General features: G+C 64.9%; 53 protein-coding genes (2 of these 53 only partly in view). 30 read left to right on the top strand and 23 right to left on the bottom strand.

The genetic code is table 11. The features are described from left to right. Positions 1-527: the 5' portion of a TetR/AcrR family transcriptional regulator gene (locus tag G6N27_RS10950; RefSeq protein WP_163776353.1), read on the bottom strand. It extends 52 nt beyond the left edge of the window; 527 of the gene's 579 nt are visible here — the first part of the coding sequence; its start codon is at positions 525-527; its stop codon lies beyond the left edge, outside the window. 75 nt (positions 528-602) lie between these two features. Here G6N27_RS10950 and G6N27_RS10945 point away from each other — a divergent pair, with 75 nt between their 5' ends. Together G6N27_RS10945 and G6N27_RS10940 are read left to right on the top strand one after the other, a co-directional pair. Continuing rightward, complete coding sequence (locus G6N27_RS10945; RefSeq protein ID WP_232064952.1) at positions 603-1,064, top strand: DUF1772 domain-containing protein; 462 nt, start codon at positions 603-605, stop codon at positions 1,062-1,064. 20 nt (positions 1,065-1,084) lie between these two features. Then, the gene (locus G6N27_RS10940) at positions 1,085-1,450 is read left to right on the top strand and encodes a hypothetical protein (protein ID WP_163776351.1); all 366 of its coding nucleotides are present in this window, start codon (positions 1,085-1,087) and stop codon (positions 1,448-1,450) included. Here G6N27_RS10940 and metG read toward each other — a convergent pair. Next, positions 1,447-2,988: a methionine--tRNA ligase gene (gene metG / locus G6N27_RS10935; RefSeq protein WP_163776350.1), complete on the bottom strand. Its 1,542-nt coding sequence runs from the start codon at positions 2,986-2,988 to the stop codon at positions 1,447-1,449. The two genes, G6N27_RS10940 and metG, sit on opposite strands and share 4 nt — an antisense overlap. 18 nt (positions 2,989-3,006) lie before the next feature. On the opposite strand from metG, the gene G6N27_RS10930 reads away from it, so the two are divergent. The 5 genes from G6N27_RS10930 to G6N27_RS10910 all read left to right on the top strand — a co-directional run bounded on the left by G6N27_RS10930 (position 3,007) and on the right by G6N27_RS10910 (position 8,917). Next, positions 3,007-3,852 carry a TatD family hydrolase gene (locus G6N27_RS10930; RefSeq protein ID WP_179963372.1) on the top strand — a complete coding sequence of 282 codons (846 nt, stop codon included), beginning with the start codon at positions 3,007-3,009 and terminating at the stop codon, positions 3,850-3,852. A gap of 138 nt (positions 3,853-3,990) precedes the next feature. Beyond that, positions 3,991-5,118 (top strand): resuscitation-promoting factor, encoded by a 1,128-nt coding sequence (locus tag G6N27_RS10925; RefSeq protein ID WP_163776349.1) that lies wholly within the window; start codon positions 3,991-3,993, stop codon positions 5,116-5,118. Further along, positions 5,082-6,032, top strand: coding sequence for a 16S rRNA (adenine(1518)-N(6)/adenine(1519)-N(6))-dimethyltransferase RsmA (gene rsmA, locus G6N27_RS10920; RefSeq protein WP_276045091.1), 951 nt, complete (start codon positions 5,082-5,084; stop codon positions 6,030-6,032). The genes G6N27_RS10925 and rsmA overlap by 37 nt, the downstream gene beginning before the upstream one ends. A 15-nt stretch (positions 6,033-6,047) precedes the next feature. Next, positions 6,048-6,998: a 4-(cytidine 5'-diphospho)-2-C-methyl-D-erythritol kinase gene (locus G6N27_RS10915; protein ID WP_163781643.1), complete on the top strand. Its 951-nt coding sequence runs from the start codon at positions 6,048-6,050 to the stop codon at positions 6,996-6,998. Between the two features lie 284 nt (positions 6,999-7,282). Next, the gene (locus G6N27_RS10910; RefSeq protein ID WP_163776348.1) at positions 7,283-8,917 is read left to right on the top strand and encodes a fatty acyl-AMP ligase; all 1,635 of its coding nucleotides are present in this window, start codon (positions 7,283-7,285) and stop codon (positions 8,915-8,917) included. Here the strand turns inward: G6N27_RS10910 and G6N27_RS10905 are convergent. Next, on the bottom strand, positions 8,910-10,175 hold the full coding sequence (locus tag G6N27_RS10905; protein WP_163776347.1) for an amidohydrolase family protein: 1,266 nt from the start codon (positions 10,173-10,175) through the stop codon (positions 8,910-8,912). The genes G6N27_RS10910 and G6N27_RS10905 overlap by 8 nt on opposite strands. Before the next feature lie 25 nt (positions 10,176-10,200). Between G6N27_RS10905 and G6N27_RS10900 the strand changes: the two genes are divergently transcribed. Beyond that, on the top strand, positions 10,201-11,025 hold the full coding sequence (locus G6N27_RS10900) for an AraC family transcriptional regulator (RefSeq protein WP_163776346.1): 825 nt from the start codon (positions 10,201-10,203) through the stop codon (positions 11,023-11,025). 11 nt (positions 11,026-11,036) lie between these two features. Here G6N27_RS10900 and G6N27_RS10895 read toward each other — a convergent pair whose 3' ends face one another. The 8 genes from G6N27_RS10895 to glmU all read right to left on the bottom strand — a co-directional run bounded on the left by G6N27_RS10895 (position 11,037) and on the right by glmU (position 18,322). Further along, entirely contained in the window at positions 11,037-12,263 is a 1,227-nt protein-coding gene (locus G6N27_RS10895; RefSeq protein ID WP_163781641.1) for a sodium-dependent bicarbonate transport family permease, read from the bottom strand. A gap of 256 nt (positions 12,264-12,519) precedes the next feature. Next, positions 12,520-13,095 (bottom strand): aminoacyl-tRNA hydrolase, encoded by a 576-nt coding sequence (pth, locus tag G6N27_RS10890; protein ID WP_163776345.1) that lies wholly within the window; start codon positions 13,093-13,095, stop codon positions 12,520-12,522. Between the two features lie 3 nt (positions 13,096-13,098). Next, positions 13,099-13,761 carry a 50S ribosomal protein L25/general stress protein Ctc gene (locus G6N27_RS10885; RefSeq protein WP_163776344.1) on the bottom strand — a complete coding sequence of 221 codons (663 nt, stop codon included), beginning with the start codon at positions 13,759-13,761 and terminating at the stop codon, positions 13,099-13,101. 129 nt (positions 13,762-13,890) lie between these two features. Then, entirely contained in the window at positions 13,891-14,754 is an 864-nt protein-coding gene (locus tag G6N27_RS10880; RefSeq protein ID WP_163776343.1) for an oxidoreductase, read from the bottom strand. A 27-nt stretch (positions 14,755-14,781) separates the two neighbouring features. Beyond that, positions 14,782-15,420, bottom strand: coding sequence for an LpqN/LpqT family lipoprotein (locus G6N27_RS10875; RefSeq protein ID WP_163776342.1), 639 nt, complete (start codon positions 15,418-15,420; stop codon positions 14,782-14,784). An 8-nt stretch (positions 15,421-15,428) separates the two neighbouring features. Further along, positions 15,429-15,773, bottom strand: a complete 345-nt coding sequence (gene arsC, locus G6N27_RS10870; RefSeq protein ID WP_163776341.1) for an arsenate reductase (glutaredoxin) — start codon at positions 15,771-15,773, stop codon at positions 15,429-15,431. Then, positions 15,774-16,754 (bottom strand): ribose-phosphate diphosphokinase, encoded by a 981-nt coding sequence (locus G6N27_RS10865; RefSeq protein ID WP_163776340.1) that lies wholly within the window; start codon positions 16,752-16,754, stop codon positions 15,774-15,776. A 98-nt stretch (positions 16,755-16,852) separates the two neighbouring features. Then, entirely contained in the window at positions 16,853-18,322 is a 1,470-nt protein-coding gene (glmU, locus tag G6N27_RS10860; protein WP_163776339.1) for a bifunctional UDP-N-acetylglucosamine diphosphorylase/glucosamine-1-phosphate N-acetyltransferase GlmU, read from the bottom strand. Positions 18,323-18,501: 179 nt separating this feature from the next. Between glmU and G6N27_RS10855 the strand changes: the two genes are divergently transcribed. Then, a complete protein-coding gene (locus G6N27_RS10855) occupies positions 18,502-18,903 on the top strand; it encodes a PAS domain-containing protein (protein ID WP_163781639.1) in 402 nt (133 codons plus the stop codon). 12 nt (positions 18,904-18,915) lie between these two features. Here G6N27_RS10855 and G6N27_RS10850 read toward each other — a convergent pair whose 3' ends face one another. Both G6N27_RS10850 and G6N27_RS10845 read right to left on the bottom strand, forming a co-directional pair. Then, positions 18,916-19,575, bottom strand: a complete 660-nt coding sequence (locus G6N27_RS10850; protein ID WP_163776338.1) for a TetR/AcrR family transcriptional regulator — start codon at positions 19,573-19,575, stop codon at positions 18,916-18,918. 138 nt (positions 19,576-19,713) lie between these two features. Then, a complete protein-coding gene (locus G6N27_RS10845) occupies positions 19,714-20,388 on the bottom strand; it encodes a TetR/AcrR family transcriptional regulator (protein WP_163776337.1) in 675 nt (224 codons plus the stop codon). A gap of 564 nt (positions 20,389-20,952) precedes the next feature. Between G6N27_RS10845 and G6N27_RS10840 the strand changes: the two genes are divergently transcribed. From G6N27_RS10840 to G6N27_RS10820, 5 genes are all read left to right on the top strand, one after another. Continuing rightward, positions 20,953-21,633, top strand: a complete 681-nt coding sequence (locus G6N27_RS10840) for a PIG-L deacetylase family protein (protein WP_308207601.1) — start codon at positions 20,953-20,955, stop codon at positions 21,631-21,633. Positions 21,634-21,784: 151 nt separating this feature from the next. Next, positions 21,785-22,333: a dTDP-4-dehydrorhamnose 3,5-epimerase family protein gene (locus tag G6N27_RS10835; RefSeq protein WP_163776336.1), complete on the top strand. Its 549-nt coding sequence runs from the start codon at positions 21,785-21,787 to the stop codon at positions 22,331-22,333. Positions 22,334-22,504: 171 nt separating this feature from the next. Next, positions 22,505-23,719 carry a PPE family protein gene (locus G6N27_RS25510; RefSeq protein ID WP_163781635.1) on the top strand — a complete coding sequence of 405 codons (1,215 nt, stop codon included), beginning with the start codon at positions 22,505-22,507 and terminating at the stop codon, positions 23,717-23,719. A 464-nt stretch (positions 23,720-24,183) separates the two neighbouring features. After that, a complete protein-coding gene (locus G6N27_RS10825) occupies positions 24,184-25,413 on the top strand; it encodes a class I SAM-dependent methyltransferase (RefSeq protein WP_163776335.1) in 1,230 nt (409 codons plus the stop codon). Positions 25,414-25,582: 169 nt separating this feature from the next. Beyond that, on the top strand, positions 25,583-26,635 hold the full coding sequence (locus G6N27_RS10820; RefSeq protein ID WP_163781633.1) for a glycosyltransferase family 4 protein: 1,053 nt from the start codon (positions 25,583-25,585) through the stop codon (positions 26,633-26,635). A 93-nt stretch (positions 26,636-26,728) separates the two neighbouring features. On the opposite strand, the gene G6N27_RS10815 is transcribed toward G6N27_RS10820, so the two are convergent. Both G6N27_RS10815 and G6N27_RS10810 read right to left on the bottom strand, forming a co-directional pair. After that, on the bottom strand, positions 26,729-27,013 hold the full coding sequence (locus G6N27_RS10815) for a WXG100 family type VII secretion target (protein WP_163776065.1): 285 nt from the start codon (positions 27,011-27,013) through the stop codon (positions 26,729-26,731). A 36-nt stretch (positions 27,014-27,049) separates the two neighbouring features. Then, positions 27,050-27,346, bottom strand: a complete 297-nt coding sequence (locus G6N27_RS10810; protein ID WP_163774793.1) for a WXG100 family type VII secretion target — start codon at positions 27,344-27,346, stop codon at positions 27,050-27,052. 203 nt (positions 27,347-27,549) lie between these two features. On the opposite strand from G6N27_RS10810, the gene G6N27_RS10805 reads away from it, so the two are divergent. Then, positions 27,550-28,149 (top strand): hypothetical protein, encoded by a 600-nt coding sequence (locus G6N27_RS10805; RefSeq protein ID WP_163776334.1) that lies wholly within the window; start codon positions 27,550-27,552, stop codon positions 28,147-28,149. 42 nt (positions 28,150-28,191) lie between these two features. Here G6N27_RS10805 and G6N27_RS10800 read toward each other — a convergent pair whose 3' ends face one another. Beyond that, positions 28,192-29,154: an endonuclease/exonuclease/phosphatase family protein gene (locus G6N27_RS10800; protein ID WP_163776333.1), complete on the bottom strand. Its 963-nt coding sequence runs from the start codon at positions 29,152-29,154 to the stop codon at positions 28,192-28,194. Between the two features lie 256 nt (positions 29,155-29,410). Between G6N27_RS10800 and G6N27_RS10795 the strand changes: the two genes are divergently transcribed. The 3 genes from G6N27_RS10795 to G6N27_RS10785 are packed head-to-tail and all read left to right on the top strand — an operon-like array spanning position 29,411 to position 32,898. Continuing rightward, positions 29,411-30,502 (top strand): glycosyltransferase, encoded by a 1,092-nt coding sequence (locus G6N27_RS10795; protein WP_163776332.1) that lies wholly within the window; start codon positions 29,411-29,413, stop codon positions 30,500-30,502. Beyond that, positions 30,495-32,045, top strand: coding sequence for a GMC family oxidoreductase (locus tag G6N27_RS10790; RefSeq protein WP_163776331.1), 1,551 nt, complete (start codon positions 30,495-30,497; stop codon positions 32,043-32,045). Before G6N27_RS10795 ends, G6N27_RS10790 begins: the two co-directional genes overlap by 8 nt. Next, complete coding sequence (locus tag G6N27_RS10785) at positions 32,038-32,898, top strand: NAD-dependent epimerase/dehydratase family protein (RefSeq protein WP_163776330.1); 861 nt, start codon at positions 32,038-32,040, stop codon at positions 32,896-32,898. Before G6N27_RS10790 ends, G6N27_RS10785 begins: the two co-directional genes overlap by 8 nt. Positions 32,899-32,952: 54 nt before the next feature. Here G6N27_RS10785 and G6N27_RS10780 read toward each other — a convergent pair whose 3' ends face one another. From G6N27_RS10780 to G6N27_RS10755, 6 genes are all read right to left on the bottom strand, one after another. Next, on the bottom strand, positions 32,953-35,406 hold the full coding sequence (locus G6N27_RS10780) for an amino acid adenylation domain-containing protein (RefSeq protein WP_163776329.1): 2,454 nt from the start codon (positions 35,404-35,406) through the stop codon (positions 32,953-32,955). A 292-nt stretch (positions 35,407-35,698) separates the two neighbouring features. Then, positions 35,699-36,934, bottom strand: a complete 1,236-nt coding sequence (locus tag G6N27_RS10775; RefSeq protein ID WP_163776328.1) for a YncE family protein — start codon at positions 36,932-36,934, stop codon at positions 35,699-35,701. Beyond that, positions 36,931-38,214: a glycosyltransferase family 2 protein gene (locus tag G6N27_RS10770; RefSeq protein ID WP_163776327.1), complete on the bottom strand. Its 1,284-nt coding sequence runs from the start codon at positions 38,212-38,214 to the stop codon at positions 36,931-36,933. Before G6N27_RS10770 ends, G6N27_RS10775 begins: the two co-directional genes overlap by 4 nt. Positions 38,215-38,250: 36 nt before the next feature. Further along, complete coding sequence (gene rfbG / locus G6N27_RS10765) at positions 38,251-39,291, bottom strand: CDP-glucose 4,6-dehydratase (protein WP_163776326.1); 1,041 nt, start codon at positions 39,289-39,291, stop codon at positions 38,251-38,253. A 10-nt stretch (positions 39,292-39,301) separates the two neighbouring features. After that, positions 39,302-40,147, bottom strand: a complete 846-nt coding sequence (locus G6N27_RS10760) for a glycosyltransferase family 2 protein (RefSeq protein WP_163776325.1) — start codon at positions 40,145-40,147, stop codon at positions 39,302-39,304. 228 nt (positions 40,148-40,375) lie between these two features. Further along, positions 40,376-41,029, bottom strand: coding sequence for a DUF1361 domain-containing protein (locus G6N27_RS10755; protein WP_163776324.1), 654 nt, complete (start codon positions 41,027-41,029; stop codon positions 40,376-40,378). A 264-nt stretch (positions 41,030-41,293) separates the two neighbouring features. Here G6N27_RS10755 and G6N27_RS10750 point away from each other — a divergent pair, with 264 nt between their 5' ends. The 12 genes from G6N27_RS10750 (at position 41,294) to G6N27_RS10695 (ending at position 56,957) form a co-directional block, all read left to right on the top strand. Further along, complete coding sequence (locus G6N27_RS10750; protein ID WP_163776323.1) at positions 41,294-41,593, top strand: PE family protein; 300 nt, start codon at positions 41,294-41,296, stop codon at positions 41,591-41,593. A 17-nt stretch (positions 41,594-41,610) separates the two neighbouring features. Next, the gene (locus G6N27_RS10745) at positions 41,611-43,059 is read left to right on the top strand and encodes a PPE family protein (protein ID WP_163776322.1); all 1,449 of its coding nucleotides are present in this window, start codon (positions 41,611-41,613) and stop codon (positions 43,057-43,059) included. Positions 43,060-43,226: 167 nt separating this feature from the next. Continuing rightward, a complete protein-coding gene (locus G6N27_RS10740; RefSeq protein WP_163776321.1) occupies positions 43,227-45,131 on the top strand; it encodes a glycosyltransferase family 39 protein in 1,905 nt (634 codons plus the stop codon). Continuing rightward, the gene (locus G6N27_RS10735) at positions 45,082-45,873 is read left to right on the top strand and encodes a hypothetical protein (RefSeq protein ID WP_163776320.1); all 792 of its coding nucleotides are present in this window, start codon (positions 45,082-45,084) and stop codon (positions 45,871-45,873) included. The genes G6N27_RS10740 and G6N27_RS10735 overlap by 50 nt, the downstream gene beginning before the upstream one ends. A 232-nt stretch (positions 45,874-46,105) precedes the next feature. After that, the gene (locus G6N27_RS10730; RefSeq protein WP_163776319.1) at positions 46,106-47,272 is read left to right on the top strand and encodes a lipopolysaccharide biosynthesis protein; all 1,167 of its coding nucleotides are present in this window, start codon (positions 46,106-46,108) and stop codon (positions 47,270-47,272) included. Between the two features lie 48 nt (positions 47,273-47,320). Then, positions 47,321-48,484 carry a glycoside hydrolase family 113 gene (locus G6N27_RS10725; protein ID WP_163776318.1) on the top strand — a complete coding sequence of 388 codons (1,164 nt, stop codon included), beginning with the start codon at positions 47,321-47,323 and terminating at the stop codon, positions 48,482-48,484. Then, positions 48,484-49,494, top strand: a complete 1,011-nt coding sequence (locus G6N27_RS10720) for an aldo/keto reductase (protein WP_232064950.1) — start codon at positions 48,484-48,486, stop codon at positions 49,492-49,494. The genes G6N27_RS10725 and G6N27_RS10720 overlap by 1 nt, the downstream gene beginning before the upstream one ends. Beyond that, a complete protein-coding gene (locus G6N27_RS10715; protein ID WP_163776317.1) occupies positions 49,491-51,215 on the top strand; it encodes a GMC oxidoreductase in 1,725 nt (574 codons plus the stop codon). The genes G6N27_RS10720 and G6N27_RS10715 overlap by 4 nt, the downstream gene beginning before the upstream one ends. 502 nt (positions 51,216-51,717) lie before the next feature. Beyond that, entirely contained in the window at positions 51,718-52,935 is a 1,218-nt protein-coding gene (locus G6N27_RS10710; RefSeq protein ID WP_163776316.1) for a glycosyltransferase family 2 protein, read from the top strand. Then, positions 52,932-54,251: a UDP-glucose dehydrogenase family protein gene (locus tag G6N27_RS10705; RefSeq protein WP_163776315.1), complete on the top strand. Its 1,320-nt coding sequence runs from the start codon at positions 52,932-52,934 to the stop codon at positions 54,249-54,251. The genes G6N27_RS10710 and G6N27_RS10705 overlap by 4 nt, the downstream gene beginning before the upstream one ends. A gap of 16 nt (positions 54,252-54,267) precedes the next feature. Continuing rightward, positions 54,268-55,305, top strand: coding sequence for a UDP-glucuronic acid decarboxylase family protein (locus tag G6N27_RS10700; RefSeq protein ID WP_163776314.1), 1,038 nt, complete (start codon positions 54,268-54,270; stop codon positions 55,303-55,305). 26 nt (positions 55,306-55,331) lie between these two features. Then, complete coding sequence (locus tag G6N27_RS10695; RefSeq protein WP_163776313.1) at positions 55,332-56,957, top strand: GMC oxidoreductase; 1,626 nt, start codon at positions 55,332-55,334, stop codon at positions 56,955-56,957. A gap of 135 nt (positions 56,958-57,092) precedes the next feature. Here the strand turns inward: G6N27_RS10695 and rfbF are convergent, their stop codons facing one another. Continuing rightward, on the bottom strand, positions 57,093-57,671 hold the 3' portion of the coding sequence (rfbF, locus tag G6N27_RS10690) for a glucose-1-phosphate cytidylyltransferase (protein WP_163776312.1). It continues 198 nt past the right edge of the window; only the last 579 of its 777 coding nucleotides appear in the window; its start codon lies beyond the right edge, outside the window — the gene reads right to left on this strand; the stop codon is at positions 57,093-57,095.

The following is a 57,671-nucleotide window of genomic DNA, read 5'->3' as shown; positions in this document are numbered from 1 at the left end:
TAGTCCGGTCGCAGCCGGCCGCCGCGATCGAGGGTGACCAGCCCGTGCAGGGCGGCCCAGACCACCTCGGCCAGGGTGTCGGGGTCCCGCTCACCAGCGACCATGTCCACCGCCGCACGCAACTCGCCGAAAGCGGCCCTCGGCTCTGCCGGTGTGTCGTCGGTGGCGAACCTCATCGTCGTAGCGCGGGTGAACATCGCGTCGAACAACACCGGGTTGTCGTGCGCAAACCCGATGAACGCGTGGGCAACTCGTGCCAGCGCATCCGGTCCGTCGACCGCGCGGCCGCGCGCTGCGGCCAGCACCCGGCCGAGTTCGGCGAAGCCCTCAATGGCGACCGAGGCGACGATGTCTTCCATGCCGGAGAAGTGCTTGTAGAGGACCGGCTGGCTGTACTCGATCTCGGTCGACAGTCGTCGGGTGGTGACGGCGTCCCAACCCTCCCGTTCGGCCAACCTGCGAGCGGTGGTGGTGATCAGTTGACGGCGGGCAGCACGTTCGCGCGCGCGGCGATCCTCGATGGCCATGAGAGTATGTTAGCGCCGATAGAGAAAATAGCGCCGCTATTGACACGAACTCCGCCAAGGGTTAGCGTCGCTAGCATGTCTGACTTCTTCGCGTTGATCGCGGTGCTGGGCACCGCGGTGGTCTACGGGACCGACGTGTTCTGCGCACTGGTTCAACGGCCCGCCCTCGCCCAGGTCGACGACCGGGCGCTGGTGGCAGTGATGGGTAACGTGCACCGCTACGGCGACCGGCGGATGCCGGTGCCTGGTGTCATCGGCCTGGTGGCCGCGGCTGTCAGCGCAGTGCTGGCCGCGGCGTCCGGCCGCGCGATTCCGGCGATCGCGGCCGGCGTCGCGGTCGGATTGCTGGTGGTGTGGCTCGGGCTCTACCTGTCGGTGAGCGCGCCGATCAACCGCCAACTCACCGCGGCCGCCGGCAAACCGGAGCCATTGATGAATGCACGTGCACTGCAACATCATTGGGACAGGGTCATCACGATCAGGGCCGTCCTGCAAGGCTTCGCTGTCACGGCGTTGTGCGCAGCACTGCTGACCTGAAACTGGGAAGGATCAACACAATGGGCATAGGCACGAAGTTGGGGCGACTGTTCATGCGCGGGGCCCCGCTTTTCAACGCGCCGGTCGCGGCGATCGCGAACTCCCCGCGCCTGGGATCGGGACTGCGTCGCAGCATCACGATGGTCAGCTACACCGGGCGACGATCCGGACGAACGTTCAACATCCCGGTGGCCTACCGCCGCCGCGGCGAGATCGTCGACATCGGCGTGAACATGCCCGACGCCAAGACCTGGTGGCGCAACTTCCTGGGCGACGGCGCTCCGCTGTCGTTGACGCTCGACGGGGTCGAGCACGCCGGGCACGGCGTCGCCGAGCGCGATGACGAAGGGCGGGTGACCGTCCACGTTCGGCTGACCGGCAGCTAGTCGACCTGGTATCGGGGGAAGACCCCGGAGGGCGCCGGCAGCGGCGTGCCGGGCACCAGGCGGGTGCCGATCGCGTCGAAGTTCCGCTGCTCGGCCGGCTGACCGAGCAGATCCAGCAGCTTGCTGGCCGACTCGGGCATGACTGGCTGAATCAGCAGCGCCGCAATGCGAACCGCTTCGCAGGTGGTGTACAGCACGGTCTGAAACCGGACGTAGTCGGCCTTGGACTCGCTCTTACGCAACACCCACGGCTGCTGCGCCGAGAAATACCTGTTCGCCGCGCCGAGCATCAACCAGACCGCCTCCAGCGCCAAATGCATTGCCTGGTTGTCGAACTCGGCGCGAACCTTGTCGAGCAGGCCGTCGGCGACGGCCAGTAGTTCGGTGTCCTCGGCGGTGAAATCGCCAGGTGTTGGCACGATTCCGTCGAGGTTCTTGGCCACCATCGACAGCGACCGCTGAGCCAGGTTGCCCAGCTCGTTGGCCAGGTCGGTGTTGATCCGGGTGATGATCGCCTCTTCGCTGTAGCTGCCGTCCTGGCCGAACGGGACTTCGCGAAGGAGGAAGTAACGCAGCTGGTCGACGCCGAAGGTATCGATCAGGGTCACCGGGTCGACGATGTTGCCCACCGACTTGCTCATCTTCTCGCCCTTGTTGAGCAGGAAGCCGTGCGCGAAAACCCTTCGCGGTAAGTCGATTCCGGCGGACATCAAGAAGGCAGGCCAGTAGACGGTGTGAAACCGGATGATGTCCTTGCCGATCATGTGCAGATCGGCCGGCCAATAGCGTTGAAACAGCGCGGAATTCGTGTCCGGGAAACCCACCCCGGTCAGATAGTTGGTCAGCGCGTCCACCCACACGTACATGACGTGATCGGGATGCTCGGGAACTTTGACCCCCCAGTCGAACGAGGTGCGCGAGATCGACAGGTCACGCAGACCGCCGGAGACGAAGCTGACCACCTCGTTACGCCGCACCTCGGGTGCGATGAAATCCGGGTTGGCCTCGTAGTGGGCCAGCAACTTCTCGGCGTAGGCCGAGAGGCGGAAGAAGTAGGTCTGCTCCTCGGTCCAGGTCACCGGGGTGCCGGTTTCGACGGCGACCCGCGTCCCGTCGACGAGCGCGGTCTCGGATTCGACGAAGAACCGTTCGTCACGCACCGAGTACCAGCCGGAATAGCTGTCCAGATAGATGTCGCCGGCAGCGTCCATCCGGCGCCAGATCTCCTTGGACGCCTCGTGGTGATCGGCGTCGGTGGTGCGGATGAACCGGTCGAAGGAGATGTTCAGCTTGTTCTGCAGACCCTGGAACACATCGGAGTTGCGACGCGCCAGGTCGGCGGTCGGAATCTCTTCTGCCGCTGCGGTTTCGACCATCTTCAGGCCGTGTTCGTCGGTCCCGGTCAGGAAACGCACGTCGAAACCGTCGAGCCGCTTGAACCGGGCGATCGCGTCGGTGGCGATGTACTCGTAGGCGTGCCCGACGTGCGGGGCGCCATTCGGGTACGTGATCGCGGTGGTGAGGTAGTACGGCGTCATCGCGTCTCACCTTATTGTGTGCGCGTGAGTTCCAAACGTGAGCCGCCGCCCGCTCCGCAGCCGTTGAGCCCGCTGGTCGACGCTCACACCCATCTGGATGCCTGCGGGGCCAGGGATGCCGACGACGTGCGCGTGATCGTCGATCGTGCCGCGGCCGTCGGGGTGACCGCGGTGGTCACCATCGCCGACGACCTGGCCGCGGCCCGCTGGGCGACCCGGGCCGCCGAGTGGGACCCGCGGGTCTACGCCGCGGTCGCCCTGCACCCCACCCGCGCCGACGCGCTCACCGATGCGGCCCGAAGTGAGATCGAACACCTCGCCGGGGAACCCCGGGTGGTGGCGATCGGCGAGACCGGGATGGACATGTACTGGCCTGGCCGGTTGGAGGGCTGCGCAGAACCTGCCGTGCAGCGGGAGGCCTTCGCGTGGCACATCGATCTGGCCAAGCGCACCGGCAAGCCGTTGATGATCCACAATCGCGACGCCGATGCCGAGGTGCTCGACGTGCTGCGGGCCGAGGGCGCGCCGGACACCGTGATCTTTCATTGTTTCTCGTCCGGCGTGGACCTGGCGCGTGCCTGCGTCGAGGCGGGATGGCTGGTCAGCCTGTCCGGGACGGTTAGCTTTCGCAATGCGCGTGAGCTGCGCGAAGCCGTTCCGCTCATCCCGCCGGAGCAGCTGCTGGTCGAGACCGACGCGCCGTTCCTGACACCGCATCCCTACCGCGGCGCACCGAACGAACCGTACTGCCTGCCCTACACGGCGCGGGCGCTGGCCGAACTGATCGATCTGCCCGCCGAGGAGTTGGCCGAGGTCACCACGGGTAATGCCCGCCGGACCTACGGGCTGGCGGCGGGGCGTTAAAAATCGGTTAATGCGCATCCGCCCAAGTTGCTCTACTGTGGGCCTGTTCGTTACCGTCTTGTGATCGAACGGGTGGGGGCCTTGAGGCCCCTTTTCTTTGTTAGAGCAGTGATTTATGAGGTCAGGGATACGCGCGCGTTGAATATACTTACGAAACTTCATCAGGCTCCCTCTCCCGCTCTGCGGCTTCTCGTCGCCGGCTTGTTGCTCGTCCTGGCATTCGCCGGCGGCTATGCGGTCGCCGACTACAAGACGGTGACGCTCAACGTCGACGGCACCGCGATGACCGTGACCACCATGAAGTCGCGGGTGATCGACATCATCAAGGAGAACGGGTTCGCCGTCAGCGATCGCGACGACCTCTACCCGGGTGCCGGTGAACGAGTCGCCAACGCCGCGAACATCGTGCTGCGCCGCAGCCGGCCGTTGCAGATCTCGCTGGACGGCCAGAACACCAAGCAGGTGTGGACCACGGCCTCCACGGTCGACGAGGCGCTCGCCCAGCTCGCGATGACCGACACTGCTCCGGCGGCAGCGTCGCGTGGCAGCCGGGTGCCGCTGGCCGGGATGGCCTTGCCGGTGGTCAGCGCCAAGACGGTCGAGCTCGACGATGCCGGCGTGGTGCGCAACGTCCACCTCGCCGCGGCTCGGGTCGGTGAACTGCTGGCCAACATCGGAGCGCCGCTGGTGCAGAGCGACCAGGTCACGCCCGGCGCGGGGGCGCCCGTGATCGACGGCATGCACATCCAGGTGACCCGCATCCGGATCGAGCGGATCACCGAGCGGGTGCCGCTGGACCCGCCGCGGCGCCGCATCGAAGACCCGAACATGAACATGAGCAAAGAGGTCGTCGAGGACAAGGGCTCCGCGGGCAGCCAGGACATGACGTTCTCGGTGTCGAAGGTCAACGGCGTCGAGACCGGCCGGCTGCCGATCGCCAGCCACGTGATCACCCCCGCCCGCGAGGCGGTGGTTCGGGTCGGCACCAAACCCGGCACCGAGGTGCCGACGGTCGCCAACGGCGAGATCTGGGATGCGATCTCGCGGTGTGAGGCCGGTGGAAACTGGGCGATCAACACCGGCAACGGCTACTACGGCGGTGTCCAGTTCGACCAGAACACCTGGGAACGTAACGGTGGACTGCGGTTCGCCCCGCGCGCCGACCTGGCCAGCCGCGAAGAGCAGATCGCCGTCGCCCAAGTGACGCAAGCCCGTCAGGGCTGGGGCGCATGGCCGGTGTGCAGCGGCAGAGCGGGTGCGCGCTGACCATCCGGTTACTCGGACGGACCGAAATCCGACGGCTGGCCAAAGAACTCGAGTTCCGGCCGCGTAAATCGTTGGGGCAGAACTTCGTCCACGACGCCAACACCGTCCGCCGGATAGTCTCGGCGTCTGGCATCAACCGGCACGACCACGTGCTGGAGGTCGGCCCCGGCCTGGGGTCGCTCACCTTGGCCCTGCTGGACCGCGGCGCCACCGTCAGCGCCGTCGAGATCGATCCCGTGCTGGCCGACCGGCTGCCGCAGACCGTTGCCGAACACGCGCACAGTGAAATTCAGCGACTGACCGTGCTGAACCGCGATGTGTTGACACTGCGACCCGACGACCTGGCCGCCGAACCGACCGCGGTGGTGGCGAACCTGCCCTACAACGTCGCCGTTCCCGCGCTGCTGCACCTGCTCGCCGAATTCCCGTCGCTGCGCACGGTGACCGTAATGGTGCAAGCCGAGGTCGCCGAGCGACTGGCTGCCGAGCCGGGCGGCAAGGAATACGGCGTACCCAGCGTCAAGGTGCGCTACTACGGCCAGGTCCGCCGGCACGGCATGGTGTCGCCGACCGTCTTCTGGCCCATCCCGCGCGTCTACTCCGGGCTGGTGCGCATCGACCGCTATGCGACCTCGCCATGGCCGACCGACCCGACGTTCCGCAAGAACGTCTTCAAACTCATCGACATCGCATTTGCTCAGCGGCGCAAGACATCTCGCAACGCATTCGTCGAGTGGGCCGGCTCGGGCAACGAGTCGGCGAGCCGGCTGCTTGCCGCGAGCATCGACCCGGCGCGCCGCGGCGAGACGCTGACCATCGACGAATTCATCCGGCTATATCAGCGCTCGAGCGACAGCGGCGGCGCCACCCCCGAGGGCGACGATCTGTCGCAGGAGCACGCCTCGGCGAGCTAGTCTCGTGCGGTGCCGATGGACGGGAGCACCGCCCCGCAATGGGTCCCCACTGGGTCGGTCACCGTCCGCGCCCCCGGGAAGATCAACCTGTATCTGGCGGTGGGGGATCGCCGGGAAAGTGGCTACCACGATCTGACCACGGTGTTCCACGCCGTCTCGCTGGTCGACGAGGTGACGGTGCGTAGCGCCGATGTGCTGTCGCTGACGATCAGCGGTGAAGGCGCCGACCAGCTCCCCGTCGATGAGCGCAACCTGGCCTGGCAGGCCGCCGAGCTGCTGGCCGATCACGTGGGCCGCGCGCCTGACGTCGAAATCTCGATCGACAAGTCGATCCCGGTGGCCGGCGGAATGGCCGGCGGCAGCGCCGACGCGGCGGCCGTCCTGGTCGCGCTGAACTCCCTGTGGGAACTCGGCGTACCCCGTCGCGACCTGCACATGCTGGCGGCGAAGCTGGGCAGCGACGTGCCGTTTGCGCTGCACGGTGGCACCGCGCTCGGTACCGGTCGCGGTGAGGAGCTGGCGACGGTGCTGGGCCGCAACACCTTCCACTGGGTGCTGGCCTTTGCCGAAGGCGGGCTGTCCACGCCCGCGGTGTTCGGTGAGCTGGACCGGCTCAGAGAGATCGGAAGCCCGCCGCGCCTTGACGAAGCCGAGCCGGTGGTGGCTGCGCTGGCCACCGGCGACCCCGAGCAGCTGGCACCGTTGTTGGGCAACGAATTGCAATCGGCGGCACTGAGCATGAAGCCGGCCTTGCGCCGGGTGCTGCGGGCCGGCGTCGAGGCGGGCGCGTTGGCCGGCATCGTGTCGGGTTCCGGACCGACATGCACGTTCCTGTGCCGGTCGGCGCCCTCGGCCGTGGACGTCGGCATCGAGCTGTCCGGGGCCGGTGTGTGTCGCACGGTGCGGGTGGCCAGCGGGCCGGTGCACGGCGCCCGGGTGGTGCCTACGCCGGCCACCGGCGCGTGACACGCCACTCAATTTCGCGCCACGGTTTGGCACTTCTCTAAGAGGAGTTTAAGATGTTCGACGGTGATGAATACCGGTCCGACCCCGCGCCTGGTGCTTCCGCCCGCCGTCTTTGCCGGCGGGCGTGTCAGTTCCGGCGTGGCTGCGTTTCGTGAGGATATTGCGTCACCATCGATCCGAGACCAAATTGCCGCCCAATTGTGGGCGCGCGGTTGTCCCAATGTGCACTTGAGCAGGGGCAACATTAAACGCTGGGCGATGATGCCGGACCCGAGGAGGCAATCGTGAGCAGGTTTACCGAGAACATGTTCCGCAACGCCCACGAGACGACGCGGGGCATGGTCACCGGCGAGCCGCACGAGCCCGTTCGGCACACCTGGCTCGAAGTGCACGAGCGGGCCCGCCGCATCGCCGGCGGACTGGCCGCCGCGGGTATCGGACACGGTGACGCTGTGGGCGTGCTGGCCGGGTTTCCGGTGGAGATCGCGCCGACCGCGCAGGCCCTGTGGATGCGCGGCGCCAGCCTGACGATGCTGCACCAGCCGACGCCTCGCACCGACCTCGCCGTCTGGGCCGAGGACACCATGAACGTCATCACGATGATCGAGGCCAGCGCCGTCATCGTCGCCGAGCCGTTCCTCGTTGCCATCCCGGTGCTCGAAGAAAAGGGCATCAAGGTGCTCAAGATCGGCGACCTGCTCGAGGGTGAGCCGATCGACCCGGTCGAGACCGACGAAGACGACCTGGCATTGATGCAGCTGACGTCCGGCTCGACGGGATCGCCGAAGGCGGTCCAGATCACCCACCGCAACATCTACTCGAACGCCGAGGCGATGTTCATCGGCGCCCAATACGACGTCGACAACGACGTCATGGTCAGCTGGCTGCCCTGCTTCCACGACATGGGCATGGTCGGGTTCCTGACCATCCCGATGTACTTCGGCGCCGAGCTGGTCAAGGTCACGCCGATGGACTTCCTGCGCGACACGCTGCTGTGGGCCAAGCTCATCGACAAGTACAAGGGCACCATGACCGCGGCGCCCAACTTCGCGTACGCGTTGTTCGCCAAGCGGCTGCGCAACCAGGCCGAGCCCGGCCAGTACGACCTGTCGACGCTGCGGTTCGCGCTCTCCGGCGCCGAGCCCGTCGACCCCGCCGATGTCGAGGACCTGCTGGATGCCGGCAAGGCCTTCGGGCTGAAGCCGTCGGCCATCCTGCCCGCCTACGGCATGGCCGAGACGACGCTCGCGGTGTCGTTCTCGGAGTGCAACGCCGGCCTGGTCGTCGACGAGGTGGACGCCGATCTGCTGGCCGCGCTGCGCCGCGCCGTGCCGGCCACCAAGGGCAATACCCGGCGACTGGCATCGCTGGGTCCGCTGCTGCAGGACCTCGAGGCCCGCATCGTCGACGAGAACGGCGAAGTGATGCCCGCTCGCGGCGTCGGGGTCATCGAACTGCGTGGCGAATGCGTCACCCCGGGCTACATCACCATGGGCGGCTTCCTGCCCGCCCAGGACAAGTACGGCTGGTATGACACCGGCGATCTGGGCTACCTGATGGAGAACGGCCACGTCGTGGTCTGCGGCCGCGTCAAGGACGTCATCATCATGGCCGGTCGCAACATCTACCCGACCGACATCGAGCGGGCCGCAGGCCGGGTCGAGGGTGTGCGCACCGGCTGCGCCGTCGCGGTCCGGCTCGACGCCGGGCACTCACGCGAGACCTTCGCCGTCGCCGTGGAATCCAACGCCTGGCAGGACCCGGCCGAGGTGCGCCGCATCGAGCACCAGGTGGCCCACGAGGTCGTCACCGAGGTCGACGTGCGGCCGCGCAACGTTGTGGTGCTCGGCCCCGGCACCATCCCGAAGACATCGTCGGGCAAGCTGCGCCGGGCGAACTCGGTCACGCTGGTTACGTAGTCGCGGTCAGCTGCTTCTGCGCGTAGAGCCGCGCCCACTCTTTTCGCGGGCGGATGGACACGTCGACGTCAGATCCCTTGGCGCGCAATGCCCCGACGTGGGCCTGCTCGCGTGGTGTGCGGGCGAACGGGTCCCAGCCGAAGAAATTGCACGCGTTGCGCCAGGTGATCTTGTCGATGTCGCTGTCGTCGGCGCCCGCGGCGTTGAGTTCGGCCAGCACCTGCTCGGGCGCGTCCGGCCAGAAGCAATCGGAGTGCGGGTAGTCGCACTCCCACGCGATGATGTCGATGCCGATCTCGTGGCGCAGTTTCAGCGACGTCTTGTCGGTGACGTAGCAGGCCAGTGAGTGCTCGCGGAACACCTCGCTGGGCAGTTGAGAGCCGAAGTCGCGGCGCAGCCACTTCTGGTTGGTGTAATGCCGGTCGCTGCGGTCCAGGTAGAACGGGATCCAGCCGATGCCGCCCTCGGAGAAGGCGAACTTCAGGTCGGGGTAGCCGCGCATCGCCGGGCCCCACAGCAGATCCTGCGCGCACATCGCCGACACCTGGGTCGCCAGGATGATCAAGTTGTCGATCGGCGCGTTGGGCGCCATGCTGATCGCCCCGAAGCCGGTGCCAATGTGCAGACACATCACCACGTTCTCCTCGGACAGCGTTCGGAACACGGGGCCCCAGTAGTCGTCTTCGTGGTAACTCGGAAGCCCTTCCAGGTGCGGCAGTTCCGGCATGGTGACCGCGCGACAGCCCTTGGCGGCCACCCGGCGGATCTCGGCGCACATCCCGTCCGGCGTCCATGTCGGCAGGATGGCGATCGGGATGAAGCGATCGGGATAGGACCCGGCCCACTCGTCGATGTGCCAGTCGTTGTAGGCCGACACCATCACCAACGTGACGTCTTCGCGCGTCATGTTGAGGTGACGGGCCGAGAAGCCGGTGAAGGTGGGAAAGCACATCGACGCCAGGATGCCGTTGCGGTTCATGTCGCGGACCCGCTCATGCACGTCGTAGACGCCGGGACGCATCTCGGCGAAGCCCGCGGGGTCGCGCCCCCATTCCTCGGCCGGCCAGGACACCACGGCGTTGAGCCCGCTGACGCCCTGCGGCCGGCCCTGGTACATCCACTGATCGACGCCGTGAGTATCGGTGACGACGATCGGTGCCTCGTCCTTGTATTTCTCCGGCACGTGGCGCAGGAACATGTCCGGCGGCTCTACGACGTGGTCGTCGATGCTGACCAGGATCAAGTCGTCGATGTTCATTCCCCAACTACTACCCTGGAGGCCGATGACCGTCTCCGCATCTTCGGCCAACTATTTGCCCAAAACGGCCAGCCTCGTCGAGCTTCGTCGTGGCGGACGGGCCCGGGCCGGTAGCTACCTGTACGAGGGGCATCGGCTGGTCACTGGCTGGCACTCCCACGACCTGCATCAGATCCAGTACGCGATCGGTGGGGTCGTTGAGGTCGAGACGGCGACCGCGCACTATCTGTTGCCGCCGCAGCAGGCTGCCTGGATTCCGGTCGGCCTGGAACACCAGGCCACGATGAACCCCGACGTCCGTAGCGTCGCGGTGATGTTCGACCCGGATCTGTTGCCCGACATGGAAGGTCGTGCTCGCATCGTGGCGGTGTCGCCGCTGATTCGCCAAATGATGATCTATGCGCTGCGCTGGCCGATCGGTCGGCCGGACAGCGATCCGGTCTCAGACGGGTTCTTCCAGACGTTGGGCCACTTGGTGTTTGAAGCACTCGACCACGAGGCGCCGCTGAGCCTGCCCACGGTTCACAATCCGATCGTCGCCGCAGCGATGGACTACACGAAGGCCCACCTCGCGTCGGTGACCGCGGCCGAGGTCAGCCGCGCGGTCGCCGTGTCCGAGCGCACGCTGCGACGCCAATTCGACACGGCCGTCGGAATGTCGTGGCGGACCTACCTGCTGCACGCCCGCATGTTGCGCGCCATGGCGTTACTCGTCGCTCCCGGCGAGTCGGTGCAAAAGACCGCCAGCGCAGTCGGTTTCGACAGCATGAGCGCGTTCACCCGCGCGTTCACCCGGTTCTGCGGCGAAACTCCGTCGAGCTACCGGCAGCGGGCGGCCGGCATCGACTGATCAGCGATGTCTTAAGTGACCGGGAACCACTGCTCGACGGCGTGCGCGATCTCGATATAGAGCGGGATGCCGATGGTGACGTTGTAGGAGAACGTCAAGCCGAGCGATGCCGCCAAGGGCAGTGTGGGGCTTGCTTCGGGGATCGCCAGCCGCTGCATGGCCGGGACCGCAATGTAGGACGCCGCGCCGCACAGCACCGCGAACAGGACGTACGTTCCCGGCTTGAACTCGGTATGAGTGAGGTAGGCGTAGCTGTGCGCGACGATGATCCCCAGCGGTGCAAAGAGATTCGGGGCCAACAGGCCGAAGAAGATGAATCCGCGGCCGGCGGACTTCAGGTCGCGCAGCTTGCGGGCCGCCGTCATGCCCATTTCGAGCAGGAACAGGCAGAGTGCACCCTGGAAGGCCGAGATGAAGAAGGTGTCGTCGTCGTGGGTGACCTGGTGTCCTTGCAGCCCACTGATGAAGCCGATCGCGATGCCGCCGAAGAGCAGAAGCAGCCCAGGGTTGAGGAAGACCTCCCGAAGCAGCTCACGGGACAGGAACGTCGGCTTCGCCTCGACGTCGTCAATCTCGGGCCGCTGCTCGCGCTTGTCGAGCGAGAAGTCCAGCCGCTGAGCGATGCCGGCCCTGTCTTCGATGTCGAGCTGCTCTCCGGGAGGCCGTTGCGCAGCCGCGCCGGGTGCGAACTTCACCGGTGTCGTTGCCACGTAACCGGATTCGTCCGGCATGTTCCCGGCCGGATCCATGCCCCGGTGTCGCAGCCGCGCCACCAGGTACAGCGCCACCAGGCATCCGGGAACCTCCATGACGGCGAGCATCACCGGCATGTAGGCGTCGAACGCCATCCCGACGCTGACCAGAATGCCCACGCAGGTCGCGAACGTTCCGGCCGAGTCGGACCCGTAATACCCTGCCACCGTTGCCTTGTCGACCCGTCGCAACGCCGTCAGCCTGCTCAGCAGGAAGTAGGCGGTCACGCCGATCAAGAAGTTGAGCACGAAACCGACCACCATGAATCCGACGATCTGAGCGATGCTCGACGCTTTGATCGCAGCAAGCTCTTCGCCGCCGTGCCAGCCGATGGCCAACAGCAGGTACATCGTCAGACCCTGGTAGATCACGTAGGGGAATTCGAAGTCCACCTTGAGAAGTGGGAGCAGAAAGCCGAAGTAAAAGAACAGCAGCAGCGGCTTGAAGAGATTGTGCTCGAAGTTGTTCAAGAACTCATGAAGCATCGGTTTCGGCCCCATTTCGGTAAGTCGGCTTGCGCCGCAGTAGGTCTCGAGCCACCGTGTGCCTTACGTGCAACACGACGGACATGCTCGACGCCTTGGGTCAGCGCCGACCATCGAGTGGTTCATGCGCTAAGGGGAGCACCCCACGGAATGCGGAGCAACCGCACTCACGATTTCTTGACGCCCACGGCCGATTTCCTTGACGAGATTTTAACGACGCCGTCGATTTACTCGGCCGAGCGTCGAAAACGCGTTTCTACCAGGTGTGTACGCGATTCTGGGCGGGCTCGAGGCCCAGCTCGAGCAGCAACTCGGTCGCATCGGCAGCCTGCTCGCAGATCGTCGGCACCTCAGGGCGTTCGGTGGCGGTGAAGTTCTCCAGGACGAACGCCGCCGGATCCTTGCGTCCGGGCGGGCGTCCGATCCCAATCCGGACACGCTGAAAGTCCTTGGTGCCCAACGCCGCTGCGACGGAGCGCAGCCCATTGTGGCCGCCCTCGCCACCGCCGATCTTCAGCCGGATCTGACCGAACTCGATGTCGAGCTCGTCATGGATGACCAGCACGTCAGCGGCGGCCACCGAGTAGAACTTCGCCAGCGGTCCCACCTGGCGGCCGGACTCGTTCATGTAGCAGCGTGGCTTCGCCAGCACCACCGAATGCCCACCGAGGCGTCCGGTGACGATCTCCGCACCGGAACGCTTGTGCACCTTGAAATGTGAACCCAACCGAGCTGCGAGCAGATCGGCCACCATGAACCCCAGGTTGTGCCGCGTCTGGGCATAGTTCGGCCCGGGGTTGCCCAAGCCGACCACCAAGCGTGGTTCGGCCACGGGCTAGTCGGATTCGGACTCGGCTTCGGCCGACTCGTCCTCGCCCTCGGCGGGATGCTCCGCCGGCTCCGCGCCTTCGCTCACCTCGCCGGCGCCTTCGCTCTCCAGCTCCTCGGCGGTCGGGGCGTTCACCACGTTGACGACCAGCAACTCCGGGTCGGCGATCAGGCTGACGCCCGAAGGCAGGGTGATCTGTCCGGCGGTGAACTGGGTGCCGGGCTCGGCGCCCTCGACCGAGACGGTCAACGACTGCGGGATCGCCATGGCGTCGGCTTCGATCTCGATGGTGTTGGTCTCCTGGGTGACCAGGGTGCCGGACGCCGCGTCCCCGACGACCTCGACGTTGACCTCGACCGTCACCTTCTCGCCACGACGGACGACCAGCAGGTCGGCGTGGGTGATGGTGCGGCGGATCGGGTGGATGGCGAGCGCCTTGGTCAACGCGAACTGCTCGGTGCCGTCGATGTCGAGGGTGAGCACGGCGTTGGTGCCGGAATGCCGCAGCACCGCGGCGAAGTCATGGCCGGGCAACTCGAGGTGCTGCGGGTCGGCGCCGTGACCGTAGAGGACGGCCGGAATCTTGCCTTCGCGCCGTGCCCGGCGGGATGCGCCTTTGCCGGTTTGGGTCCGCACCAGCGCGGTGAGCTTGTTTGCAGATCGGGCCATGATGTCGCTCCTGGGTCAGGTGTTCTGGCACGGCCAGGATCGCGACGATTGAGTCGTTTCCCGTCGATAACGGCGGCTCGTATCAGCCGCCCTCGCCGTGACGCCCGGCCAGGTTAGCGCATCATCGGCTCAGAGCGGAAATTTGGTATCCGTCAGCCGCTCGGACAAATCCCACAGCGCGTGGGCGCTACCAGCCCGTTTGGCCAGGGGGCTGCGCCCCACCGGCTTGCTGCGGCCGCCCATGCCGAACGCCGGGCCGATGAAACTGTCGCCCGGCACGTCCCGGGCGACGGCGTACAGCGTCTGGCGGGCGCCGAAGTCGGCGTCGGTGGCCAACCGGTTGCCGAAGGACATCAGCGCATCGCTGAGTGTGCGACCGGATTTCCCCTGCAGGTTGGTGTGCGAGTAGCCGGGGTGGGCGGCGACCGCCCGCAGCGTCGAGCCCGCCGCCTGCAACCGGCGTTGCAGTTCGCTGGTGAACAGCAGGTTGGCGAGTTTGGACTGGCCGTAGGCCACCCACGCCGAGTAGGGCCGCGAGGTCCAGTTCAAGTCGTTCAGGCTGATGTAGCCCATCCAGTGCATGAGCGACGACACCGTCACCACCCGGTCGGTGATCTTCGGCAGCAGCAGGTTGGTCAGCGCGAAGTGGCCGAGGTGGTTGGTGCCGATCTGGCTTTCGAAACCGTCCGCGGTGACCGCGTGCGGCACGGCCATGATGCCGGCGTTGTTCACCAGGATGTCGACGGCGTCGACCCCGTCGGCGAACTTGCGCACCGAGGCCAGGCTCTGCAGGTCGAGCGGGCGCACCTCGGTCTTGCCTTTCATCCGCTTGGCCGCGGCTTTGCCCTTGCCGGTGTCGCGCACGGCCAGGATCACTGTCGCGCCGACCCGGGCGAGCTCGCGGGCCGTCACCTCACCCAGGCCGCTGTTGGCGCCGGTGACGACGACAGTGCGTCCGGCGAACGAGGGCAGGTCTGCGGCGGTCCATGACATGCACACACAGTAATGCGACGGCGCGGCCTACTTCGCCGCGACGGTGAATCCGTGGATGATCGCCTCGACGTCGACCGCGTCGGCGACGGCCTGGTCGGCCACGCTGGTGACCGCGAGCTGAATGAGGTAGTGCTCCGGGTCGGCGCCGGACCCGTGGGCGATCACGATCCGGTTGATGGTGTGCAGCCGTTGGTCGCCGAGGTTGTAGCTGCCCTCGATCATCGACGAGGGGAAGCCGTGGAAGTCGGCGTTCGACGACTCGAGCTGTTTGAAGTTCTGCGCCAGACGGGCATCGTCGTTGCCGTGCTTGACCAGCTCGGCGGCGTTGAAGTCGCCACCGAGTTTGAACACGATCAGCATGGCGTTGGGAAAGCCGTCGCCCTTGGCGATCAACTCGGTGGTGGGCGGGATGTTCGGCTTGTCGACCTTCTGCCAGCCCGGCGGTATAGGCATCGAGATGGTCAGGTCGGTCACCTTGTCGGGTGCCACCGGCTCACCGGAGACCCCGTTGCTTTCCAGGTACTGCGAGAACGGCACCGGCTTCTCGCTCGGCACAGTGGTTGTCGTCGTCGGGGTGGTCGACCAAATCGACTGGTAGTCAGGGTTTTTGGGCCCGCAGCCCACCGCTGCCACGGTCAGGGCTGCCGCCACGACAGCGAGTCGCACCGGCCGTCTCACAGGATCTCGCGGACCGTGTCGACCGGACGAGCCAGCCGGGTGCCTTTCGGTGTGACGACAAACGGGCGCTCGATCAGGATGGGGTGTTCGGCCATGGCGTCGAGCAGTTGGTCGTCGGTTGCGTCGGCCAGGTTGAGTTCGGCGTACAGCGCCTCGCGCTTACGGACGGCGGCCCGCACGTCGATCCCGGCCGCGCGAATCATCCCGAGCAGTTCATCGCGGGACGGCGGAGTCTTCAGGTATTGCACCACGTCGGGCTCAATCCCGAAGGCGTGCAGCAGCTCTAGGGTTTTGCGCGACGTCGAGCACTTGGGGTTGTGGTAGATGACCGCCGAAGCCATCTACGCGTCACCGTCGAACAGCCCTGTGACCGAACCATTTTCGAACACTGCGCGGATGGTGGTCGCGAGCAGGGGTGCGATCGACAACACGGTGAGCTGCGGGAAGCGCTTCTCCTCGCCGATCGGCAGCGTATTGGTGACGATCACTTCCTTGGCGCCGCTTTCGGCCAGCCGCTCCGACGCCGGGTCGGACAGCACGCCGTGGGTGGCCGCGATGACGACGTCTTTCGCGCCGTCTTTGCGCAGCAACTTGACCGCGCCGGCGATGGTGCCACCGGTGTCGATCATGTCGTCGATCAAGACGCAGGTACGCCCTTGCACCTCACCGACCACCCGGTTGGACACCACCTGGTTGGGCACCTTGGGGTCGCGGGTCTTGTGGATGAACGCAAGCGGGACGCCGCCCAGCGCGTCGGCCCACTTCTCGGCGATTCGCACCCGGCCGGAGTCGGGGGAGACGACGACCATGTCGCTGCCGTCGTAGTTGTCCTTGATGTAGCCGGTCAGCAGGTTCTGCGCGCGCATGTGGTCGACGGGCCCGTCGAAGAAGCCCTGAATCTGATCGGTGTGCAGGTCGACGGTGACGATCCGGTCCGCCCCCGCGGTCTTGAACAGGTCGGCGACCAGGCGTGCCGAGATCGGCTCGCGCCCGCGGTGCTTCTTGTCCTGACGGGCATACGGATAGAACGGCACGACCGCGGTGATTCGCTTGGCGCTTCCGCGCTTGAGCGCGTCGATCATGATCAGCTGTTCCATCAGCCATTGGTTGACCGGCGCCGGGTGCGATTGCAGGACGAAGGCGTCGCACCCGCGGACCGATTCCTGGAAGCGCACGAAGATCTCACCGTTGGCGAAGTCCCGTGCGGTCTGCGCGGTGACGTGCACGTCGAGCTCTTTGGCCACCTGTTCGGCCAATTCAGGGTGCGCGCGACCCGTGAAGAGCATCAGGTTCTTGCGGTTGTCAGTCCAGTCGTAGCTCACGGGCTGCCCTCACTGGTTCGGATCGGGGTGGCTAGCTTTACGAAAATACGCAGTACGAATACTAGGTAGCGAAACGCCGCCGCGCTGCCGCGTTGACCTCATGACGGCTCGTCGGGCGGCTCGGTGTCGAACGCCCGCGCCTTCTGAGCAGCCTCCGCGGCCGCGCTGCCGGGGCGTTTGCGGTCCACCCAGCCCTCGATGTTGCGCTGCGGGCCGCCGGACACCGCCAGCGCCCCGGGCGGGACGTCTTCGCGGACCACGGTGCCCGCCCCGGTGTAGGCGCCGTCGCCGACGGTGACCGGGGCGACGAACATGGTGTCCGAGCCGGTGCGCACATGCGAACCGACCGTGGTGCGTTGCTTGGAGGTGCCGTCGTAGTTGACGAAGACGCTGGATGCACCGATGTTGCTGTGCTCGCCGATGTCAGCGTCGCCGACATAGGTCAGGTGCGGCACCTTGGTCCCGGTGCCGATGGTGGCGTTCTTGGTCTCGACGAAGGCGCCCAGCTTGCCCTCGGCGCCCAGCGCGGTCCCGGGCCGCAGGTAGGTGAACGGCCCGACGACGGCGCCGTCACCGATCGACGCGCCCGTGCCGTGGGTCCGGATCACCGAGGCGGCGTCGCCGACAGAGACGTCGGTCAGCGTGCTGTCCGGGCCGATACTGCAGCGACCGCCGATCCGGGTGCCGCCGAGCAGCTGCGTTCCCGGGTGGATGACAGTGTCGCGGCCGATGGTCACGTCGATGTCGATCCAGGTGGTCGCCGGGTCGACGACGGTCACGCCCGCCAGCTGATGGCCGGAGACGATCCGGCGGTTGAGTTCGGCGGCGAGGTCGGACAGCTGCACGCGGTTGTTGACGCCGGCCACCAGCGAGCTGTCGTCGACGTGCCGGGCCTGCACCGCCCGCCCGTCCTGCCGGACGATCGCGATGACGTCGGTGAGGTACAGCTCCCGCTGGGCGTTGTCGGCGGACAACCGGGTCAGCGCCGATCGCAGCGCGGCGATGTCGAACGCGTAGACGCCGGCGTTGACCTCGCGGATCTCCCGCTGCGACGGCGTGGCGTCCGCCTGCTCGACGATCGCGATCACTTCGTGGTCCTGGGTGCGCAGGATGCGCCCGTACCCGGTCGGATCGTCCAGCGTCGTGGTCAGCACGGTCGCCGCAGCGCCACGGACGCTGTGCGTGGCGACCAGGTCAGCCAGGGTGTCGGCGTCGAGCAGCGGGATGTCGCCTGACGTCACCACGACCACGCCGCCGAAGTCGTCGGGCAGGGCCGGCAAGCCGCACAGCACCGCGTGGCCAGTCCCCAGCTGCTGGTCCTGGGTCGCCACGTCGATCGGTCGTCCCAGCGTGTGGGCCAACTCGCCGACGGCTTCTTCGATCGGTCGGTGGTCGCGGCCCAGCACCACGACCAGGTGCTGCGGCGCCATCTTGGCGATCGCGTGCAGCGAATGTGCCAGCATGCTGCGCCCGGCCAGGGTGTGCAGCACCTTCGGGGTGTCCGAGCGCATCCGGGTGCCGGCTCCGGCAGCCAGGACGAGGACCGCCGCTTCGCCATGCGTCGTCATCGAACCTCCTCGCTGCGGGCCGCCCGTTGCCGGGCATCTCGGTGTGCCGCCATGCGTTCAGCGTGTCATTATCCGCACGGCCGGGGCAAAAGGCGTGCACCACCCCGAGCTTTGACAGTCACGAGGATGTTCTCAGCATCTGTTCGGCGTTTGGCGCCCTGATGGACCATAATCAGGCGGTGGACCGACGACGAACTGCGCAGGCGAGACGACCGCCCATCGAAGCGCTACAGCAGTTGCCGGCTCTCGTGGTCCTCGAACGGCTCCCCGTCCCCACCCTCGCGGTCTTGCAGGACGGCACCATCGTGTTCGCCAACACGGCTTTCGCCGAGATGGTCGGTCGTGACGCGGATGAGGTCGTCGCATTGAAATTCCACGACATCTTCTACGGCGCACTGGAAACCGATTCGGTGCTCGCGATCGTGGACGGCCTGGCGAACATGGTCGTTGACCTGGCGCACAAAGAAGGCTCGACAGTGCGCGCGTTGATGAGCAAATCCGCCCTGCGGCGCGCCGACGACAAGATCGCGCTCGCGACGTTCCAGGATCTCACCGAGCATCTGTGGGTCAATGAGCGCTGAAACAGCGCCGCGTCAGTGCGAACCGTCGAGTTCGACGTGACGCAGAGATTCGCGAGCCAGAAATTCGCGGTAATAGCCGAGCGACGTCTCGGTGACGATCGCGGGGAACAGTAGCTCCCACATCTGGGTCAACCGCCGGACGAGATCGCGGTCATCGGAGGTCGTCTGGCCCAAGACCCGGGCACCGAACGTCGCGCTGATGATCGATTCGCTGACCATGTGCGGGTCAAGCTCGGCGCGGATGTCACCCTCGGCGATCGCCCGGGTGGCCTCGACCGTCATCGCGTCGATCCAGTGTCGGTAGGCCGCGATCGCGGTGTCGTTGAATTTGCCGAATGCAAGCGTCAACTGCTCGGCGATGCGCACAACCTTGTTGGAGGCGAACAGGTCTGCGGTGATAAAGGTGCTGTGCAGGATGTTCTCCAGCGCCGGTGAAAACGAGTCCGACATCGCGCCGAGCTCGGTGACCACCAGAGCGGCGCCCTCGTCGATGATGGCCGATGCGAGGGCTTCCATCGAATCGAAGTGGTGGTAGAAGGCGCCCTTGGTCATCCCGGTGCGTTCGATGATCGCGCCGCGATCGGCGGCCGCGAACCCCACCTCGGTGAACACCTCGACCGCGGCGTCGAGGATCTTTCGCCGCGTGGCTTCCGATCGAACCTGGCGGGCCATCGCCTTACCTCCGGAGGTCGGGTTGTGTGCTGATGCTCCAGACCCCCCCTGAGCGCACGATTGCTGACTCGGCGGCAAATCCTAACAGGGCGACAGCTCGGCCCGACGTGGTTACCGGCCCGGCGATGAACGTCGTGATCAGCTTGAACCCGCCAACGCGGACGTGCTGGCGATCGCGATCGTTGTGCGTCGGTTGATGAACTGCCGGAAATAATCGAGCCGCTCCGGTCGCACGAAGCCGGGCAGCGCCAGGACCCAGAGCTTCTCGAAGTCGCGGAGAAAGAGTTCCGGTTCGTCGAGATTGCTGGTCTGGCGCAAGCCCATGTAGGCCGACGCCAGCAGTTGTCCTACCGCCTGCGGGTCGCAGTCTTCCACGACGTCGCCCTCGCTCATGCCGCGCTGGATGGCGACCGTGAGGTTGTCGATCCATTCCTTGTGCAGCTTCGCCTGCAGCCCGTCGATCCGACCGATGGACTCGACGAGATGCAGGGCCGCGCGGGAGATGACCTCGCTGATGTCTCGCGCGGCCAGCTGATAGGAGTAGTCGATCAGTGTCTCCAGGCCGGAGAACCTGCGGGCCAACAGCTCGGTGATCGATTGGTTGGACCGGGTGATCTGGTCGTCGATGATCGCCAGCGCCAGCGCATGCTTCGAGCGGAAGTGAAAGTACATCGCGCCCTTGGTCAGTTCGGCCTCGGCGAGAACGTCGTCGAGGCCGACCTGGTGATAGGGCAGCCGAGCGAACTGGCGTGCGGCAGCACGCAGGATCTGCAGACGGGTTGAATCCGCTCTGCTGTCGGTCGTCTCGGTCATAGTCTGGGCCACCTAGTACTGCTCCGCCGCGAGGGTTTGACAACGGGCCCCTAGGTCTCGAGGCGTCGTCTGACGAGTTTATCGAAAAGCTATCCACAGTTGGCGATCGACGCGGCATTACGGCCACCCCTGCTTCGATTCGCCTACCGCAAACCCTGCAGGACTTGCGGTCTGTTCAGGACTATACATGATACAAAAAGTATGGAAAAGCGGCAGTTGTCGGTGGCGACCGCCGTCCCCGTCTCGGACCTTCGCATGCCGCGATTCGGGGGTCTAGCTGGGCATTTACTGGGCCGTCGACCGCCCCGAAGCCGGCTGCCACCGGAGCCCGGCCGGCCCACGTGGCGCTCGAGGTTCCCACGACCAATTCCGACCGCACCGCGACGAACTACGTGCGGAGATACCAGTGGTTAATCTTTCACATGGTAGTCATCCAAAATGTATGTATCATTCCGACAATGGGTAGTCACGGTTTGGCAGGTTCCGGTGCTGATGTGGGCGCCGCGGCAGTGGGCCTGCGCCCCATTTCGTTCGGCGGCGAGCGGATATGAAGGAGGTCGATCGGTGGATGGGACGGCCAACATGATGGCGCTGACACCGGTCAGCCTTGATTCGGTGGCCGTGATCGGGGTGGGCTGTGGCGACATCGCGGTCGGCCTCGGAGCGACACTGGTCGAAATCGCCTGCGACAAACCGGATCTTGTTGTACACGCGTTGGTTCTGACCGGCGGCGGTACCGAGCATGAGATCGAGGAGAAGAACGCGTTCGCAGTGCTGTGTCCCTCGGCGGATATCCGATTGACGGTCGCCGACCTGCCCGGCGGCGGGCTGCGGGACCAGTGGAGGCGGGTCAGGGCCGTGCTGGCGGAGTTTCGCCGCGACTGCGAACCGGACATCGTGTTCGGTCCACATGGCAGCGATCAGTACGAAGACCATCGATTGCTGGCTGAGCTGATTCCCGCCGAGTTCCGCAAGCATCTGGTTCTCGGCTACGAGATCCTGCGATCCGACTCCGACTTGCTCAATCCTTCGCTCTACTTGCCGGTTCCGAGTGAGACCGCCCACGAGAAGGCAAGCCTGATCGCGCAGTGCTATCCGTCCCAAGCCGGCCGCCGATGGTTTGACGATGAGGCGTTCCTGGGCTTGATGCGAGTCCGCGGGGTGCAGTGCCGTGCCCGTTACGCCGAAGCCTTCACGGTTGAGAAGGCCGTGTTGGATTCGGGGACCGATTACTCGGTCAACTAGCAAGGGTCGATGACGAACGAAGGAATATGACCGTGCAGACGATGGTCAGCGGTATCGATGAGAGATCGGGTTCGGCTTGTCCTCAACGTGTTTCGCGGGACGTCCACGAAGCAGTGGAGTGTGGCGGCCCCAACCCGAAGGGAGGGTTCGAATGAAGTACACGCCCACCGACGTTGGCGGAGTGATGATCGTCGACATAGAACCGGAGCGCGACGACCGCGGGTTCCAGACCCGGTTGTTCTGCGCCGAAGAATTCGCCGAGTACGGCCTGCTCTCCGCGGTCGCGCAGACGCATCTGGCGTACAACTACGCCAGAGGGACGCTGCGCGGCATCCACCGCCAGGTTCCGCCGAATGCCGAGGCCAAGCTGGTCCGCTGCACCCGAGGCGCCATCGTCGCCGTGGCCGTCGATGTGCGTCCGGAGTCGAGCAACTACGGCAACCATGTGATGGTTCAACTGAGCGCCGACAACCGCCGCGCGCTCTTCCTGCCACCGTTCGTTGCCCACGGCTTTCAGACTCTCGCCGACAACACCGAAGTTCTCTATCACGTCAGCCGCGTCTGCGACGGTGATGAGGAGCAGGGATTCCGCTGGGACGACCCGGAATTCGGGATCGAGTGGCCGCTGCCGGTCAGCGTCATCTCAGAACAAGACGCGAACTGGCCGCTGCTGGCGTCGGTCGGGCGAGTGGCTTCCTGACGCCGGCCGGCGACGACGAACGCACAGCATCCCGCAGGACTAACGGTCGGCTGAGGGGTATACATGATTCAAAAAGTATGTAAAACTCTCCCTATGAGAACGTACGGTCTGCGGCGAGTCACGCCGGTCGGGTCAGACTCTATTGCCGTCGAGGTCGGCGGTCCGTAGGTGCTGGAATTCGGGGCCATACCGCCGGAGATCAACTCCGGGCGGATGTATGCGGGACCGGGTTCCGGGCCGTTGCTCGCGGCGTCGGCGGCCTGGGATGTGCTCGCCGACGGCCTCTACCTGGCCGCCGTCGGGTTCGGGACCGTGATCTCCGACATGACGTCGTTCTGGCTCGGTCCGTCCTCGCAGTCGATGGCCACGGCGGCGGCCACCCATGTGTCCTGGATCAGCGCCACCGCCCTGCATGCCGAAACAACTGCCGCCCAAGCCAAAGCGGCCGTGGCGGCCTACGAGGCCGCGTTCGCAATGACGGTGCCGCCGGCGGTGATCGCGGCCAACCGCGCCTTGCTGCTGGCGCTGGTCGCAACAAACTTCTTCGGTCAGAACACCCCGGCGATCATGGCCACCGAGGCCGAGTACGTCGAGATGTGGGCCCAGGACGCCGCTGCTATGTACGGCTATGCCGGTGCCTCGTCGACCGCGTCTACGTTGACACCGTTCACGGCTCCGCTGGAAACGACGAATTCATCAGGACTCGCCGGACTGGCTGCCGCGGCCACCCAGGCCCTCGGCACATCTGCCGGCACCAGCGTGCAGACGGTCTCACCGCTGACCGCGACCGCAATGCCCAGCGCGATGCAAGCGCTGGCGTCGGCGGTCACGTCCTCGTCGTCCTCGACGTCGCCGCTGACGGCGCTGGCCACTCCGGTGTCATCGAGCGCGGCCCTGACATCGGGGACGAGCTTGGCGTCCGGCACCGCCTCGGCCGCGTCGATGGTTACCTCGGGCGTCTCGTCGTTCGGCTCCTCGGGGGCGCTCTCGAATACGCTTGGCGCAGCAACCAGCACGGTCAGCACCGGCGCGCAGATGTTCAAGTCGTCGCTCGACGTCGGCGTCGGTCCGAGCGTCAGTGCCTGGGGTTCACCGGAGTTCGGCAACGCCGCCGTGACCGCGACCTCGGGCCGCGCGGCCTCGCTGGGCTCCCTGTCGGTGCCGCAGGGCTGGACTTCCGCAGCTCCGGCCTTCAGCCAAGTCGCCTCGGCGCTGCCGGGCGGCGCGAGCGGCCCGAACCCCACTTCGCCGGTCCTGCCGAAGGCGCCTACGAGCCCAGTCGGTACACCGATGTCCAGGGCGGCCGGCGGCGGCGGCAAGGCTCCGGTGGAGGCGCGCTACCGCTACCGTCCCGCCGTCGTGCAACGCCCGGTCTATACGGGCTGAACAAAACAAGGGGGTGTCACATCAGTGGTGCAAAGTGGAGCACGCAGACGGGTTGCGTGGATCCCCGATGCGCGGCGCGGTCGATTGCAAGAAAAATACTTTAAGTAGCTTAATAGATAGCTTCGCATACGATAAGTATGTAGTATGGCCTTTATGCAGATCCCCGGTTTGTCTGCCCACTTCGCTGGGGCCATGCTCCAGGCAGAAGTCAAGCTCGGCGTCGCATCTTCGCCGGCGTGCTACGCGTCCTCGCCCGATCGCTTATTCAGCGACGTGGCCCGGGCTCGTTTGGACCGCCCGGACCGCGGTGTGCCCCCGCCGCGGTCCGGGCCCCACACTGGTCATCTGCTGTCCGGCCGCCGGGAGCGCCGTAGCGACGGGGGTGGGCGGTGACACGCCGTGTACGTGACAGCGCACGAAAGACGTTTGCGCGGGCGCGGTGCCGCTTGTGCGACTCCGACCGAATGGCCAGTGTTCTCGACCTCGGCGCCACTCCGCTCGGCGAAAAATTCCTCACCATCGACGAACTCGATCTCCCCGAACCGACGTTCCCGCTCCACCTGCGGCTGTGCGAGAACTGCCTACTTTTGCAGCTGCCCGCCCTGATTGCGCCCGAGGACATTTTCTCCGGCTACAACCGCTTTTCGTCGTACTCGGACAGCGTCGTGCGGACCGCCAAGAATTTCGTAGTTGACGCCGTCCAGCGACTGGGGCTTGACTCCGAGTCATTCGTGGTCGAAGTCGGCAGTAACGACGGCTACCTACTGCAGCATGTTGTCAACACAGGAATACCGTGCCTGGGAATTGAGCCCTCGGCCAACGTCCGTGCCACCGCCCGCGACCGCGGCGTGCCGACCGCCTCGGCATTTCTCGACGAGCGGTTGGCACGCGAACTGCGCGCCGAGCACGGCGCCGCTGACCTGGTCGTAGCCAACAACGTCTACGCGCACATTCCCGACCTGCTGGACTTCACTCAAGCGCTGCGGGGATTGGTCAAGGACGAGGGCTGGGTCACCATCGAGGTACACCACGCATTGAAATTGGTAGTCCAGGGCCAATTCGACACGATCTACCACGAGCGGTTCCAGTACTACACCCTACTTTCGGCAAAGCGCGCGCTTGCCACGGCCGGGCTGGCTGTCGTCGACGTCGAATCCCTGCCGGCGCATGGCGGTTCGATTCGCATCTGGGCTCGTCCAGCGCGGATGTCGGCGCCACCCAGTGAAGCAGTCGTCGACTTGTTGCGCGCCGAGAGGGCCGCCGGCCTACACCGTGTCGATGGTTATCTGCAACTGCGGTCGCGCACAGAGTCGTTGCGGCACAGTCTATTGCGGTTCCTGCTTCAGTGTCGCGCCGACGGTAAGAGCGTCGTCGGCTATGGCGCACCGAGCAAGGGCAACACCCTGCTCAACTACTGTGGGATCCGCAGCGATCTGCTGCAATACATCGTCGACCGAAATCCGTACAAACACGGTCGCTTTACGCCCGGTACGCGCATCCCGATTCGCGATCCGGGGCTGCTCGCCAACGATCGACCCGACGTGGTGCTGGCGCTCCCGTGGAATCTGAAGTCCGAGCTCACCGACCAGTTGAGCTACATCGCCGACTGGGGTGGAGAACTCGTCTTTCCACTTCCGGCCCTGCACCATGCGACGTCCTTGTCACGCAACAACATTGGGTTGGCGGTGCTATGAGCGTATGCCGGGGTGGCGGCGACACCCAGCTGTCGGCGGCAGTCGACTCCCGGGCCCGAGTTGGCCCGATGCCACTGGCTTCGGCCACTTATGAAAGCACGAAATAGTGACGGCGATGACGAAGGCCAGCGTCGCACACGATCGCCGCGGTAGCGCGGATCCCTTGCGGATGCTGTGGCTTTCGCCGTTGATGCGGCCGCTGGCGCGGGTGCAGGCGGAGAGGCTGCGCGGGTTGGGTATCGATGTGTTGTTGGTTACCACCGACCAGCATCCAGAGTCGGATACGGCCCGCGACTACGAGCTGGTACTCGAGCCTGGATTCCGGACGGCATCGACCTGGCCGGCGGCTCTGGCGGCTCAGCGCCGCATTCGAAAATACCGGCCGGACATCGTGATTGCCGAGTCGGTCCGCGATCCGCGGTGGATCGCACTGGCGGGACGGGCACCGCGTATTCAACTGGTGCATGACGAACGCCGAGACGACGGTCGTCGTCGAAAAGCACTCGCGCGAGCCTTGTTCGACAAGTGGGGCGGACGTTCGGCGGCGACCGTCACCTACAGCAATTTCGCCGCGATAGCCGTCGCGGCTCGGCACGACGTCGTCGGCACCGACGTGCATGTGGTGCCGTTGTGCAGCGACCTGGAACCGGCGCTGGTTCCGCCGTTCGTCGGCCCGGAGGACCGGCGCGATTTCGTGGTCGCCGGCCGGATGAACTCGCACAAGAACATTGACGTCGTGCTCGAGGCATGGCAACGACATGTCGATGGAGGTAACTGGCGCGGCGACGAGCTGCTACTGATAGGTGTTGGGCCGCTTACCATCCGGACTTTGCCGGCCTACGTGCGGTGGCGTCCCGGCAGTTATCGGTATGCCGACGTTGTCACCACGCTGGCCGCCGCCAAAGGCTCGGTCGCTCATTACCGCAATGCGTCGCAAAGCGGCGTTCAAATGCTCTCGATGCAGCTGGGGGTCATGCCGATCGTTTCCTCCGCCGGCGGCCTGGCTGAGTATCAGCCTCCGGGCTTTCCCCCGGTCGGCGTCGATGACGTTGCCGGGCTGGCCGCCGCGTTCGATGATCTGGCCGATCCGCTCACCGCGACTTTGCGTGGGGGAGCTGCGGCACGTCACTACGCAGACAGCTACGCCGTCGATCATGCCGTCGACGGCCTATTGGAAGTGCTCACCGAGGTGACTGGCCGGACAGGCAAAGCGCAGACGTAACTGTGGTCTTGTTACCGGGTGGTTTCGGGCAACCCGGAAAAAGTTGTGGCCCGCACACCCTTTGGGTGTGCGGGCCACATGTACTCGTGGGTGTCAGGCCCAGCTGGAGCCGACCGCGGAGTCGGTGCTGCTCATGTTGTTGCCGGCGGTCTGCACCTTCTGGCCGTGGGAATTGGCTTGTTCGTAGATCACCTGGAAGTTGCGACCCAACTGGGTGATGAACTCCTGGCAGGCCACCGAACCCGAGCCACCCCAGAAATCACCGGCAGCCAGCACATCGCGCACGATGGCTTGGTGCTCGGCCTCCAGGGAGGCGGCCTGGGCGCGGATCAGCGCGCCGTGGGCGTCGACATCGCCGAACTGGTAACTGATCGACATAGCGTTCTCCTTTTACAAAGTCTGGTCGGTGGTGGGCTAGCTGGACAGGATCTGCTGAGAGGCCTGCTCTTGGCTCTCGTAGTTGTTGGCGTCGCGGATCAGCCCGTCGCGCACCCCGTGCAGCATGTTGACGATGTTGCGGAACGCGGTGTTCATCTGGCCCATGGTGTCGTAGGAGGTGGCCTGAGCGGTACCGCTCCAGCCGGCCCCGGCGATGTTCTGAGACGACGCCCACATCTTGCGGGCCTCGTCCTCCACCGTTTGGGCGTGCACGTCGAAACGGCCCGCCATCGACCGCATCTCGTGCGGGTCAGTCATAAAACGAGTAGGCATAGCTCTCTCCTTATCGTGAAGTCAGAGTCGACGTGACAGCCGGAGGCTAAGCCGGTCGCATGACCACCGGGCTGCGGAATGACCGCAATCCTGAAGCCACCGGTCACGGCCTCACGCGATAAATGGCTGGTATTGCTTCAGTCAGTATACATACTGATCGAATAATAGATAGCAATAAAACAAACCCATAGTATGATGGGGTGATGCGAGTCGCGGTCGCTGTCACCTGCGCCCTGGTCAGTGCGTCGGCGGGTTGTTCGGCGCGCTCGCCGGTCAGCGCACCGGCAAGCGCGTTGGCCGTCGCGCCGCTGCCTGCCATTTCAGACGAGTCGATTTCCGGCATCGGAGCCAGTCGGACCCACTGGGACGCTTCGCACATGCCGAACCCGGCGAGCAACAACGGTTCGGACTACGGCGATCAACCCGGCTTGCCGTCCTACCTGACGCCGAGCGGTGCTGTCTACAGTGACGTCGACGACCAAGGCACCGGAAGAATTCAGTTCTACGATCTGAATCTGCTGCCGGTTGACGGGGCCGAGATGCTGCGGCGGGTCCGCAAAGAATTGCCTGCGGATGCGAAGGTCGCATGGGATCTGACGTTCGACCAGTGTTATCGATTGGCATTCAACAGCCCCACCCTGCAGGCCGCCGGGGGTTACATGGCAGACGTCCAATTTGAATACATTCAACAAGACGGGTCTCGGAGGTCGAGTCCTGACGCGTACAACCATGCATGGATCTGGCTGGACAAAGCCGGCTCGCCACCGAACCGGGAAAACGACTGCTCGATGTGGACGTCGTGAGTAGGCATCGTGACGTCTCGCCGTTCGCGCGGATGGTCGGGATCAGGAGTGCGCCGACGACCCGGGTATCGATATCGCGGCGACGACACCTCGATGGTCCGACCCGCGAACGTTCAACGCGCGCACCGAAGTTGCTGAGCAATTCCGGGTGAGTATGTGGTCGATCGCAATGAGCGGAGGTAGTCGCGAGCCGGCCGGGAAGGTGGGCATCATTCCAGCTCCGGATTGCTTTGCGGCGTCCCGGTAGCCGTTACTCAAGAGCGCGCGAAACGGTCGCATGTCGGCAGTGCTGTTGAGGTCGGCAGCGACGATCACGGAACCCGTGCCGGCTTGCTCACTGACCTCCGACATGGTGGCCGGCAGCAGGGTCAGGTCGCGCCGCCAGTCATCGATGGGTTGCGGCCAAGGCCCGGCCATGTGCGCTACGACAACGGTCGGGCTTGTCGAGACACCCGTTACTCCGATTCGCGCACTGAGAAACGCAAAGGTGTACCCGTCGATGCGTCTCGGAGTGTGGATCGGAAACCGACTCCAGATGCCGACTCCGCCAGGGCCGTCGCGCGCGTCGAGCCATCGATAAGGGAACGTTGCATCGAGGCCGGCACGGGAAAGCCGGTCAGCCGCTTCCGGAGTGAGTTCCTGGACTGCAATGACATCGGCTTGCTCCCGGGCCGATTCCGCGAGATGACGTGAATCAGCTTGTCCCAGAAAGAGGTTCGCTGTCATAACTCGCAACCGGACATCGGTCTGGACGGCAGCGCCCGAACCGCGATCAAAGGGAAGCTGGACCGCCAGCATCGCGATGGTCAAACCCGCGCCCACGATGGCGGGTATCCATTGTCGGCCCCAGAGCAGGAAAGCAGCCGAGACTGGCGCGCAGAGTAGAAGGTATGGCGACAGCGCCGCCACGATCAGCAGGGCATGGTTTGTGATCGACAGATACCGCGATGCAGCGGCGCAACAGGCAACGGCGAGGGCTACAAAACCGATCGCGGCTTGGGGCATCCCTCGATCCTGGACGAAGTCACGCACTTGCTCAGCTGGGCCGATCGTCGAGTCACGGGGGTCCGTGCGTCGCGGCGCCCGGAGCTGAGATACCAAATGTCGGCTTTCGGTGCACAATTGATTCAATAAGTATGTATGCTAGCAGACGAATGTGCCATCGGTCTGCCCGCTTGATGTTCGGCCGCCTCGCCCGGACATCTCACGCGGCGGCGCCGGCCACACTCACCGTCGGTCCGGTCCTGCTAGGGAGAAGCTCGTGTCGTTAGTAGCCAAGCAGTCTGATGCTCTGCTTACCTCGGCTGCGCCTGGCCAGCCAACCGCGCTGAGCGCGGACGTGGTCATCTGCACTTACACCCTGGACCGGTGGGACCTACTGGCCCGGGCGGTCGAGTCGGCACTCGCGCAGACTGTCGCTCCCGAACGGTTGATCATCGTCGTCGGCCACTCGGAGCCCGGCGCGCACAACGTCAACGAGGACCTGTTGGGCCGGTGCCGGCAGGAATGGGGCAATGGTCGCGCCGACTCGCCCGTCGAAATCCTCATCGTGACGCGACGTTTCGCGGGCACAAAGGGTTCGTCGCTGAACACCGCGCTGCTGCTCACCCGCGCTGACGTCATCGCCTTCCTCGATGACGACGCCGAAGCGGCGCCGGACTGGCTCGAGCGCAAGCTCGCCGTGTACTCGAGATATCCAGATGTGGTTGCGGTCGGCGGTGCACCGCTGCCGGACTACGGAGCGCCCCGGCCGTCCTGGTTTCCGCCCGACTTCGACTGGGTGTTCGGCTGCCACTACCGCTCGCTCCCGGACCGGCTTGCCCCGACGCAACACCTCATCGGCACAAGCATGAGCGCGCGTCGCGACGCCATCCTCGACGTCGGAGGCTTTCATGCCGACTGGCATGACGACATGGACCTCTCGCACCGGATCGCCCACAATTTCGGGGCTGACGCCGTCTGCTACGAACCCCTGGCCGCAGTGCGTCACTGGGTCCCGCCGGAGAGACTGACATGGTCGTACTTCTGGCGACGCTGCTTCTACGTGAACCGCAGCAAAGTGGGTGCGTTCGCCGATATGGGCGAGGCCGGCAACATCGGCGCCGAGTTGCGGTTCGCCTTCAGGGTGCTCCTCGGCCCGGCGCCGGCGCTGGTCGCCGCCGTGACCGGCCACCCCGAGCGACTGGGTCAGGCGCTGGTCGCGGTGCTGGGCGTCGTAATGGCCGGCTGTGGGTACATCGCCGGCAGGATGCAGCTTGCCCGGGGTCGCCGGGCCGAGGTTCTGACGACCGGCCTCAGCGCGGCTGAGGTGCGCCAGGCCCGCGCCGCGGTGCGGGCGGTCGACGATGCATAACCTCATCGTCGGGACGGGCCCGGCTGCTGCAGCGGCGATTCTCGCCTTGGCCGACGACCCGTCCGAACGAATTACCGTCGTCGATATCGGCGAGCGGCTGGCCGACGATACTGCGGCCGCTGTTGAAAGGATGAGCGCGCTGCAGCCGGCACAGTGGGCAGTTGCTGATCGCGAACTCGTCTCCGTGCAGCCCAGGGCGCTTGCCGGATCAGCGCTGCCCGAAAAGCGTGCTTACGGCTCGAACCACATGTTCGTTGATCGCGGCCAGCAGCGCGGGCTCGTCATGCCGGAGCGCGGAAACCAAGCGGCTGTGTCGGGCGCCGTCGGCGGGTTCTCGACGGTCTGGGGAGCGCAGATCATGCCGTTTTCCCGAGCCACGTTCGACCGCTGGCCGTTCGGTTGGGACGAGATCGAACCGCACTATCGCGCGGTGTTGGCGGAGGTGCCACTGGCAGCCGAAGAGGACGACTACGCCGAGCACTTCCCACTGCTCTCGGCACGCGGCCCGCTGCCGCCAGTGTCCGGCCGGACCGCGGACGTGCTCGACCGTTACCGGCGGCATCGCAGTGTCATCCGCGCCAAGGGCATCGTCGTCGGCAAGGCACGCCTCGCCTTCTCGGCGAACTCGTGCATGCGCTGCGGCCTCTGCATGACCGGCTGCCCTTACTCGCTCATCTATTCGGCGCGCCAGACCATCGATCGGTTCGTCTCCACCGGTCGGGTGCGCCATATTTCGCGCGTGCTGGTCACCTCGGTCGATCAGCCGGTCGGCGGCACTCCGTCCATTACCTGCACCGACCTCACCGACGGTCACGAGGTGCGTCTGGAGGCCGATCGCGTTTTCGTCGGCGCCGGAGGGTTGGGCACTACCCGGATAGCCCTGAACTCGTTGAGCGCGCCGCCGCGCGAACTCGAATTTCAAGAGTCACAACAATTCCTGATCCCGTTCGTGTCGCGGCGTTCGGCCGGCGACCCACGCGCACAACACGACTTCACGCTCAACCAGTTCAACCTGCTGCTGAAGGACGACGACGCGGCGTACACGACGTCCCAGGTGCATTGCTACCCGTACAACCCGGCAATCGCGGCGGCGCTTCCGGGCTGGCTGCCGTCGCGATTGAGCGGCGCGGTCCTCGGTCGAGCCACTGCGGCGCTGGGATACCTGCCGTCCTGGCGGTCGCCCCAACTGCGGGTAGAACTGCGCTCCCGACGCGCGGGGGCGTTGCCCGACATTGCGGTGCGGGTCGCCGACCCGCGGCCGGCGATGTTCAGCTCGGTGCTGCGCCGGTTATCCGCGCTGGGACCCTGGATCGACCTTCACCCGATACTGCCGATGGCACGGCTGTCCGGGCCGGGCAAGAGTTACCACTTCGGCGCGACGTTCGCCCATGGCGACCGCTCGGATGTGCTTGGGCGCATCGGGGGATTCCGCAACGTCCACCTCATCGACGGTTCGGTGTTGCCGTCGGTGCCGTCGACCACATTCACACTCACGGTGATGGCGAACGCTCACCGGATCGTGTCGGAGAGCCGGCATGTCTGAGCGCGACCGCACGGTCGCTATCACCGGCGCGAATGGATACGTCGGCAGCATTCTGCGGGCTGCCTTCACCGCATCCGGATACCGGGTGATCACGCTGCAACGGTCGGCGCCCGCCGGTGCGGCATCGGGGTACGTGCCCTACTCCCTGCAGGATGGACCGGCCGCATCGCTGCCAGACGACGTGGCCGCGGTGATCCACTGCGCCTACGACCTGCGCGCCCGAGACGCCGCCGAGATTGAACGAATCAACCTTGGCGGCACCGAGAAGCTCATTCGGGCAGTAGGTGACGTGCCGATAGTTTTCATCTCCTCGATGTCTGCTTACTCGGGCACCCAGCAGATTTACGGCCGGACGAAACTCGCGTGCGAGGACCTGGTCGCCGCACACGGCGGGACATCGCTGCGCCTCGGCCTCGTGCACGGTAGCGGCGACGGCGGCATGATCGGCGCGCTGCGCAAAGTGGCCGCACTTCCCGTCGTGCCGATGCTGCGTCCGGACTCCTACCAGTACGCGGTCGACGCCGAGGACGTGGCGAACTGTGTACTTTCAACGGTCGAACAGCCGCCGCCGCACCACGTTCTCGGCGTGGCCGCCCCTCGCCGGGTCCCGTTCAGCGAGATCATCCACACTCTGCGCGCGAGCGCCACCTCCACACCGCTGCGACCCATCCCGCTAAGCTCTGCGCTGCTCTACCGTGCATTTCGCACCGCTGAGGCGGCTGGCCTCCGGATCGGGTTCCGCGCCGACTCGCTGCTCGGGCTCATGCATCCCGCACCGGGCGTCCCGCACGTCGATTACTGGGCAGAACAAGGGATTTCACTGCGGGACTTCGCGAAGGTCGCCGCACAGTGACCCGCACGGCAATGGCTACTTGGCGCAATCGCCCTGCCCGCTTTTCGCGGTGGCTCAAGAATGTCTTGCCACGCGTTTCGCATCCCTCGCCTCGTTGAGCGACTCGAGCATCATTTCCGCGAGCTGCGCGACCTGGGGCACATCGATCAGCGTGGCGTGGTCACCGACAAGACGTTTAACCGTCACGCTGCCGCGGTGGAATTCGTCCCAGCCCAAAAGATCTGCCCCGATCGCGGCTGCGGAAGCCTCGGTCACGAACAACTGCATGGGCACCTCATGGCCGGGCTGCTGATATCGGCAAACGATCTCGGTGGCGCCGCGATAGTCGAACTCGTGCTTCGGCCACAGCGCGCTGGGTCCACCGCGAAGTATTCGAAGCGCGACTTCGGCGTATTTGGCCCACCGTTGGCGCGCGGGCTGCTGACGCAACCGGCGAAGCTGCCATCGCAGCGTCAGCTGGGCCCGTAGCTGTTGCTGCATCGAAGGTGCCTCGGTATCGAGTACGCACAGCCAGTCGACTTGCCGGCCGGCCTCGACGGCTTGGCGGGCGATTTCATAGGCCAAGAGCCCGCCGATCGAGTAACCGACGAGCGCAAGCGGACCATCGGGCTGCCGATTGTTGATGTCGGAAAGAGCCTGGCTGGCGTGGTGTTCAATGCTCAGCGATTGGTCGAATTGCCCACCCCGCTGGTCGGGGACCAGCGCGTGTAGCGGTTGTGCGGCACCCCACTGCGCCGTGAAGTGTCGCAGGCTCATCGCTGACGGATGGTCCGCGAAGATGAAATGCACCGGTGGACCCGACGCCACGTCGATGGTGCTGCCGAGAGACTCACCACTGAGCAGCTCGGCAAGCCCGGCAATGGTCCTGCCGCCTTCGAGGAACGCGGCCAGGGGCAGTTGCACATTGAAAGTCCGTTGCGCCTCTGAGATCAGCCGCTGCACCAGCAGCGAGTGGCCGCCCATATCGAAGAAGTCGCTGTTGATGTCGATCACAGGCACGCCGAGCACCGCGGCCCACAATTGTGCGACACGCCTTTCGGTGTTGTTACGGGGACGCTGAGCTCCGGGAAACCCGGCTCCTGGCGGCGGCGGCGCCGGCAGCGCGGCCTTGTCCAGCTTCCCGTTGGCGGTCGTCGGGAACGCCTGGAGATGCACGTACGCGCTCGGCACCATGTATTCGGGCAGCCGGTTCAACAGGTAATGGCGTAGTTCTGCTTCCGCGGGCCGGCGCCCGCCTTCGCCGACGACATAGGCACACAGCCGCTGGTCGCCGTTCGTGCCGACGGCGACGACGGTGCTCGCGGACACCGTGGGATGCCGGTCGAGCACTGCGGCGATCTCACCGAGTTCGATTCGCAAGCCGCGGATGTGCACCTGCTCGTCGAGTCGACCGAGGTAAACCAGTTGGCCGTCGGCACGCAGGCGTACCAGGTCGCCGGTGCGGTAATGCCGGCAGCCCGCCGCGTCGACGAAGAATTTGGCCCGGTTGAGGTCTGGCTGGCTGAGGTAACCGCGACCGACCGCAATCCCACCGATCACGAGCTCGCCGGCGGTGTCAGGCGGGAGGGGGCGACCTTTGGGGTCGACGACAGTCAGCCTGACCCCTGGCAGTGCCGAACCGAGCGTCGGTAAGTCGGCGCAGAGTTCCGCCGAAGCGCCGGGCGTCACGGTGCCCGAGGTCGTCACCACGGTCGCTTCCGAGACCCCATAGTTGTTGACCAGCTGGAACGGCAAGCCCGGGCGGGGGCGACGGTGCAGCACGTCGCCGCCGGTGAGCATGACCCTCAGCGGGGCGGTGTCGGGCCACTCCAGCGCGATCAGCACCGCGCACAGCGGTGTCGGTACAAACGTCGTGGTGATGCGTTCCGTCAGCAACCAGTCGCGCAGCGCGAGGGGGTCGATCTTGACCTGCTCCGGCGGCACGTGCAGCGATGCGCCGGCGGCGAGACAGGGCCAGATCTCCCACACAGCTGCGTCGAAGCCAGGACTCGATATCAGCCCGGTCCGGTCGGATTTGTTGATACCAAAGGCTTTCTGATGCCAGTCGATGAGATTGGCCAGACCGGCATGTTCGATGATCACGCCTTTCGGACGGCCGGTGGATCCCGAGGTGTACACGATGTAGGCGGCCTCGTCAGCGCCGACCGTCACCGGAGCGGCCAGCGGCGAACCGGCGGGTTGCATCGGCTCGATCGCGCGGGACGCGCCAATACGCGCGGCCATATCCGCCCTCGCCACGACGGCCTGTGCACCCGAATCGCGCAGCATGAACTGAAGCCGGTTGTCGGGATAGTGCGGGTCCAGCGCTACGTAGCAGCCGCCGGCAGCGAGGACGCCCAGCGCACCGACTACCAGTTCGATCGATCGAGGTAAGCACAGCGCGACGGGATCGCCCCGGCGCACGCCTGCTTCTTCCAGGCGCCCGGCCAGGGCGAGCGCGCGCAACCACAGCTGCTCATACGACAGAGACCCGTCCGGTGAACTCACCGCAATCGCATGCGGGTGCATGCGGGTGGCCCTTTGAACGCGCGCGACTACTCCGGTCGGGGCGGCGCTTGTGGGCCGTCCACCGTCTCCGAGCGTCGATGGCGTTCTCACGCTCCTGTAGCACCCCTCCTGCCGTTGGGAGCACTCACTGTCGAGCTCACCCGCGACCGTCACGGATACCCCCTACATACCGGCAACTTAGCTAGGACCGATCTTACATACTTTTCGGATAAAATACAGTCCTTGGTCATGCGTAGGGTCTTTTGGGGACGACACGCTCTGACCGATGCGGGCGGCGCGACCCCATCGTCGCCTACCGAGCCTTGAAGACGGAGACCATGTGGTCGGCGTAATCGGTGACGTAAACGGTGTGGGTGTTCGGATCCACCGCTACCGCGTCCGGGTTGTAGCCGACTGGCTCAGTAGCGATGACTTTGAGCGTCGACCCGTTGATAACGGAGACCGAGTTGTCGGCGAAGTTGGCGACGTAGACGAGGTGGGTGCTCGGATCGACCGCGACCCCGAACGGGTCATTGCCGACCCGCACGGTGCCGGTGACGGTGTGGGTGGAACCGTCGATCACCGACAGAGTCGGGTGTCCGTAGTTGGCGACGTAGACGGTGTGAGTGTCTGAATCCACCGCTACCCCGTCCGCGCTGTTGCCCAGCGGCACGGTGGCAGTGAGGGTGTCCGTTGCCCCGTTGATCACCGACACCGTGTGGTCACCGGAATTGGTGGCGTAGACGGCGTTGGTGACGAGATCCACCGCAACCCCGAACGGACCGTTGCCGACCGGGATGGTGGCGTCGACAGTGCGCGTCAAACCGTTGATCACCGACACCGTGCTGGGATGCCCGTAATTGGCGACGTAAACGTTGTGGGTGTAAGGATTCACCGTCACGCCGAACGGCGCGTTGCCGACCGGCACGGTGGCAATGACGGCGTGGGTCGACCCGTTGATCACGGAAACCGTGTGGGAGTCGGAGTTGGCGACGAAAACGGTGTGGGTGACCGAGTCCACCGCCACGCCGTCAGGGTGGTGACCCACCGGTACGGCCGCAACGACTGTGTGCGACCACCCGTCGATCACGGATACCGTGTCAGGCAGGTTATTCGTGACATAGATCGTGTTTGTCACCGAGTCCACCGCGACGGCGTTCGGACTGGCGCCGCAGGGCACTGCGTTGACGTGCATCGGCCGGTTGACGAATTTGACCCCCGCGAACACGACGGCGACCACTACCACAAGCAAGACCGCCATCATTGCCTCGAACCGGGCCGGATCCGTGGCGGCCAGTCGCGCGAACGGTCGTTTGGCGGTCGGGTTCGACCCGGGGCCGGCGGCTGGTCCCCGCTGCCTCAGCTTGGGAGCGGCCGGGCGGGCCGGCTCGCGGAGTTTGTACCTGGCTGGATCCGTCGGCCCGCGGCTCTTGCGTTCGGCCACATTGGCCGGCCGAGGGACTTTGTGCTCGGTCCAGGTCAGCGCACCAGCGTGATAGGACGCCGAGATGCGCCTGCCGACGGAGTCCTGCTGTGGTGGTGTGATCATGACCCGTCAACCTCAGCCGCGATCAGCTGCATGCCGGGCTCGCGGCGGGCAGGCCACCGCTGTCGGCGGACCGATTCCGCGCGGCGTTGACGCTGGACTTCGCGCAGGTACAGCCACGCGCCCTGCAAGAGTCCCTTTCTGCCGGCTCGAAGCAGAGCGTCCGGGACGCCCCCGGTCGGCGAATCCTGTTGTCCGGAGCCACGATTGGCGAGCAACCGGCTAACCCCCCGCGGGACGAACCGAAAGATGCGCCAGAGGTAGGCCGGCGATGTCAGGATCAGGCTCATGTAAAACGCTGTGAGACCGGCGGAATACCCGAAGAACTGCTTCTCCAGGGCCTCGTCCGTTCGGCGGTGGTAGTGCCAGGTCACGGCGGGAGGCCAGTGCAGAATCGTCGAGCCGGTCTCCAAAAGAAGAGACAGAGCGCGCGTCTCCTCGCCGCCGTGGGTCAAGGTTCCGGCGCCGAGCCGGTTGTCGAAGCCGCCGATCGCGCGCAGCCGCTCGGTCCGGAAAGCCATGTTGCCGCCGGCGCCGAAGTTCGGCAGCGGGTAGAGCGGATCGAATACCGTTGGCGTACCGGCTCTTAGCGCAACCGGCTCGACGCCGCGGCCCTTGTTGAATCCGCCATAGCGTTCGAAGTTGACCTGGGCGGCGGTCTCCAACTCGGCCGGCAACATCAGTCCTGCCACTGCGTCAGGTCGACACGGGTGCGCGAATCCGCGCTTGATCCAGGCGATCCAGTCCGGGTCGGCCACCTCGTCGTCGTCGATCCACGCGATCAGGTCACTGCGCACCTCAGACAATCCGCGGTTCCTGGCACGCGACAGCCCAGGTGCCGGCTCGTGGCAACAGCGCAACCGAACGCAGGTCACGTCGATAGGAGTGCTGGCGGCCGCACCGTCATGTGAGTTGTCGACGACGAGCACCTCGAAGTCCTGATCGGACTGGCGGGCCAGGCTGGCCAGCGTGATTGACAGGCCGTCTGGACGGTCGCGGGTGCAGATCACCACCGTCAGTGACGCGTCGAGCCCGTCGACGGTCTCGTGCGGCTGTGCAGGATCCTCTGCAGCGAAGCGGTCACGCAGGTCGGCCAGGGCGACCGAGGAGTCGCCCTCAAGGTTCAAGAACCGCGTAGCCACCGGAAACCCGTTGTGACGCACCAGGCACCACGCCGTCGCAAACCGGCTGACGTCGACGGCTTCGTGGCTGTAGTCGAGCGCGAGATCGACGTCGACCACCCAGGCCGGCGTGCGTAGTTCGCCACGCTCTATGTCACGCACGGGGCCACCATCGACTCGGCGGTGAGGTCGTGACCACTAGATGGGCAGAAGTACAGCCGCCGACCGGCTTTCGAAAGCGGCGATCTGCTCCTGTGACACGCGACGCACGTCAGCACCCGCATGCACGCGCTTTTCCCAGTCGATCGTCCATGCCACGGCGTCGTGGAAACTGAGCCGACCGCGCCAGCCGAGTTCGCGCTGCGTCTTGGAGTTGTCGAGGGCCAGCAGGTTTGCCTCGTGGGGCTGATTCGTGCCGTCGAGTTCCCAGCGCGCGGCCCCACCCCACAGTTCGGCGGCCAGGGTGGCTACCTCGCCGACCTCGACGAAGCTGTCGGGGCCAGGTCCGAAGTTCCACTGGCCCTGACCGGAACCGGCGAGAAGCCGGTCGACGAGAGTGAGATAACCGTTGAGGCAGTCGAGTACGTGTTGCCACGGCCGTACCGCGTGCGGGAACCGCAGCCGGGGCGCCCGGCCGCTCGCAAAGGCGCCCGTCAGGTCTGGCAGCAGCCGGTCACGACTGACGTCACCGCCACCAATGACGTTGCCGGCGCGGGCAATAGCGGTGGGAGCGCCCGGAAAGCTGCGAACCCAGGACTGAACGAGCAGATCGGCCATCGCCTTCGACGCGCTGTACGGGTCGTTGCCGCCGAGAGGATCGGTTTCGGCGTAACCGGCCTCCTGGTTGTTGTTGCGGTAGACCTTGTCGGTCGTCACAACGACGTGCGCACGTACGGACGGGGTGGCCGCGACGGCCTCCAGCACGTTGAGCGTGCCAATGACGTTGGTTTCGTAGGTGTCCCGCGGCTTGCGATACGACTCGCGGACCAGTGGCTGGGCGGCCATGTGCACCACGACGTCGGGAGCCGCCGCAGATACCGCTGCCGCTGTGCCTTCGGTGTCGCGAATGTCCACCCGAAAGTCGTGAACGAGTTCGTCCGCGAGTTCGGCGCGCTTGAACATGCCGCCCTCGGGCGGTTCTTTGGTGGCTACACCGGATACCTGGTGTCCACGGCTGAGCAGCAGCAGCGTGAGCCAGGCTCCTTTGAAGCCGGTATGGCCCGTTACCAAGTAGTGCACGTTATCTCCTTCAGGCTGTGGCCGCTGCGGGCACGGTGGGTCGTTTGGCGGCGTTGCGTGCGGCTTGGTAGAGGTGTCCGGTGAGTCCGGTGCGGTGGTGGCGTAGGACGGTGCGTAGGACGCGGATGCCGTCGCGGATGGCGTGCAGGTTGGAGGTGCCGGTGCGGCGGGGCAGTTCGAGGCTGGGGACTTCGGCGATGCGCAGGCCGGCTTGCATGGCGCGCACGGTCATTTCGGCTTCGATTTCAAAGCCGGTGGCCGTGAGGCGGAGGTGGTCGAGGTAGCGGCGGTGAAAGGCGCAGTAGCCGTAGCACAGGTCGGTGAGGTGGGCGTGGTAGGCGGTGTTGAAGACGGTGAGCAGAAACCAGTTGCCCAGTCCGCGGAACGGGGTGATGTCGAGTGATCCGCCGCCGCTGATGAAGCGGGATCCTTTGACGAAGTCGTAGCCGTTGTTCAGGAAGTGCAGGTAGTGGCGGATTTCTTGGGGGGACATGCTGCCGTCGGCGTCCATCATGACGATGATGTCGCCGGTGGCGGCCAGAAAGCCGGTGCGTAGGGCGCTGCCTTTGCCGGGGCCTTGTTGGGGTATGACGCGGATGTCGGGGCGGGCGTGGCGGGCGGTGATGAGGGTGACGTCGGTGGAGTCGCCGTCGACGAGGATGATTTCGTCGATGTCGTGGGCGATTTGTTCGAGGACCCAGCCGACGTTGCGGGCTTCGTTGCGCACCGGGATGACCAGGCTGACACTGGGCCGGGTGGGCGATGCGATGGGAGCGTCGGTGGGTGTGGTGGCAGCGGCAAGATGCAGCGCTGGTCCGTGGTCGGTGGGCTGGCCAGCGGCCGAGAGGGTTGTCATAGTCAGCTGCCAATCTGCTCTGCGGCGGTCTTCAGGAACGCCCAAGTCGTATACTGGTGATAGAGCTGCGGCGAGTATTACATACTTTTAGTCGAAACGCAGCCGCCGAACAAACTAGAAGTTTGTTGTTGGCCGGGAAACGAGGTAACGCGGTCAGCGTGCTCGAGGAGTCCGCATGTTTCGGCGGCGGTGTTGCCTGTCCGCGGCGCAGCCGCGGACAGTCGAGAGTCAATGCCGGGCGGGTAGCGACTCTGCGGGCGGCCACAGCGACCAGATTGCGAGATACGCCAGGCCGAAGAAGGCCCCCACTGCAAGGGCCACACCGGTCGACTGCACATAGGCAAGCGGCGAGCGCGCCCAGTTGAGCGTGGTTGCCGCCACCGCACCTGGCTGGGTCACCAGATCCCATGAGTTCCACCGTTGGAAGCGGCCTATCACCACGCCGATTGCGCAGAGGCCGACTGAGAAAACGACCGCGATCCACCCGGTCACCGCACCGAACTCGCGTTCGATCCGCTCATGCACCAAATGCACGGATACCGCCCCGAGGATGACGCCAGTCCATGCCGCGACGCCGTACTGCATCACGTGGCGCCACAGTCCGGTGGAGTTGCTCAGATGCACCACGTCGGTGACCAGATACGGCGCATTGGGCAGGAACGCCAACCATCCCAGACCAAGCGGAATCAGCCAGATCCGCCGGCCTGCCACCGCGATGCCCGCCGCGAAGGCGACCGGAATCGCAGCCAACACGAGGTTCCAGACGAAGAAGTGGGTGGGATAGAGCCGTGGCGGGGCCGGATCGGTCAGGCCCAGAACTAGCGCTAGTCCGATTGTGGCCGTTAGTGATCCGGTGAGGACCGCCCGGCGTAGACGAGTCATGAATGCAGTTTGCCAGGCGTGTGGCGGCGGTCCGGCCCGACGAGCACGGCGCCGGTCCGGGCGCGCATCGGGCGAGAACCCGCGGTCACGGCCTCGTCGCTACCCCCCGCCGTAAAGACTAGTCAACCAGCTATTGAAGCTAAACGATGACAAAAAGTACGTAAATTGCGGTATGGGTGTATCCTCGGTTTGCAGGGTCGGACGAAGTGCCTTCCCGCAACGGCGGCCCCTCCCGGGTCGGCTTGCTTCCCTTAGGAGGAACTCGTGTCTTTCGTGACTACACAGCCTGAGGCTTTGACGTCGGCGGCCGTCGCCCTGCAGGGACTCGGTTCTGGGATGGCTGCCGAGAACGCGGCGGCGGCTCCCCCGACCACCGGCGTTGTTCCCGCGGCCGCCGACGAGGTGTCGGCGTTGACCGCGGCACAGTTCTCCGCCCACGCCGAGCTGTACCAGGCGATCAGTGCTCAGGCCGCAGCGATTCACGAGATGTTCGTGAACACGCTGGGTGTCAGCGCTGCTTCGTATGCGTCTACCGAAGCCGCCAACGCGGCTGCGGCCCTGTAAGCAGCCGAAGTTCAGCCATGGATTACGGGGCGTTATCGCCGGAAATCAACTCCGGGCGCATGTATGCGGGGCCGGGCTCGGGCTCGATGCAGGCCGCTGTCACGGCCTGGAATGGCTTGGCCGCCGAATTGCGTTCTGCGGCATCGTCGTACCAATCGATAATTTCGGAGTTGACCGACGAATCGTGGACGGGTCCGTCGTCGGCAGAGATGGCGGCGGCCGTAGCTCCGTATGTGGCGTGGATCAACGGCACCGCTGCGCAGGCCGAGCAGACGGCCAGTCAGGCAAGCGCAGCGGCCGCTGCCTATCAGACAGCGTTTGCAATGACGGTGCCGCCTGCGATGATCGCAGCCAACCGCGCTCAGCTGATGTCGCTGGTCGCGACGAATACATTTGGTCAAAACACCGCGGCGATCGCTGCCAATGAGACCCAATACGGCGAAATGTGGGCCCAGGACGCCGCCGCGATGTACGGCTATGCCGCGAATTCGGCGGTGGCCAGCCAGGTGACCCCATTCGCCGAAGCGCCGCAGACCACCAATGCGGGCGGGTCGGGCTCGCAGGGCGCCGCGACCGCCCAGGCAGCCGGAAGCGCCGCCGGCAACGCGCAATCGTCGTTGTCGGGGTTGATCTCTCAGGCGCTGCAGGGCCTTGCAACCCCCGCTGCCTCATCGACGTCGTCCGGCACGGGCTTGTCGACGCTGCTGAGTAACCTCCTCGGCGACCTTGGGTTGACGTCGACCAGTGGGTCCGCGACCGGTGGGCTCTCCGGTATCGGCTCCGGCCTGCTCCAGGACTATCTCTACCTCCCGGCCTTCTTCGGCGCTTTCGTGGCGATCGACGCGCTGTCACCGGTTATCTCGATGCTCGAGACTGCCCCACCCGCGGCCGCTGTCGGCGACGTCAGTGGGGGTGGAGCCGACGGGGCTCCGGGTGACCTGAATGGCGCCGGCGGCGGTCCCGTCGGTGACGGGGGCGCCCCGGATTGGGCGAGCGGTGCCGACGGGGCGACCGGGTCGGTGCTGGCCGGCGAGTCCGGCGTCGCTGCGGGCCTGGGCGAGGCGCCATCGTTGGGATCGCTGTCTGTGCCACCGAATTGGCTCTGGTCGGCGGCACCTCCGCCACCCCTGGCGCTTCCCGCGGGGGTGCCGTTGCCCGCGGATGGGGACCTCGGCGCCGGGCTGGGTTTCCCGTTCATGTTCGGCGGGATGCCAGCCGCCGCAGCGGCGGGCGCTGCGGCCGGCGCGGCCGGTGCCGCTGCTTCCAAATTCGGGTCACGCCTCAAAGTCGTCGCACGCCCGCCAGCGGCCGGGTACCCGGCCGAACCAGCGGCTTCGTCGACGGGTTACCCCAGGCCCGCGGCCGGATACTCGACAAACGGGAATGGAAACGGACACGCGCCGCCCGGATATCGGCCGGCAATCGTTTATCTGCCGACGAACGGACACGATCCGGCCCACGTATGACAGCCCACAACAGATCGCCGTTTTCGGGGCCGGTCGGTTCCGCAGTGCCGTGAGCGCATTAATTCAGGGGGTAAACATCGTGAAGTCGGTCGCCGACGCAGCGCGGGCAGAGTGGGCACATCGGCAAGAAGCCGTCGCCGTGAAGACACCAAAGTGGATGCTCAATGGTGAGCATTGAGCTGGATCGGCCGCAAACTTGTGTCGGTCACACTGATGGGGTCGAGCACGACGGAAGCACACCGGGCTCCGATCGAAAAGATGCCCGTAGCGGGGTCATTGACGGGCTGCTGGTCGTCGCGACGGGCATTCTCCTCGTGGCCGTGGGTTATGCCCGCGCTCGAGAAAGCCTGAGTTTTGCCAGTCCGTTATTTTGGGCCGGGCAGATCCTCATCTTCGCCTATGTCGTCTTTCATGTTTTAAAACGGTCGATCGCACCTCGTGACCGTGAATTCCTCGTCATCCTGTACGCGGTGGCCCAATCTCTGATCCGATGGGCATACAGCCCGGTTATGTTCCAGTGGTTCGACGAGCTGCAGCATTTGCGTTCACTCCTCAACGTCCTGTCGTCGCACCATCTTTTCCATACGAATTTCAGCCTTCCGATCAGCCCAAGATATCCCGGTATGGAGAATGTCACTGCCGAGCTCGCCCAGGTGTTACCGGCCACCCCATTCGCCGCCGCCGTGCTGGCCGCCAGTGCCTCCCATGTATTGCTCGCAGCTGCGCTCCTGCTTTTCTTCCGAGAGGTGTCTCAGGTGCAACGCGTGGCGTGCCTCGGGGTATTGCTGTACTTGCTGAGCCCCCAGATCCATTACTTCGATACATCATTCGTCTACGAAAATGTGGCATTGCCGTTCCTCGTGCTTTCCGTCTTCTTTGCCATCCGCTTCGCAATCCATCAGCGTGGACGTACACAGAATTTCGTCGGCCTGTTGGCTTGTGTCGCGATCGCCGTGGTGACACATCACGTCACGGCGTTGGCCACCCTCGCCGTGTTGGCCGGCGTCGCTCTGACATCGTCGCTGTTGCCCGATACTCGTCACCTGGCAAAACCTCTGGCAATCTGTGCCGCCGCCGGGGCGGTCATCGACGGATGCTGGGTGGTGTTCGCAGCACCCGAGACCCGCGAATACCTCGGCGATGTCGGACCGCAGATCCTCAACGGCCTCAGCCAATTCGGGCAGGCCCAGGGAAAGGCCAAGCTACCGACAAGCCTGCCGACTCCCCTGATCGATCACCTGTGCAACCCCGGCGGCGTTGCCCTCATGTTGATCCTGCTCGCTGCGAGCATCCGAATGGCGAGTACCTTGCCGCCATTGCCGCGGTTACTCGTCTGGATGGCGCCTCCGCTATATGCATCGATGATTTTGATTCGATTGTTCGTCGGTTCCAACGCAAATGGTGAGCACCCGGATGGGGCTGAGCTGGCGATCCGCTCGCTTACCTACAGTTCGCTCTTCACCGCGCTGGCAGTGGCGGTGGTCTTGGACCGTCTCGCGGGAACCGCTGCCCGCCGCGTCGGGCCGGTTCGTATGCCGAGCGGTTTCGTCAGTGCGACAGCAATCGCCGTCGTACTTCTTCTGCATTCGACCACTACGGGTCTGCCGCAGTGGTGGCAGCGGCTTCCCGGCCCATTCCGGGCCGACAGTTTCGTCAGCGGAATCGACGTCGTCGGCACCAGCAGGGCTGAGTGGGCGGCAACAAACCTGCAAGCCGGATCGCGCTACTTCGGCGACATCACGTCAATGGCTCTGTTATCAGCGCTGTCCCAGCTGGATCCCGTCAGTAACCCGGGATCGCTTTATGACACCTCCCGCCTCATTCCGGAGGACTCCGCGCTGATCGGCGGTCTGTTGGCCACATATCTGGACGTGGACACGCGAATGACACAACAGGCGCCTGTTACTCGCTACTTTTTCAAGGCCGACGTCATGATGGGCGAACGGGAAGCGCCGATATACAAGTCGAGTCTCGATAAGTTCGATGATCTCGCCGGAATATCCCGAATCTACGACTCCGGCTATGACCATTTCTACGACTTACGAGGGATGCAGGACATCTATGGAAACTAAGTTCTGCAAGATTGACTTAATCCCGGTGGCCGCTCTGGTGTGCTACGTCATATCGCTGCTGCCTTTCATTCCGCGTGAGGTCTCCGGCGCTTTTGGTGTGGCTCTGTGTTTCATTCTGACCGGGGTCGCCGGGACCTGTGCATCTTTGCCCGGCGAGGCGAGCGGCATTGCGCGGTTCACCGCGGCCATGGCCTGGTCGCTGGGAACAGGCATCGTGGGCGGCCTGATTCTCAATTTTCTCCCGTCAGGCCTGGTCCGGTTCAATTGGGTGACATACGCCTTGGCGCTGACGCTTCTCGCCTACGCGGTAGCGCGTGGGCGTGGGGCAGGCAGTCGACTCGAATTGCGACGCCCGAATATGCCCACCCTGACTCCGATCGCCGGCGTGAAAATTGTGGCCGCAGCGATCGCCGTGACGGGAGCAATCGTCATATCCGTCAGCAGTGCGCATCACGTCGCAACGCCTTTCACCGAGATTTGGTTGGTCCCGGATGGGCCGGCACATTCTCCTGTTGGTGCGACGGGCGCGGTATTCGGTATCAGAAGTCATGAAAAGTCGAGTGAAGATTTCATCGCGGTCATCGACACCGGCGCGCACGTGACGACGCATCGAGTGACGCTCGCACCGAACCAGGTGTGGACCCACCCCTTCGCCGTGCAGGGCGAAAAGCCGATGGCCAACGTGTATCGGGCCCGGGTCGCCGATCCTCCATATCGGACGGTGTGGTTTGTCCGGCGATAGAACGGTGCGGGCCCGCGGTCGCGCGGTGCCCGGCCCCAACACGCGGCGGCTTGGTCTGGGACTTGAGCGTGGCAACGCTCCGAAGTCCGCAGGGCGTCGTGTCATCACGATTGCGGTCGCTCTCTTCAGCACGACCGTGATCACCTCAGGGCTGGGCTTTGTGTTTTGGGCTCTCGCCGCGCGCCTCGCCACCACTGAAGTCGTCGGCCGCGCGTCTGCCGTGATCTCTGCAATGCAACTCATCGGATCCTTCGGCACGTTGGGGTTTCACATACTCCTGACCGCCGAACTTCCCGGGCGCGGCGCGGCTGAGGTGAGGCGTCTTGTCGTTACCAGCTTGGGAATTGCCGGCGGGTTGGCGTTCGTGATGGCAGCGGCATATGCGGTCATCGACCACAGCGCCACGAACACCGGCGAATGGATCTACGCCACGCCGGCCGGCGTGGTGCTTTTCGGTGCCGGCACTGCCGCGACGACGGTGTCGGTTGTTCTGGACGGCGCGCTGGTCGGAGTTCAACTGAGCGGTCGGCAGGCGTCACGCAACCTGATTTTCGCCCTCGTCAAGCTGCTGGCGCTGCCCGTCGCAGCATTCGCCATGGGCATGTCACCGGAGGTCATCTTTTCGGTGTGGCTGCTGGGAAACGTGATCTCGTTGCTGACTCTCGGCCTGCGGACTCAGGCGCCGCAGGAGTGGCTGAAAACAATGCCGTCGCTCCGCGGGTTTTCTCCGCTGTGGCGCACCGCCGCAGCGGGCTATCACTGGATCAACATTGCGACCCACGCACCGGCGCTGATCATGCCGATCATGGTCGCCACTCAACTCGGTGCGCAGGCCAACGCCGGGTTTTATGCAGCACTTCTGTTGGTGGGTGTTATCTGGATTGTTCCGTACCACCTTGGCACCGCGATGTTGACGCTCGATGGAGGGAACGCCGGGCACTTTCAGCATGGGCTCAGCACGGCGCTGCGGCTGTCGGGGGTGGTGGCTTTTGTCGCTGCCGTCGGTGCACCGTGCTTGGCGGGTCCTGTCCTGGCTGTCTTCGGACCTGGCTACGAACAGGCCCGCTATTGCCTTATCGCCTTTGCGCTGTGCACATTTGCCAGCGCAGTCAAATCGATCTACATCCCGGTCCGCAAAGCGCAGGGAGCGCTGAGCACGGCCGCGCTGACGATAACCCTCGGCGCAGCCCTCGAACTCGGAGCCGCCGAGCTCGGACTCAAGTTAGGCGGGGTGACTGGAGTCGGCATAGCCTTCGGCGCGGCAATGGTTTTCGAATCGTTCTGCTTCTGGCCGGCCATCGCCAGGATGCGAAAGTCACTCGCTCGGCAGGTTGCAGCGACCGAGCACGGCCATCACGGGGACGAACACAAGATCGCGCTGGGGATCCATGGTGTCTGACGAAGAGCGTTCAACCGACTTCGCGCGCTGGTGTCGACGGAGTGCGCCATGCGATATCTGCGCCTGACCATGGCCGGTGTCCTCACCGCGGCGATTTCGTTGGCGCTGTTGACATTTGCCTATCCGTTTACGCGGACTGCAGCCACCGCGCCGAACGGAGCGGTCGAGCAGCGTGGGCTGGCCCTGCCGACCTGGCGCATGGACGGTTACCAAGGCAGCCCCACCACGCAGGCGATCAGCGACATTGCCGCGCTCGGCGCGACCTGGATTCAGCTGACGCCGACGTGGAAGATGGCCACAGCAACGTCCAGCACGATCGATGCCCGCTGGACCGTGGCCGATGCGGGTCTGCGGTCAGCGATCGACCTAGCCCACCGCAAACACCTCAAAGTTCTGTTGAAGCCGCACGTGGATCCCCAGGACGGCGCGAATCGCTGGCAGATCAATCCGGCCGATCGAGCGGCATGGTTTGGCTCCTACCAGCGGATGATGATTCACTATGCGGCTCTTGCGCAGCTGATGGGCGTCGAAGAGTTCTCGGTGGGCTGCGAACTGGCCACGATGTCGGGTGCCGCAGATCGCGGTGCGTGGCTGAAGGTCATCAATGCAATCAAAGCGGTGACCACCGCACCGCTCGTCTATGCGGCCAAGGTTGACGAATACCGCTCTGTGTCGTTCTGGGATCAGCTCGATTTCATCGGGATCGACGCTTATTTCCCGTTGAGCACCCGGCCGACGACGGACATATCGGCGCTTGAATCGGCGTGGATCCCGATACGGGATCAAATGTCGGCATTCGCGGTCGGTGTGGGGCGTCGGATCCTGTTTACCGAAGCCGGCTATCCGAGCCTGGTTGGTGCGGCGGTCGAGCCGTGGAACAACCAATACAGCGCTACACCGTCTCAGCAGGAACAGGCAGCGGCGTATGCGGCGCTGTTCGCGACGTTCAGTGGCCAGCCCTGGTGGGCCGGAACGTTCTGGTGGTCCTGGTGGACGGACAAGGGGTTGTACGGCCCGCTCGATCTCGCAATCGGGGGCAAGCTCGCGGAGTCCGTCGTACGGAACCAGTGGGGATCAACCCGGGTTGCCGGCAACCCTCGAGCCCCCTGGGTCGAATGTGTCAAAAATTCTGGGAGCCTTCCATATTCGGCGATCCGGCAGGACATCGGAACATTCCCGTGTCAGGACCGGACGACCGGAAAGGACGAATGATGATGCCCGGTTCTGAGTCGACTGAACCGACTACCGCCCCGCGCGGCCACGCGCTCGGATTCGGCTGTGCCAGCCTGTACGGCCTGCCCGGCAGACGGGAGCGGCGCGCAGTCCTGGAGTCCGCCTATGACCTCGGCATCAGACATTTCGACGTTGCCCCGATCTATGGGCTCGGCATAGCGGAAGCCGAGTTGGGAGATTTTGCGCAGGCGCACAACGACATTCGAATCGCGACGAAATTCGGCATCAGGCCGACCGTGATCGGTCGCATGGCGGGATTCGTCCAGCCACCTGTCCGCCGAATGTTGCAGACGTCCACCACCGTCAAATCCAAAGTCAAGCAATCCGGTGCAGCGCCGGACGCCGGGGTTGTCGGCCGTGTGCTCTATTCCCGGGGTGACTACTCTGTGGCGGCCGCCAAACGCGCACTCCTGTCGAGCCTTCGGGTTCTGCGAACCGCGCGAATCGACTACTTCCTGCTGCACGAGCCGCACGCTGTGCTCGCCGACGACTACCAGGATCTGGTGGACTACCTCGAGACTCAGCGCAGCCGTGACGTGATCGGATGCTGGGGTCCGGCGGGTGATCTGTCCCGCGCGGACGACGCGTCGGTGGCTACCCTGAGTGCACGGGCCCCCGCGCTTCAATGTCCTTACGATCTGATCGCTGGATACCGGGGACCGCAGCCGGAGCGAGACCGGCTCAACATCACCTTCGGCTTTCTCGCCGAAGCGCTACCGCGGGTGATCGGTGTCATGAGTAGTGAGCCCGAATTTCGGGCGCAGTGCAGCGAACTGCTCGACGCCGACCTTGGCGATCCGAGGACCGTGCTCAGGCTGCTCGTGCGTGACGCGGTGGCGCACAACCCGAGCGGAACTGTGCTGGTGTCGTCGACCAAGATCAAGAACCTCGAGATGACCTGCGGGAGCGTAGATGTCGCACTCCGCAACGAAGTGCAGGTGGCGAATATGATCCGGGATTGTTTCCTTGGCGTGCGAGCTGCGCGATGATCGTCTCCGGGAACGATATTGCGCAAGGCGAGTGCGTACATGCGGCTCTGGTTGTCATCGGGGCCGGGCCGGCGGGCATTGTCTGTGCCTTGGAGGCGGCGAAGAGGGGCGTCGACGTCGTCCTGATCGAAACCGGGAACAGGAAACAGACCCCGGAGTACCAGGAGCTGTCGACCGCCCATCGGCAGCACCCAGATGTCCACGCGCCGGTCGAAATAGCCGTCAGCCGTCAGCTCGGCGGTACATCGTCGATCTGGGGTGGACGGTGCGTTCCCTACGACCGTGTCGACTTCGTGGAGCGTGAAATCACGCCGGATTGCGCATGGCCGGTGACGTACGAGGACGTGCAGCCCTACTTCGAACGTGCCTGCCAGTGGATGCTCTGTGGTCGATCGATTTTCGACGTCAATGAGCTGGACCATCTGCCCGAACACATGATCCCGGGTCTCGAGGATGGAGCGGTTTCGACGTCATCGCTCGAGCGGTGGTCGCTTCCAACCGACTTCGGCAAGGTGTATTTCGATGATCTCCGCAATGCGGCCGGTCTCAAGGTCATCACCGATGCGACTTGCGTGCAGATCAACCTCGATGACGACAGCACCCGCGCGACCGACATCGAATGCAGGACCATTGCCGGGAATTCGTTCACCGTCGCCGCCGAGGAGGTCATCGTCGCGGCGGGTGGGTTGGAGAGCACCCGATTGCTGATGTGTTCACCGGGTCGGGACGGTAGGAGCATCGGTGACCATTCCCGACACTTGGGTCATTGGTATATGGCCCACCTCGAGGGTGTAATCTCCGACCTGGCGTTGTCGACCCCTGCGATCTATGGGTATGAGCGCGACCGCGACGGTTCATATGTCCGGCGGAGATTTGCCTTCGTCGAAAGCTATTTGCTCGAGCACGACCTTCCCAACATCTCGGGGTGGATCGCCAATCCGGAGTTGGCCGACGCGTCGCATCGCAATGCGCAGCTGTCCCTGACCTATCTGGCCCTGATCTCACCTCTCGGTTTCTTGTTCGCACCGACAGCGCAACGACTTTCGTTGACCGGCTCCAACATCCCCGGAACGCCCTACGGCATGGCCAAGCGATCGTCGGTGTGGGCACATATTCGCAATCTGCTGCAGCACCCGATCGAAACCGTGCGATTCTTGGCCGATTTCGGTATCAAACGAGTGTTCGGCCCAGGGCGCAAACCGCCGGGGTTTTTTGTGGGGAATCCGGAGAACCGCTACCCGTTCCAGTACCACGCTGAGCACCTCCCGCACTACGACAGTTGTGTGCAGCTGGTCGACGATGTCGATGCCGTCGGTATGCCGAAGCTGAATATCGACATTCTCTTCACGGACGAGGACATTGATGGCGTCCTGGCTGCACACCGCCACTGGGATAACTACTTGCGCGCCAGCGGTATAGGGCGCCTCGAGTACGTCGCCGACGACCTGGCGACAGCGGTGCGCGCTCGCACCGGTGGCGGCTTCCATCAGGTGGGAACCACCCGCATGTCGAAAGACGCAGACAAGGGTGTGGTCGATGAAAATCTGGCTGTGCACGGTGTGCCGAATGTCCACGTGGTGAGCAGCTCGGTGTTCGTGACGTCAGGCCAGGCCAACTCGACCTTCATGATTGTGGTATTCGCGCTCCGCCTGATCGAACGCCTATACGGCGCCCGCCAGGGCGCCGACCCAAGTAGCAGGGTCGCGCATTTGCCGGGCTAGGCAGGAGATTTCGTCAGTCGCGCCAACAGGGTCGGGTTCATCGTGCTGTCCGGTACGGATGCGCCTGGCGGATACCGATCCCCCGTACATAAGAATTTCCCATACTTTACGTATGCATAGTATGATTTTGATCAACTTCTGGTTTACTCATATCAACGTCAGCCTCGAAGAGGAGATCCCTTGAGCCACTTGGTCTCCGCGCAAGCCGGGTCGAAAGCGGCCCGGCTTACGCTGCTCCCGCCTGCTCGGGGGCGCGACGTCGACTCCCGGTGGCGTCGTCGATTCATAACGCCACCAACACGTAAACCACAAGCCTGGCAAGAAATTTCGTTGCCGTTCTGCAGATCTTAGCGAGAGACCCGGCAGGAGATGGCGAAGAAAATCATCTTTCGGCCGACGCTTCTACACCAGGCGTCGTGCTCACCGTCGATCGACTCGGCCCGCGCCGGTGCTGCAGCCGACGTAGCGGTGATCGACTCGGCGTCGGGTCGGGGGCTGTGCTGTGCGTGCGATTGAGCGTGGTGGGTTGCGGGCGCCGGCCTGGGTCGTCGACGTCGATCTTGCCGGTGCTGGTGGCGAGCACGTCGTCGATGTCACCCGGTTTGCGGCAGCGTGGTGTTTGGTGCGTGATAACGGGTGCCCGGTGGGCACGCAGTTTCTCGATATCGGCGCCGAGTCGGTGATCACCGTGGCTGATCTGCGTGATCGTTTTGCCGCACAGGGCTTTCCGCGACCGGTCGAGGCCGGGCAGGGCCTGCAGGCATCGCTGACGGTGGTGATCTGCACCCGCGACCGGCCCGAGAGCTTGGTGCGTGCGCTGGAGAGCCTGGCGGAGCAGTCTGACCCGGACTTTGAGGTGCTCGTGGTCGACAACTCCGCCCAGGGCCAGGTGGCGCACACGGTGGCCGCGGTCAGGGGTCTGCGGTTGCGGTGTTGTCACGAGCCGGCGCCAGGACTCTCGCGTGCCAGGAACCGCGCACTGGCCGAGGTGGGCAGTGATCTGATCGCCTGGATCGACGACGACGAGGTGGCTGATCCTGATTGGATCGCCTGGCTCAAGCGGGGTTTCGCCCATCCGGATCGACCGGATGCGGTGGCCGGACTGATGCTGCCGGCTGAGTTGGAAACCGCCGCCCAGGTCAACTTCGAGCGTTACGGCGGGTTCAACAAGGGCCGTGGGCTGGAGCCGGTTGTGCTGCGGGCGGGTCTGCCCTCGGTGGTTGATCCGCTCTACCCGTTGCCCAGCTTTGGCGCTGGGGGCAACATGGCCTTTCGGACCCAGCGGTTGCGCGCGATCGGCGGCTTCGACAACCGGCTCGGCCCAGGGACCTTGGCCCTCAACGGCGAAGAGACGCGGGCTCTGTCGCTGCTGCTCGAGCACGGCTCGACGATCCTGCACTGGCCACCGGCCATCACCTGGCACTACCACCGCCGGACCGATGAGGCCCTGGAAAAACAGTTCTTCGGCTATTCGGCGGGTCTGACCGCGTTCTTCATGAGCATGATCTTGACCTCGCCGAAATACCTCTGGCGGATCTACCGGTTCGTCCCGCAAGGGATCACCCGCATGCTGGCCAATCGCCATACCGGACAACCCGATTCATCCACTGGGGGCGTGCCGGACAATCTTCTGCGAGCCGGCCGCAAGGGCCTGCTCCAAGGTGCTTGGCTCTACCTGCGCGAAGTCCGCCGCCAACGCCACAAGGAGGCGGTCCGTTGAAAATCTCGGTGATCGGATGCGGCTACGTCGGGCTGGTGACGGGCGCTTGTCTGGCGGACAGCGGTAACGACGTGGTCTGCGTCGACATCGATCAGGGCAAGGTCGACCAGCTTCTCGGGGGAGTGTCCCCCTTCTATGAGCCCGGCTTGGGCGAACTGCTCGACCGGAACCGCGAGAACGGGTGCATCGATTTCACGACGGACAGGCGCTATGGAATCGAGCACGGAGACGTGATATTCATCGCCGTCCCGACGCCCACGCGCGAGAGCGGCGAGGCCGATCTCTCCTACGTCTACGCGGTGGCTGATGACATCGGGTCGTATATGGATCGTTACAAGGTCGTGGTCGACAAGTCGACAGTTCCGGTCGGCACCGCGGAGGAGGTTCGAGAGATCATCCGCAAGAAGGCCAAGCACGAGTTCGACGTCGTGTCCAACCCCGAATTCATGAAGGAGGGCACCGCAATTGCCGACTTCACCAAACCCGACCGTGTGGTGATTGGCGGCGACTCGCAGCGCGCCCTCGACATCATGCGCGAGGTCTACGAGCCGTATCTGCGCACGTTTAACCCTTTGATCGTCATGGACATCAGAAGCGCAGAGATGACGAAATACGCGGCCAATTGCTTCCTTGCGACCAAGATTTCCTTCATCAACGAGATGTCGAACTTGTGCGAGAAGGCCGGCGCTGACATTTCGGCCGTGCGGGAGGCCATCGGAGCGGACCGGCGCATTCGCTATGACTTCTTGTTCCCCGGGGTCGGCTACGGAGGCTCTTGTTTGCCGAAAGACGTTCAGGCGCTTATACATTCGGCCGCACGCGTGGGTGCCGACATGCGTTTGCTGCGCGCGGTCGACGACGTGAACAGCGAGCAAAGGGGCGCCCTGGTACCCAAGATCCTCGCCTATTTCGGCGACCGCGAGGGGCCGGCGGCGAGCCTGGACGGCCTGCGCTTCGGCCTCTGGGGCCTCAGCTTCAAGCCGCAGACCGACGACATGCGCGAGGCCCCGTCCGTCGTCACCGCGAGGAGGCTGGTCGAGCTCGGGGCGACAGTGCGAGCCTACGACCCCGAAGCGACTGCGCAAGCCCAGACGGTACTGGGCAATTCGATCGAATACGCCGGGAACATGTACGAAGCGGTCGAGGATGCCGATGCGTTGCTCCTGGTCACCGAGTGGAGACAATTCCAGCGGCCATCGTGGCAGCGTCTCAAGTCGGTGATGCGAGGTTACGTGGTTTTTGACGGCCGAAACATATATCAGCCAAAGCGTTTGCGGGAAGAGGGTTTTGAGTACCACGGCTTAGGCCGGAATTAGGACGTAGGAGAAGAACATGAGAGCCCTCGTCGCCGGCGCCGCCGGCTTCCTCGGGTCCCACCTCTGCGACCGTCTTCGCCGCGACGGCGTCACGGTTCTCGGGCTCGACAACTTCTGTACCGGCAGTCGGCAGAACATCATTCACCTCGAGCATGACCGCGATTTTGAGTTCATCGAGCACGACATCACGCAGCCGATAGACGCTTCCGCGGCGGGTCAGGTGGACGTCATATTCAACTTGGCCTGTCCCGCGGCGCCGCTCGCCTATCAGCGCGACCCGCTTTTCACCCTCGAGACGAATTACGGCGGGGTCCGGAACCTCCTCGAATTGGCGCGTGAAAAGGAGGCGACCATCCTTCAGGCGTCCACCAGCGAGGTCTACGGGAATCCCACCCTCCATCCCCAAGTCGAGGATTACTGGGGCAACGTGAACTGCTTCGGCGTGCGGAGCTGCTATGACGAGGGCAAGCGAGTCGCGGAGACATTGATGCTGGAATACGGTCGGCGGTACGGGATCCCAATCAAAGTCGTCCGCATCTTCAACACCTACGGTCCGAGGATGGACCCTGAGGACGGCCGAATCGTCGCCACCTTTATCGTTCAGGCGCTACAAGGTCGCCCGATCACCATCTTCGGGGACGGTAGCCAGACTCGATCGTTCTGCTACGTCGATGACCTTGTCGACGGACTCGTGCGGATGGCCAGGAGCGAACCGTCGTTCACCGGACCGGTCAACCTTGGCAACCCGGCCGAATTCACCGTCCTGGAGGCCGCGAGGCTCATCAAGAAAATGACTGGATCTTCCTCGCCGACCATCAATGACGTTCTGCCTCAGGATGATCCGAGGCAGCGCAAGCCAGACATCAGCCTTGCCGAAGCCAAGCTCGGCTGGCATCCCCGTGTGTCATTCGAGCAGGGGGTAGCGCGGACCATCGAATATTTCAGAGCAGTGACCGGTTCACGTCCAGACCCCTGCAGGCGTCTGTCCGCGGCAAACGGCTGCGCCGATCCCGATTCACCCAGACGGGCCGCGCGTGCGGCCGTCATGCGCTGAGAAGGTCGACTTTGACTGTTGGCGAAATGAGTACGCGCGAGGCCGAACGCATCGCGTGGGACGTGATTGTCGTCGGTACGGGCATGGGGGGCGCGATGCTGGGCCACCAGCTGGCCCGCTCTGGCCGCAAGGTGCTGTTCGTCGAGAAGGGACGCTCGGCACTACCCGGGGTACCGAAAACGATCCGCTCCGCCATACCCGAACTTGTCGAGGCCCGTGCTTACCGTTCGGCAGCGGCGTACTACGACGCCCTGGCCCGGGCCGGTCGTTCCACCGATGAGATCGAAGACATCAGCGGTCGCATTCCGCGGCGGTTCGTTCCGTTCATCGGCAGCGGCACCGGCGGGTCTTCGGCGCTGTACGGCATGGTTTGCGAACGATTCTTCGAGCGCGATTTCACGCCCCGGCAAGACTTCACCGAACCCGGCGATTCAACCGTGCCCGAGGTCTGGCCGGTCAGCTATGACCAGATGCGGCCCTGGTACGCCGCGGCGGAGAAGATGCTGGGGGTGCGTGGCCAACGTGATCCCCTGCGCCCGGAAGTCGCCGAGGTCGGTCTGCCTGCGCCGCCGCCGTTTTCGGCGCACAATCAGACTTTGGTCAATCATTTGACAGGGCGTGGCCTGCATCCTTACCACCTGCCGATGGCCTGTGATTACACCCAGGGCTGCGGCATCTGCCAAGACTACCTGTGCGCAAAGTCGTGCAAAAACGAAGCCGGCCGCAATGCTTTACTTCCGGCCATTGCCGAATTCGGTGCACATCTGCTGGCCGAATGCCGAGTCGTGCGTTTGGAGGCCGACCGCACCCAGGTGCGGCAGGTGATCTGTGAGAGTGGTTCTGAGACGCTGGCTTTGCGGGCGAAGATTGTGGTGTTGGCGGCCGGCGCGCTGGTCACCCCGGTGCTGTTGCTCAATTCCCGGTCCGGCGATTGGCCGCGCGGATTGGCCAACGGCTCAGACTGGGTGGGCCGCAACCTGATGCGCCATCTCCTGGACCCGATCGAGATCTGGCCAGACTCCCACTCGAAGACGACAGAAGCGCACAAGCAGATCGGGCTCAATGATTTTTACTTCTATGAAGGGCAAAAGTACGGCACTGTACAGTCATTCGGCCCAGTACCACCCGTGGAGTGGCTGACCAACCGCCCAGGGATGCGGGGTAGGGCGATGCGACTGATGAGCCCAGCGGTGCGCCAGATCCATACCAGGATCCTCACTGGCGGGCTGGTGCTGTGCGCGATGACAGAAGACCTGCCCTATCTGGACAACCGCGTCCTGCCGAGCGACCGGCCCAGCCCGGACGGCCGCCAGCGAGTGCGGATTCAGTACCGTTTACACGCCAGCGAGATTGAACGCCGAGCAACGTTTTTGCACCAGTTGAAGGAGGTGTTTCAGCCATTTCGAACGATGTCGCTCGTGAGCGGGGAAGGTAACACGAACCTGGGCCATGTCTGCGGGACCTGCCGGTTCGGTACCGATCCGAAAACCAGTGTCTTGGACGGCGATAACCGTGCTCACGAAGTAGAAAACCTGTACGTGGTGGACACCTCGTTCTTCCCCTCCAGCGCCGGCCTGAACCCCAGCTTGACGGTTGCGGCGAACGCGTTGCGGGTGGCCGCACACATCGACCAGGTTCATTTCGCGAGCTGATGTACAGCCGGTTTCCGGTCCGATCACCCAGTGCAAGAACGGGTTTCGGCTGAGACTGCGGCGCGAGTGGCGAACGTGTGATCGGGCGTACCGTACTCGATCACAATCCGGTTTGCTACCTCGTCAACGCGTTTGTCAGTTCCAAACCTTCCAGGGCGGCGTCCCGCTGTCCCAGAGGTTGTTCAGCATCTGTGATTCCCGGAAGGTGTCCATCGGCTGCCAGAACCCGTGGTGAGTGAACGCGGCGATCTGGCCGTCTTTCGCCAGCTTGAGCAGCGGCTGGTCTTCCAGCACGGTGTCGTCGCCTTCGATGTAGTCGAACACTTCCGGTTCGAAAATGAAGTAGCCGATGTTGATCCAGTCTTCGGTCTTGGGCTTCTCCCGAAACGTGGCAACCACGCCGTCCTGCTCGAGATCGATGACACCGAAGCGGCTCATCGGCTGGGTGGCCGTTACGGTCGCGAGCTTGCCGTGCGCGCGATGGAACTCCAGCAACGCGGGGATGTCGACGTTCGCGATGCCGTCGCCGTAGGTGCACAGAAAAGGCTCATCGCCCACGTACTTCCGGATGCGTTTGATCCGGCCGCCCGTCATCGTGCTCAGGCCGGTATCCGCGACGGTCACTCGCCAGTTGAATTCGTCGTGCGAGCCGTGGTGGCGGATGCTCGACTGGTCGCCGAGGGTGAGGGTGAAATCCAGGTTGGACACCCCGTA

Source organism: Mycobacterium cookii (genome assembly GCF_010727945.1).
Lineage (GTDB): Bacteria > Actinomycetota > Actinomycetes > Mycobacteriales > Mycobacteriaceae > Mycobacterium > Mycobacterium cookii.
This window is presented reverse-complemented; position numbering and strand designations above follow the sequence as displayed.

Excerpts from the sequence above, each read along its gene's own strand:
- G6N27_RS10945 (WP_232064952.1), top strand. The coding sequence starts at position 603 with ATGTCTGACTTCTTCGCGTTGATCGCGGTGCTGGGCACCGCGGTGGTC.
- G6N27_RS10940 (WP_163776351.1), top strand. The coding sequence starts at position 1,085 with ATGGGCATAGGCACGAAGTTGGGGCGACTGTTCATGCGCGGGGCCCCG.
- metG (WP_163776350.1), bottom strand. The coding sequence starts at position 2,988 with ATGACGCCGTACTACCTCACCACCGCGATCACGTACCCGAATGGCGCC.
- rsmA (WP_276045091.1), top strand. The coding sequence starts at position 5,082 with ATGGCCGGTGTGCAGCGGCAGAGCGGGTGCGCGCTGACCATCCGGTTA.
- G6N27_RS10915 (WP_163781643.1), top strand. The coding sequence starts at position 6,048 with ATGGACGGGAGCACCGCCCCGCAATGGGTCCCCACTGGGTCGGTCACC.
- G6N27_RS10905 (WP_163776347.1), bottom strand. The coding sequence starts at position 10,175 with ATGAACATCGACGACTTGATCCTGGTCAGCATCGACGACCACGTCGTA.
- G6N27_RS10900 (WP_163776346.1), top strand. The coding sequence starts at position 10,201 with ATGACCGTCTCCGCATCTTCGGCCAACTATTTGCCCAAAACGGCCAGC.
- G6N27_RS10895 (WP_163781641.1), bottom strand. The coding sequence starts at position 12,263 with ATGCTTCATGAGTTCTTGAACAACTTCGAGCACAATCTCTTCAAGCCG.
- G6N27_RS10885 (WP_163776344.1), bottom strand. The coding sequence starts at position 13,761 with ATGGCCCGATCTGCAAACAAGCTCACCGCGCTGGTGCGGACCCAAACC.
- G6N27_RS10880 (WP_163776343.1), bottom strand. The coding sequence starts at position 14,754 with ATGTCATGGACCGCCGCAGACCTGCCCTCGTTCGCCGGACGCACTGTC.
- arsC (WP_163776341.1), bottom strand. The coding sequence starts at position 15,773 with ATGGCTTCGGCGGTCATCTACCACAACCCCAAGTGCTCGACGTCGCGC.
- glmU (WP_163776339.1), bottom strand. The coding sequence starts at position 18,322 with ATGACGACGCATGGCGAAGCGGCGGTCCTCGTCCTGGCTGCCGGAGCC.
- G6N27_RS10850 (WP_163776338.1), bottom strand. The coding sequence starts at position 19,575 with ATGGCCCGCCAGGTTCGATCGGAAGCCACGCGGCGAAAGATCCTCGAC.
- G6N27_RS10845 (WP_163776337.1), bottom strand. The coding sequence starts at position 20,388 with ATGACCGAGACGACCGACAGCAGAGCGGATTCAACCCGTCTGCAGATC.
- G6N27_RS10835 (WP_163776336.1), top strand. The coding sequence starts at position 21,785 with ATGAAGTACACGCCCACCGACGTTGGCGGAGTGATGATCGTCGACATA.
- G6N27_RS10825 (WP_163776335.1), top strand. The coding sequence starts at position 24,184 with ATGGCCAGTGTTCTCGACCTCGGCGCCACTCCGCTCGGCGAAAAATTC.
- G6N27_RS10820 (WP_163781633.1), top strand. The coding sequence starts at position 25,583 with ATGCTGTGGCTTTCGCCGTTGATGCGGCCGCTGGCGCGGGTGCAGGCG.
- G6N27_RS10815 (WP_163776065.1), bottom strand. The coding sequence starts at position 27,013 with ATGTCGATCAGTTACCAGTTCGGCGATGTCGACGCCCACGGCGCGCTG.
- G6N27_RS10810 (WP_163774793.1), bottom strand. The coding sequence starts at position 27,346 with ATGCCTACTCGTTTTATGACTGACCCGCACGAGATGCGGTCGATGGCG.
- G6N27_RS10805 (WP_163776334.1), top strand. The coding sequence starts at position 27,550 with ATGCGAGTCGCGGTCGCTGTCACCTGCGCCCTGGTCAGTGCGTCGGCG.
- G6N27_RS10800 (WP_163776333.1), bottom strand. The coding sequence starts at position 29,154 with ATGCCCCAAGCCGCGATCGGTTTTGTAGCCCTCGCCGTTGCCTGTTGC.
- G6N27_RS10790 (WP_163776331.1), top strand. The coding sequence starts at position 30,495 with ATGCATAACCTCATCGTCGGGACGGGCCCGGCTGCTGCAGCGGCGATT.
- G6N27_RS10785 (WP_163776330.1), top strand. The coding sequence starts at position 32,038 with ATGTCTGAGCGCGACCGCACGGTCGCTATCACCGGCGCGAATGGATAC.
- G6N27_RS10780 (WP_163776329.1), bottom strand. The coding sequence starts at position 35,406 with ATGCACCCGCATGCGATTGCGGTGAGTTCACCGGACGGGTCTCTGTCG.
- G6N27_RS10775 (WP_163776328.1), bottom strand. The coding sequence starts at position 36,934 with ATGATCACACCACCACAGCAGGACTCCGTCGGCAGGCGCATCTCGGCG.
- G6N27_RS10760 (WP_163776325.1), bottom strand. The coding sequence starts at position 40,147 with ATGACAACCCTCTCGGCCGCTGGCCAGCCCACCGACCACGGACCAGCG.
- G6N27_RS10755 (WP_163776324.1), bottom strand. The coding sequence starts at position 41,029 with ATGACTCGTCTACGCCGGGCGGTCCTCACCGGATCACTAACGGCCACA.
- G6N27_RS10745 (WP_163776322.1), top strand. The coding sequence starts at position 41,611 with ATGGATTACGGGGCGTTATCGCCGGAAATCAACTCCGGGCGCATGTAT.
- G6N27_RS10735 (WP_163776320.1), top strand. The coding sequence starts at position 45,082 with ATGACCATTTCTACGACTTACGAGGGATGCAGGACATCTATGGAAACT.
- G6N27_RS10730 (WP_163776319.1), top strand. The coding sequence starts at position 46,106 with ATGCAACTCATCGGATCCTTCGGCACGTTGGGGTTTCACATACTCCTG.
- G6N27_RS10725 (WP_163776318.1), top strand. The coding sequence starts at position 47,321 with ATGCGATATCTGCGCCTGACCATGGCCGGTGTCCTCACCGCGGCGATT.
- G6N27_RS10720 (WP_232064950.1), top strand. The coding sequence starts at position 48,484 with ATGATGCCCGGTTCTGAGTCGACTGAACCGACTACCGCCCCGCGCGGC.
- G6N27_RS10715 (WP_163776317.1), top strand. The coding sequence starts at position 49,491 with ATGATCGTCTCCGGGAACGATATTGCGCAAGGCGAGTGCGTACATGCG.
- G6N27_RS10700 (WP_163776314.1), top strand. The coding sequence starts at position 54,268 with ATGAGAGCCCTCGTCGCCGGCGCCGCCGGCTTCCTCGGGTCCCACCTC.
- G6N27_RS10695 (WP_163776313.1), top strand. The coding sequence starts at position 55,332 with ATGAGTACGCGCGAGGCCGAACGCATCGCGTGGGACGTGATTGTCGTC.